This window comes from Shinella sp. WSC3-e (assembly GCF_945994535.1).
Lineage (GTDB): Bacteria > Pseudomonadota > Alphaproteobacteria > Rhizobiales > Rhizobiaceae > Shinella > Shinella yambaruensis.
In genome coordinates this window covers 57,672-113,023 of record NZ_OZ000531.1, presented here as the reverse complement: position 1 = coordinate 113,023, position 55,352 = coordinate 57,672, and the positions used below count along the sequence as shown (strand labels likewise).

General features: G+C 65.9%; 55 protein-coding genes (2 of these 55 cut by a window edge). 38 read left to right on the top strand and 17 right to left on the bottom strand.

The features are described from left to right. The 5 genes from AABF56_RS23745 to AABF56_RS23725 form a co-directional block, all read left to right on the top strand. Positions 1 to 592, top strand: partial view of an ATP-binding cassette domain-containing protein gene (locus AABF56_RS23745; RefSeq protein ID WP_272807939.1) — the 3' portion only. 140 nt of this gene lie to the left of the window's left edge; only the last 592 of its 732 coding nucleotides appear in the window; its start codon lies beyond the left edge, outside the window; it ends in the stop codon at positions 590 to 592. A 7-nt stretch (positions 593 to 599) separates the two neighbouring features. Beyond that, complete coding sequence (locus AABF56_RS23740; protein ID WP_272807940.1) at positions 600 to 1,355, top strand: SDR family oxidoreductase; 756 nt, start codon at positions 600 to 602, stop codon at positions 1,353 to 1,355. Further along, positions 1,352 to 2,248 carry an aldose 1-epimerase gene (locus AABF56_RS23735; protein ID WP_336314399.1) on the top strand — a complete coding sequence of 299 codons (897 nt, stop codon included), beginning with the start codon at positions 1,352 to 1,354 and terminating at the stop codon, positions 2,246 to 2,248. Before AABF56_RS23740 ends, AABF56_RS23735 begins: the two co-directional genes overlap by 4 nt. A gap of 201 nt (positions 2,249 to 2,449) precedes the next feature. After that, positions 2,450 to 3,604, top strand: a complete 1,155-nt coding sequence (locus AABF56_RS23730) for a CaiB/BaiF CoA transferase family protein (protein WP_272807942.1) — start codon at positions 2,450 to 2,452, stop codon at positions 3,602 to 3,604. Continuing rightward, entirely contained in the window at positions 3,604 to 4,749 is a 1,146-nt protein-coding gene (locus tag AABF56_RS23725) for an extracellular solute-binding protein (protein ID WP_272807943.1), read from the top strand. Before AABF56_RS23730 ends, AABF56_RS23725 begins: the two co-directional genes overlap by 1 nt. 25 nt (positions 4,750 to 4,774) lie before the next feature. Here the strand turns inward: AABF56_RS23725 and AABF56_RS23720 are convergent, their stop codons facing one another. After that, on the bottom strand, positions 4,775 to 5,587 hold the full coding sequence (locus AABF56_RS23720) for an IclR family transcriptional regulator (RefSeq protein ID WP_272807944.1): 813 nt from the start codon (positions 5,585 to 5,587) through the stop codon (positions 4,775 to 4,777). Positions 5,588 to 5,745: 158 nt separating this feature from the next. Between AABF56_RS23720 and AABF56_RS23715 the strand changes: the two genes are divergently transcribed. From AABF56_RS23715 to AABF56_RS23670, 10 genes are all read left to right on the top strand, one after another. Next, positions 5,746 to 7,062, top strand: coding sequence for a sugar ABC transporter substrate-binding protein (locus AABF56_RS23715; RefSeq protein WP_272807945.1), 1,317 nt, complete (start codon positions 5,746 to 5,748; stop codon positions 7,060 to 7,062). A 335-nt stretch (positions 7,063 to 7,397) separates the two neighbouring features. Continuing rightward, positions 7,398 to 8,294, top strand: coding sequence for a carbohydrate ABC transporter permease (locus AABF56_RS23710; RefSeq protein WP_272807946.1), 897 nt, complete (start codon positions 7,398 to 7,400; stop codon positions 8,292 to 8,294). A gap of 16 nt (positions 8,295 to 8,310) precedes the next feature. Beyond that, a complete protein-coding gene (locus AABF56_RS23705; protein ID WP_272807947.1) occupies positions 8,311 to 9,177 on the top strand; it encodes a carbohydrate ABC transporter permease in 867 nt (288 codons plus the stop codon). 3 nt (positions 9,178 to 9,180) lie between these two features. Further along, entirely contained in the window at positions 9,181 to 10,278 is a 1,098-nt protein-coding gene (locus AABF56_RS23700; RefSeq protein WP_272807948.1) for an ABC transporter ATP-binding protein, read from the top strand. A 1-nt stretch (position 10,279) separates the two neighbouring features. Further along, a complete protein-coding gene (locus tag AABF56_RS23695) occupies positions 10,280 to 11,398 on the top strand; it encodes a mandelate racemase/muconate lactonizing enzyme family protein (RefSeq protein WP_272807949.1) in 1,119 nt (372 codons plus the stop codon). Between the two features lie 3 nt (positions 11,399 to 11,401). Next, on the top strand, positions 11,402 to 11,731 hold the full coding sequence (locus AABF56_RS23690; RefSeq protein WP_272807950.1) for an L-rhamnose mutarotase: 330 nt from the start codon (positions 11,402 to 11,404) through the stop codon (positions 11,729 to 11,731). Between the two features lie 203 nt (positions 11,732 to 11,934). Next, positions 11,935 to 13,002: a Gfo/Idh/MocA family protein gene (locus tag AABF56_RS23685; protein ID WP_272807951.1), complete on the top strand. Its 1,068-nt coding sequence runs from the start codon at positions 11,935 to 11,937 to the stop codon at positions 13,000 to 13,002. Between the two features lie 13 nt (positions 13,003 to 13,015). Further along, positions 13,016 to 13,465 (top strand): MaoC/PaaZ C-terminal domain-containing protein, encoded by a 450-nt coding sequence (locus AABF56_RS23680; RefSeq protein WP_272807952.1) that lies wholly within the window; start codon positions 13,016 to 13,018, stop codon positions 13,463 to 13,465. Positions 13,466 to 13,484: 19 nt separating this feature from the next. Then, on the top strand, positions 13,485 to 14,219 hold the full coding sequence (locus tag AABF56_RS23675) for an SDR family oxidoreductase (protein WP_272807953.1): 735 nt from the start codon (positions 13,485 to 13,487) through the stop codon (positions 14,217 to 14,219). Positions 14,220 to 14,265: 46 nt separating this feature from the next. Next, complete coding sequence (locus AABF56_RS23670) at positions 14,266 to 15,540, top strand: L-fuconate dehydratase (protein WP_272807954.1); 1,275 nt, start codon at positions 14,266 to 14,268, stop codon at positions 15,538 to 15,540. Between the two features lie 45 nt (positions 15,541 to 15,585). Here AABF56_RS23670 and AABF56_RS23665 read toward each other — a convergent pair whose 3' ends face one another. From AABF56_RS23665 to AABF56_RS23640, 6 genes are read right to left on the bottom strand one after another with little or no spacing between them, the layout of a single operon-like run. Further along, positions 15,586 to 16,629, bottom strand: a complete 1,044-nt coding sequence (locus AABF56_RS23665; RefSeq protein WP_272807955.1) for a C45 family autoproteolytic acyltransferase/hydolase — start codon at positions 16,627 to 16,629, stop codon at positions 15,586 to 15,588. Beyond that, positions 16,619 to 17,347, bottom strand: a complete 729-nt coding sequence (gene glnQ / locus AABF56_RS23660) for a glutamine ABC transporter ATP-binding protein GlnQ (protein WP_064333136.1) — start codon at positions 17,345 to 17,347, stop codon at positions 16,619 to 16,621. The genes AABF56_RS23665 and glnQ overlap by 11 nt, the downstream gene beginning before the upstream one ends. Beyond that, positions 17,344 to 18,000 carry a glutamine ABC transporter permease GlnP gene (gene glnP, locus AABF56_RS23655; protein WP_244766620.1) on the bottom strand — a complete coding sequence of 219 codons (657 nt, stop codon included), beginning with the start codon at positions 17,998 to 18,000 and terminating at the stop codon, positions 17,344 to 17,346. The genes glnQ and glnP overlap by 4 nt, the downstream gene beginning before the upstream one ends. 60 nt (positions 18,001 to 18,060) lie before the next feature. Next, positions 18,061 to 18,801, bottom strand: coding sequence for a glutamine ABC transporter substrate-binding protein GlnH (gene glnH / locus AABF56_RS23650; protein ID WP_133035673.1), 741 nt, complete (start codon positions 18,799 to 18,801; stop codon positions 18,061 to 18,063). Positions 18,802 to 18,822: 21 nt separating this feature from the next. Continuing rightward, entirely contained in the window at positions 18,823 to 20,160 is a 1,338-nt protein-coding gene (locus AABF56_RS23645; protein WP_272807956.1) for an aspartate aminotransferase family protein, read from the bottom strand. Further along, positions 20,157 to 21,041, bottom strand: coding sequence for a MurR/RpiR family transcriptional regulator (locus AABF56_RS23640; RefSeq protein ID WP_272807957.1), 885 nt, complete (start codon positions 21,039 to 21,041; stop codon positions 20,157 to 20,159). The genes AABF56_RS23645 and AABF56_RS23640 overlap by 4 nt, the downstream gene beginning before the upstream one ends. Positions 21,042 to 21,132: 91 nt before the next feature. Here AABF56_RS23640 and AABF56_RS23635 point away from each other — a divergent pair, with 91 nt between their 5' ends. Further along, positions 21,133 to 21,969, top strand: coding sequence for a 3-keto-5-aminohexanoate cleavage protein (locus AABF56_RS23635; protein ID WP_272807958.1), 837 nt, complete (start codon positions 21,133 to 21,135; stop codon positions 21,967 to 21,969). Between the two features lie 34 nt (positions 21,970 to 22,003). Here the strand turns inward: AABF56_RS23635 and dhaL (AABF56_RS23630) are convergent, their stop codons facing one another. The 6 genes from dhaL (AABF56_RS23630) to AABF56_RS23605 form a co-directional block, all read right to left on the bottom strand. Next, positions 22,004 to 22,639, bottom strand: coding sequence for a dihydroxyacetone kinase subunit DhaL (gene dhaL / locus AABF56_RS23630; RefSeq protein ID WP_272807959.1), 636 nt, complete (start codon positions 22,637 to 22,639; stop codon positions 22,004 to 22,006). A 13-nt stretch (positions 22,640 to 22,652) separates the two neighbouring features. Beyond that, positions 22,653 to 24,755, bottom strand: coding sequence for a bifunctional sugar-binding transcriptional regulator/dihydroxyacetone kinase subunit DhaK (locus AABF56_RS23625; protein ID WP_272807960.1), 2,103 nt, complete (start codon positions 24,753 to 24,755; stop codon positions 22,653 to 22,655). A gap of 137 nt (positions 24,756 to 24,892) precedes the next feature. Then, positions 24,893 to 25,534 carry a dihydroxyacetone kinase subunit DhaL gene (dhaL, locus tag AABF56_RS23620; RefSeq protein WP_272807961.1) on the bottom strand — a complete coding sequence of 214 codons (642 nt, stop codon included), beginning with the start codon at positions 25,532 to 25,534 and terminating at the stop codon, positions 24,893 to 24,895. A gap of 14 nt (positions 25,535 to 25,548) precedes the next feature. Continuing rightward, a complete protein-coding gene (locus tag AABF56_RS23615) occupies positions 25,549 to 26,541 on the bottom strand; it encodes a dihydroxyacetone kinase subunit DhaK (RefSeq protein WP_272807962.1) in 993 nt (330 codons plus the stop codon). A gap of 22 nt (positions 26,542 to 26,563) precedes the next feature. Further along, positions 26,564 to 27,415 carry a sugar phosphate isomerase/epimerase family protein gene (locus AABF56_RS23610; protein ID WP_272807963.1) on the bottom strand — a complete coding sequence of 284 codons (852 nt, stop codon included), beginning with the start codon at positions 27,413 to 27,415 and terminating at the stop codon, positions 26,564 to 26,566. Positions 27,416 to 27,521: 106 nt separating this feature from the next. Continuing rightward, positions 27,522 to 28,457 carry a LysR substrate-binding domain-containing protein gene (locus tag AABF56_RS23605; protein ID WP_272807964.1) on the bottom strand — a complete coding sequence of 312 codons (936 nt, stop codon included), beginning with the start codon at positions 28,455 to 28,457 and terminating at the stop codon, positions 27,522 to 27,524. Positions 28,458 to 28,628: 171 nt separating this feature from the next. Here AABF56_RS23605 and AABF56_RS23600 point away from each other — a divergent pair, with 171 nt between their 5' ends. From AABF56_RS23600 to AABF56_RS23575, 6 genes are all read left to right on the top strand, one after another. Further along, positions 28,629 to 29,390, top strand: a complete 762-nt coding sequence (locus AABF56_RS23600) for an SDR family NAD(P)-dependent oxidoreductase (protein ID WP_245082447.1) — start codon at positions 28,629 to 28,631, stop codon at positions 29,388 to 29,390. 23 nt (positions 29,391 to 29,413) lie between these two features. Continuing rightward, entirely contained in the window at positions 29,414 to 30,277 is an 864-nt protein-coding gene (locus tag AABF56_RS23595; protein ID WP_272807965.1) for a transketolase, read from the top strand. After that, positions 30,274 to 31,302 carry a transketolase family protein gene (locus tag AABF56_RS23590; protein WP_272807966.1) on the top strand — a complete coding sequence of 343 codons (1,029 nt, stop codon included), beginning with the start codon at positions 30,274 to 30,276 and terminating at the stop codon, positions 31,300 to 31,302. Before AABF56_RS23595 ends, AABF56_RS23590 begins: the two co-directional genes overlap by 4 nt. 86 nt (positions 31,303 to 31,388) lie before the next feature. Next, positions 31,389 to 32,393: a TRAP transporter substrate-binding protein gene (locus AABF56_RS23585; protein WP_272807967.1), complete on the top strand. Its 1,005-nt coding sequence runs from the start codon at positions 31,389 to 31,391 to the stop codon at positions 32,391 to 32,393. A 73-nt stretch (positions 32,394 to 32,466) separates the two neighbouring features. Beyond that, on the top strand, positions 32,467 to 33,000 hold the full coding sequence (locus AABF56_RS23580; RefSeq protein WP_245082459.1) for a TRAP transporter small permease: 534 nt from the start codon (positions 32,467 to 32,469) through the stop codon (positions 32,998 to 33,000). Continuing rightward, on the top strand, positions 33,000 to 34,259 hold the full coding sequence (locus AABF56_RS23575) for a TRAP transporter large permease subunit (RefSeq protein ID WP_272808151.1): 1,260 nt from the start codon (positions 33,000 to 33,002) through the stop codon (positions 34,257 to 34,259). The genes AABF56_RS23580 and AABF56_RS23575 overlap by 1 nt, the downstream gene beginning before the upstream one ends. 227 nt (positions 34,260 to 34,486) lie before the next feature. Here the strand turns inward: AABF56_RS23575 and AABF56_RS23570 are convergent, their stop codons facing one another. From AABF56_RS23570 to AABF56_RS23560, 3 genes are all read right to left on the bottom strand, one after another. Beyond that, positions 34,487 to 35,992 (bottom strand): WD40 repeat domain-containing protein, encoded by a 1,506-nt coding sequence (locus AABF56_RS23570; RefSeq protein WP_272807968.1) that lies wholly within the window; start codon positions 35,990 to 35,992, stop codon positions 34,487 to 34,489. A 98-nt stretch (positions 35,993 to 36,090) separates the two neighbouring features. After that, complete coding sequence (locus tag AABF56_RS23565; protein ID WP_272807969.1) at positions 36,091 to 37,164, bottom strand: helix-turn-helix transcriptional regulator; 1,074 nt, start codon at positions 37,162 to 37,164, stop codon at positions 36,091 to 36,093. A 171-nt stretch (positions 37,165 to 37,335) separates the two neighbouring features. Further along, entirely contained in the window at positions 37,336 to 38,103 is a 768-nt protein-coding gene (locus AABF56_RS23560) for an IclR family transcriptional regulator (RefSeq protein ID WP_272807970.1), read from the bottom strand. A 187-nt stretch (positions 38,104 to 38,290) separates the two neighbouring features. Here AABF56_RS23560 and AABF56_RS23555 point away from each other — a divergent pair, with 187 nt between their 5' ends. From AABF56_RS23555 to AABF56_RS23520, 8 genes are all read left to right on the top strand, one after another. Next, positions 38,291 to 39,865 (top strand): ABC transporter substrate-binding protein, encoded by a 1,575-nt coding sequence (locus AABF56_RS23555; protein WP_272807971.1) that lies wholly within the window; start codon positions 38,291 to 38,293, stop codon positions 39,863 to 39,865. A 57-nt stretch (positions 39,866 to 39,922) separates the two neighbouring features. Then, complete coding sequence (locus AABF56_RS23550; protein WP_272807972.1) at positions 39,923 to 40,777, top strand: alpha/beta hydrolase; 855 nt, start codon at positions 39,923 to 39,925, stop codon at positions 40,775 to 40,777. Continuing rightward, entirely contained in the window at positions 40,774 to 42,384 is a 1,611-nt protein-coding gene (gene ggt, locus AABF56_RS23545) for a gamma-glutamyltransferase (protein WP_272807973.1), read from the top strand. Before AABF56_RS23550 ends, ggt begins: the two co-directional genes overlap by 4 nt. A 73-nt stretch (positions 42,385 to 42,457) precedes the next feature. After that, a complete protein-coding gene (locus tag AABF56_RS23540; RefSeq protein WP_245082477.1) occupies positions 42,458 to 43,432 on the top strand; it encodes an ABC transporter permease in 975 nt (324 codons plus the stop codon). A gap of 4 nt (positions 43,433 to 43,436) precedes the next feature. Next, the gene (locus AABF56_RS23535; RefSeq protein ID WP_245082480.1) at positions 43,437 to 44,342 is read left to right on the top strand and encodes an ABC transporter permease; all 906 of its coding nucleotides are present in this window, start codon (positions 43,437 to 43,439) and stop codon (positions 44,340 to 44,342) included. Beyond that, positions 44,339 to 45,319, top strand: coding sequence for an ABC transporter ATP-binding protein (locus tag AABF56_RS23530; protein ID WP_272807974.1), 981 nt, complete (start codon positions 44,339 to 44,341; stop codon positions 45,317 to 45,319). Before AABF56_RS23535 ends, AABF56_RS23530 begins: the two co-directional genes overlap by 4 nt. Then, positions 45,316 to 46,317 carry an ABC transporter ATP-binding protein gene (locus AABF56_RS23525; RefSeq protein ID WP_272807975.1) on the top strand — a complete coding sequence of 334 codons (1,002 nt, stop codon included), beginning with the start codon at positions 45,316 to 45,318 and terminating at the stop codon, positions 46,315 to 46,317. Before AABF56_RS23530 ends, AABF56_RS23525 begins: the two co-directional genes overlap by 4 nt. A gap of 72 nt (positions 46,318 to 46,389) precedes the next feature. Continuing rightward, on the top strand, positions 46,390 to 47,586 hold the full coding sequence (locus tag AABF56_RS23520) for a M20 metallopeptidase family protein (protein WP_272807976.1): 1,197 nt from the start codon (positions 46,390 to 46,392) through the stop codon (positions 47,584 to 47,586). A 95-nt stretch (positions 47,587 to 47,681) separates the two neighbouring features. On the opposite strand, the gene AABF56_RS23515 is transcribed toward AABF56_RS23520, so the two are convergent. After that, positions 47,682 to 48,362: a GntR family transcriptional regulator gene (locus tag AABF56_RS23515; RefSeq protein WP_245082490.1), complete on the bottom strand. Its 681-nt coding sequence runs from the start codon at positions 48,360 to 48,362 to the stop codon at positions 47,682 to 47,684. Between the two features lie 100 nt (positions 48,363 to 48,462). Here AABF56_RS23515 and AABF56_RS23510 point away from each other — a divergent pair, with 100 nt between their 5' ends. The 8 genes from AABF56_RS23510 to AABF56_RS23475 form a co-directional block, all read left to right on the top strand. Further along, positions 48,463 to 49,062 carry an amino acid synthesis family protein gene (locus tag AABF56_RS23510; protein ID WP_272807977.1) on the top strand — a complete coding sequence of 200 codons (600 nt, stop codon included), beginning with the start codon at positions 48,463 to 48,465 and terminating at the stop codon, positions 49,060 to 49,062. Continuing rightward, positions 49,037 to 49,828 carry an alpha/beta fold hydrolase gene (locus tag AABF56_RS23505; RefSeq protein WP_272807978.1) on the top strand — a complete coding sequence of 264 codons (792 nt, stop codon included), beginning with the start codon at positions 49,037 to 49,039 and terminating at the stop codon, positions 49,826 to 49,828. Before AABF56_RS23510 ends, AABF56_RS23505 begins: the two co-directional genes overlap by 26 nt. Before the next feature lie 34 nt (positions 49,829 to 49,862). After that, a complete protein-coding gene (locus AABF56_RS23500; RefSeq protein WP_272807979.1) occupies positions 49,863 to 50,783 on the top strand; it encodes a flavin reductase in 921 nt (306 codons plus the stop codon). A gap of 3 nt (positions 50,784 to 50,786) precedes the next feature. Further along, on the top strand, positions 50,787 to 51,824 hold the full coding sequence (locus tag AABF56_RS23495; RefSeq protein WP_272807980.1) for an LLM class flavin-dependent oxidoreductase: 1,038 nt from the start codon (positions 50,787 to 50,789) through the stop codon (positions 51,822 to 51,824). 7 nt (positions 51,825 to 51,831) lie between these two features. Beyond that, entirely contained in the window at positions 51,832 to 53,295 is a 1,464-nt protein-coding gene (locus AABF56_RS23490; RefSeq protein WP_272807981.1) for an aldehyde dehydrogenase, read from the top strand. A gap of 5 nt (positions 53,296 to 53,300) precedes the next feature. Continuing rightward, a complete protein-coding gene (locus AABF56_RS23485; protein WP_272807982.1) occupies positions 53,301 to 53,630 on the top strand; it encodes an NIPSNAP family protein in 330 nt (109 codons plus the stop codon). Positions 53,631 to 53,663: 33 nt separating this feature from the next. Beyond that, on the top strand, positions 53,664 to 54,674 hold the full coding sequence (locus AABF56_RS23480; protein WP_272807983.1) for an ABC transporter substrate-binding protein: 1,011 nt from the start codon (positions 53,664 to 53,666) through the stop codon (positions 54,672 to 54,674). Positions 54,675 to 54,743: 69 nt separating this feature from the next. Then, positions 54,744 to 55,352, top strand: partial view of an ABC transporter permease gene (locus tag AABF56_RS23475; protein ID WP_245082511.1) — the 5' portion only. The gene runs 243 nt beyond the window's last position; 609 of the gene's 852 nt are visible here — the first part of the coding sequence; its start codon is at positions 54,744 to 54,746; its stop codon lies off the right edge, out of view.

Sequence of the window (55,352 nt, the reverse complement as noted above, 5' to 3'; positions counted from 1 at the left end):
GATCAAGATCCTCTCCGGCGTGCATCACCAGGATTCCGGCGAGGTGCTGATCGAGGGCAGGAGGGTGGACCTGCGCAGCCCGAAGGATGCGATGCGCCACGGGCTGGAGACGATCTACCAGTACAATTCCATGGTCCCGACCATGTCGATCGCCCGCAATCTCTTCATCGGCCGCGAGCCGTTGAAATGGTCGGTCTTCGGCTTCGGCCTCATGGACCAGAAGCGCATGCGCGCCGAAAGCGTGCAGGCCATAGCCGATGTCGACCTGCACCTGCGCTCGCCGGATGCCTTGGTCGGCGAACTGTCCGGCGGCCAGCGGCAGGGCGTGGCGATTGCCCGCGCCATGCATTTCAAGTCGAAGGTGCTGATCCTCGACGAGCCGACCAACCATCTTTCCGTCAAGGAGACGGACAAGGTGATCGGCTTCGTGCGCGGCCTGAAGGCGCAGGGTCTCACCGGCATCTTCATCTCGCACAACATGCAGCACGTCTTCCAGTCCTGCGACCGCATCGTCGCCATGGCGCGCGGCGAGATCGTCTTCGACAAGCCGACCGCTGCGACCTCGATCGACGAGGTCCACGCCCTTCTGTGAGGAGACCATGACAGAGCTTTCGGGAAAGACCGTCCTCATCACCGGCGCGCTCGGCACGCTCGGCCGCGCCCAGGCCGCGCGGCTCGCCCGGGCCGGCGCCAGCCTCCTGCTGCTGGATCGGCCGGGCGCCCAAGGCGGCGAGGCCTTTGCGGCGGATATTGCCGCGACACATGATGTGAAGGCAGCCTATGTCGGCGAGGACCTGAACGACCTTGCCGCGGCGGAACGGCGGGCGGCATCGCTTTCGCGCGAGCATGGCGGCATCGATATCCTCATCAACAATGCGGCGCTGATCATCAACAAGCCGTTCGAGGATTTTTCGCTGGAGGAATACGAGGACCAGGTCCGCGTCAATTCCTCCGCCGCCTTCGCGCTTGCCCGGGCGGTCGCGCCGGCGATGAAGGAAAAGCGCTACGGCAAGATCGTCAATTTCTGCTCGGTCACCCTGAACGGGCGCTGGGACGGTTACGTGCCCTATGTCGCCTCGAAGGGCGCGATGCTGGGCCTGACAAAATCGCTGGCGCGCGAGCTCGGGCCGCATGGCGTGCGCGTCAACGCGGTCTCGCCGGGCGCGGTGGTGTCCGAGGCGGAGGCCCGCGTCTTCGCCGATCGCCTGCAGCAGTACAATGACTGGATCCTCGAAAACCAGTCGCTGAAGGCGCGCATCCAGCCGGCGGATGTCGCCGATCTCGTGCACTTCCTCGTCTCGCCGGCCTCCGACATGATTTCCGGCCAGAACATCGCGATCGACGGCGGCTGGTGATGGCGGTCGAACTCGATAACGGGGCGGCGCGCATCCGCGTGCGGCCCGATCTCGGCGCCGGCCTGACATGCTTCGATGTCCGGCACGGCGGCGCCTGGCTGCCGGTCTTCCGCACGGTCGATCCCGCCACGGCCCATCCTTTCGCGCTTTCCAACATCCTTCTCGTGCCGTTTTCCGGCCGGGTCTCCGGCGGCGGCTTTACCTTCGACGGTGCCTTTCACGCCCTGCCGCGCAATATGGAGACGGAGCCCTATCCGATCCACGGCAACGGTTTTTCCGCCGCATGGACGGAGGTCTCCCGGAGCGACGATTCCATCACCTTGACATTATCATCGGACGGGCCGGGGCCGTTCCGCTACGAGGCGACGATGTCCTATCGCCTTGAAGGCGCCGGTCTCGTGATGGAACTGAGCCTTGTCAACCGCGCCGAAACGCGGCTGCCCTACGGCGCCGGCTTCCATCCCTGGTTCGTGCGCGATGCGGATACGACGCTCGCCGCGCCGTCGAAGGGCGTCTGGCTGGAGCGCGACGACCATCTTCCGAAGGCCTACGCGCCCGTCGCAGCGCATCCGGATATGGATTTCAACGTGCCGCGGCCCCTGCCGCCGCGCTGGATCAACAACTGGTTTGACGGCTGGGACGGCAAGGCGCGTATCGACTGGCCGGCGCGCGGGCTGCGGGCCGAGGTCGAGGCAAGCGAGGCGCTGGGCCAATATGTGGTCTTCTCGCCCGCCGCCGATGCAGACTTCTTCTGCTTCGAGCCGGTGAGCCATCCCGTCGATGCCTTCAACCTGCCCGACCGGCCGGACGCCTACGGCCTGAAGGTGCTTTCTCCCGGCGAGACGCTGGACATCTGGACCCGCGTCGCCGTTTCGCCGCACAAAGCGGCCTGACCCCGCAATATATCCCGACCTGCACCCTGGCAGCCCATATGGTTGCCGGGGGGGCTGATCGCGTGGCTGCGGTGGGGGAAGCATCCGTCCATGTAGCGTCTGACGGGGTTCCGAGGCTTGAAACGGCAATCCATATATGAAAGAATAATTCAAATAAGAATTTATTTGGCGTAGCCTTCGGGAGCGCAGGAGGAGATGCGCATGCAGGATGAGACGGGACTTCTGGCCGGCCTGACCGTGGTCGATATGAGCCAGTTCCTCTCCGGCCCCTATTGTTCGTTGCGGCTTGCCGATCTCGGCGCCCGCGTCATCAAGATCGAGCGGCCGGATGGCGGCGATCTCTCCCGCCGGCTCTATCTCAGCGACACCGAGATCGGCGGCGATTCGACGCTCTTCCACGCCATCAACCGCGGCAAGGAAAGCCTCGGCATCGACCTGAAGGACCCCGGCGACCTCGCCTTCCTGCGCAGGCTTCTCGGCAAGGCCGACGTGCTCATCCAGAATTTCCGCCCGGGTGTCATCGAACGCCTCGGGCTCGATCATGCGGCCGTCAGGGCGATCAACCCGGCGATCGTCTATGCCTCGATCAGCGGCTATGGCGAGGATGGCCCCTGGGTCATGCGCCCGGGGCAGGATCTCCTGGCGCAGGCACGCTCCGGCCTGATGTGGCTGAACGGCGACGAGGCGCAGGGGCCGGTGCCCTTCGGCCTTGCGGTCGCCGACATGCTCGCCGGTGCCAATGCCTGCCAGGGCATCCTCGCCGCCCTCGTGCGCCGCGGCATGTCCGGCAAGGGCGCCCATATCCAGACGAGCCTGCTCGAAAGCCTTGTCGATTTCCAGTTCGAGGTGCTGACCACCCATCTCAACGACGGCGGCCGCAAGCCGAAGCGCTCGGATTTCCGCAGCGCGCATGCCTATCTCTCCGCGCCCTACGGCGTCTATCCGGCAAAGGACGGTTACCTCGCGATCGCCATGACGCCGCTCGGCCGCCTGCAGGATCTGCTGCAGATCGAGGCGCTGGCGCCCTATCGCGACGACAGCAAGGCCTGGTTCACCGCGCGCGATGCGATCAAGCGGATCATCGCCGGCCGCATCGCGACCCGGACCGTCGAGCATTGGCTCTCCATCCTGGAGCCCGCCGACATCTGGTGCTCGAAGGTGCTGGAATGGCCGGAACTTCTGGCCAGCGACGGTTTCCGCATCCTCGACATGCTGCAGACGGTGACGCGCGAGGATGCGGTTTCGATCGGCACGACCCGCTGCCCCGTGCGCGTGGACGGCCGGCGTCCTCTCGGCCGTCGCGCCGCGCCGCGCGTCGGCGAGCACTCGGCGGCGATCCGCGCGGAGTTTTCGTGATGGGCGCGATCACGCTGAGGGGCATGACCTGGAGCCATCCGCGCGGCTACGACCCGATGGTGGCCTGCACGCAGGACTGGCGCGCCAGGACCGGCGTCTCCATCGAATGGGACAAGCGCTCGCTGCAGGATTTCGAGAGCTTTCCGGTCGAGGACCTCGCCCGCCGCTACGACCTCATCGTCATCGACCATCCGCATGTCGGGCAGATCACGGCGGAAGGCTGCCTTACGCCGCTGGACCTGCCCGGCCGCGAGGCGGCCTTCGCGGCCCTTGCGGGCGGCAGCGTCGGCCTCTCCTTCCCGAGCTACAACTGGCAGGGCCGCCAATGGGCCTTCCCGATCGACGCGGCCACCCAGGTGCTCGCCTTCCGGCCGGATCGGCTGGGCAGGGCACCGGGCACATGGGCGGAGGTGCTGGATCTGGCAAAGGCCGGCGAAATGCTGCTGCCGCTGCGCCCGCCGCATTCCCTGATGTGTCTCTTCACGCTCTGCGGCAATCTCGGCCGGCCCTGCGCGGTGGAACGGGACCGGCCCTTCGTCGATGCCGAAACCGGCGTGCAGGCGATCGAGATGATCCGGGAGCTTGCCGCGCTCGCCGACCCTGCCTGCACCGGCATGGACCCCATCGCCGTGCTGGACCGGATGGGCGAGGCGGGATCGCGCTACAGTCTCTCGCCGCTGATCTACGGTTATGTCAGCTACTCCCTCGCCGGCTTCCGGGCAAACCGCATCGCCTTTGCCGACATGCCGGTTGCCGGCGATGCGGGGCCGGTCGGTTCTGCGCTTGGCGGCACGGGCATCGCCGTTTCCGCCTTCTCGTCACAGCGCGAGGCGGCCGTGGATTTCGCCTATTGGGTTGCGGCCGGGCCGCAGCAGGCGGGCCGCTACTGGCAGGCCGGCGGCCAGCCCGGCCATGCGGCAGGCTGGGAGGACGAGGCGGCCAATGCCGCGACGCTCGGCTTCTACCGCAACACGCGCCGGACGCTGGAGGGCGCCTGGCTGCGCCCCCGGCATGCCGGCTACATGCCCTTCCAGGACGCCGCCTCGCAGCGCATCAACCAGGCCGTGACGGGTAGCGCGCCGGCGTCAAACGCCGTTGCGGACCTCAATGCGCTCTTCCTGAAAAGTTTTGCGGGGGACGGATGAGCCGTGCCTTCGCCGCGCCGGCGAATCATGCCTTCAGATGCGAAGCCTGTTGCTCCTCGGCGTTGAAGCCGGCGCCTGCCATTTCCGACAGCCTGCGCGTCGTCTCGCCGAGCAGCTGGATGGTCGTCGAGATATCCGGCGCGACCGGCGCGTTGATCAGGGTAATGTAGGGGATCGTCAGGGCGGCGATCGCCCTGCCGTCCGCGCCGAGCACGGGCGCCGAGAGGTTGATGACGCCCGCCGTCTGGGCGCTCGGCATCATTTCGTAGCCGCGCGAGCGGATGAGATCGAGCCGCGCCAGGAATTCCGGCGTGACGCGCATGTCCGTGCCGCCGTCGCCGACATGCTCGGCGATCATGCGCAGGCGCTCTTCCGGCGAGCGGAAGGCGAGCAGCGCGTGGCCGGAGCCCGTGTCGAACAGGCCGATGCGCGAGCCGACGCGGATCGAGATGCCCCAGTAGCCGGGTGCCTCCTGCTGGGCGATGACGACGGGATTGCCGCGGTCGAAGACGACGAGCTGGTTGGCCTGGCGCGAGGCTTCGGCCAGTTCACGCATCAGCGGCACGGCGAAAGAGACGAGCCGGCGCACCGGCGCGTGCAGTTGCGCGAGGCCGAAGAGTTTCAGGGTCAGCGAGAAGCGGTCGCCGTCGATGCGGGTGACGTAGCCGCGTTTCACCAGCCGGTCGAGCATGCGGTAGAATTCGTTCGGGCTGCGATCGAGCCGCTTGGCGATCTCCGCCTGGGTGAGGCCGCCGTCGACGCCGGCGAGGAGCTCCAGGATGTCGAGGCCCTTGTCGAGCGCCGGCGCCCTGTAGCGATCGTTTTCCTCGTCCGACACCCGAATTCCTCCAGTGAATGAGTAGATTCATATACGCAGAAATAAGGCGTGACAATCCCGGGATACCGATTTGCGCTTGACGATATGTGAATAGTAAGTTTGTATATGAATGAAGCTCTTATTGGTAAGGGCTGGCGAGAAGCCAATGGGAGGAGAAGATGACGAGATTTCTAGCCGGCGTTGCCGCCGGTGCCGTGATCTGCGCGTGGGCGGGCGCTGCGCTCGCCGCCGATCTGCCGGGAAAATTCGAGGGCGTCACCGTCGATGCGAAGCTCATCGGCGGCCAGCAGTATGAAGCGCTCTATGCGCGCATTGCCGAATGGGAGAAGGCGACCGGCGCGAAGGTGAACGTTCTTTCCAAGAAGAACCATTTCGAGCTGGACAAGGAGATCAAGTCGGATATCGCGACCGGCAACATCACCTGGTGCGTCGGCTCGAACCATTCGTCCTTCGCCCCGCAATATCCCGACATCTACACCGATCTTTCTGCGCTCTTGCCGAAGGAGGAGATCGATGCCTTCGTGCCGGCGAACATCGCCTCCTCGACGCTCGACGGCAAGCTGGTGATGCTGCCGCGCGCGCAGTTCGACGTTTCCGCGCTCTACTACCAGAAGAGCCTTTATGAGGACGACGCGAAGAAGGCGGCGTTCAAGGAGAAATACGGCTACGATCTCGCCCCGCCGGACACCTGGCGGCAGGTCGCCGACCAGGCGGTCTTCTTCGCGAACCCGCCGGATTTCTACGGTACGCAATATGCCGGCAAGGAGGAGGCGATCAACGGCCGCTTCTATGAAATGCTGGTCGCCGAGGGCGGCGACTATCTCGACGCCGACGGCAAGCCGGCCTTCAACTCGGACGCGGGCGTTCGCGCCCTCGACTGGTTCGTCAACCTCTACAAGGCGAAGGCCGTGCCGGTCGGTACGACCAACTATCTGTGGGACGACCTCGGCCAGGGTTTCGCTTCCGGCACGATCGCCGTCAACCTCGACTGGCCCGGCTGGGCGAGCTTCTTCAATGATCCGAAGTCTTCGAAGGTCGCCGGCAATGTCGGCGTGAAGGTGCAGCCGGCCGGCTCCTCCGGCAAGCGCACCGGCTGGTCCGGCCACCACGGGTTTTCCGTGACGGAAAGCTGCGCCAGCAAGGACGCCGCCGCCTCGCTCGTCTGGTTCCTCACCAACGAGGACAGCCAGAAGCTGGAATCCTCCGCCGGCCCGCTGCCGACGCGCACGGCCGTCTGGGACTACAATATCCAGCAGGCGGAAAGCGACGCGTACCGCAAGGAAGTCCTGACCGCCTTCCAGGAGGCGGCGAAGCACGCCTTCGCCGTGCCGCAGACGCCGGCCTGGATCGAGATCTCCAACGCCGTCTATCCCGAGCTGCAGGCCGCCATCCTCGGCGACAAGACCTCAAAGGAGGCGCTGGACGCGGCGGCCGAGAAGGCGACGCAGATCCTTGAGGATGCGGGCGCGCTCTGAGGCAAGCTTGCCCCTCACCCTGACCCTTTCCCCGCAAGCGGGGAGAGTGACGTGCCCCACGAACGGGCATTGGTTTAGGAAACCGGCGCGGCATATCTCCTTCGCCCCGCTTGCGGGGAGAAGGTGGCCGGCAGGCCGGATGAGGGGCAGCGCCTATTGGCACCCTCGCCTCCGTCATCCTCGGGCTTGACCCGAGGATCCATGCGTCCGCGATGAGTGGGGGGTGGGGCACCGCCCGAAACAAGCGAACCGGCGGCCGTCCGTAGCGGCCGCTTCTCGAAATACGGCCGGCGCCCTGAAAGGGCGGCCGACCGGAGCATATCCAAGAGGCATTCATGAAAGGCTGGAGGCCACCGGCGCCGTTTCTGCTTCTGCTGCCCGCCATCGTGGTGCTCGCGGCCGTCGTCATCGTTCCGCTCATCCTGTCGCTCTATTCGAGCTTCACGCCCTTCCGGCTGACGCAGCCCGCCTCGCTCTATACCTTCATCGGCTTTCGCAACTATGCGCGCATCCTGGCGGACCGCGAATTCTGGACGGCGTTCGGCCGCACCGTGCTCCTGCTCACCGTCGCGCTGAATGTCGAAATGCTGCTCGGCCTCGGCCTTGCCATGCTGGTGGAGAAGGCGACGAGCGGACAGCGGCTGCTGAGAACCATCATGATGTTCCCCATGATGTTCTCGCCGATCCTCGTCGGCTTCCAGTTCAAGTTCATGTTCAACGACAATATCGGCCTCGTGAACAACGCCCTGCAATCGCTCGGCCTGACGGACCAGGCGATCCCGTGGCTGATCGACGGCTCGCTCGCCTTCACCGCCATTCTTGTCGCCGAAATCTGGTCGTCCACCTCGGTCTTCGCCATCCTCATCCTCGCGGGCCTGCTCGCCATGCCGAAGGAGCCGATCGAGGCGGCGCGTGTCGACGGCTGCACGCCCTGGCAGACGTTCCGCTACGTCACCTGGCCCTTTATCATGCCGTTTGCCTATATCGCCATGACCATCCGCTCGCTCGATGTCGCGCGAGCCTATGACATCGTGAAGATCATGACGGACGGCGGGCCGGCCAAGCGCACCGAGCTGCTGTGGACGCTCGTCTCGCGCACCGCCTATGCCGATGCCCGCATGGGTCTCGCCAATGCCATGGCCTATGTCGCGATCCTGCTTTCCATCCTCTTCACCGTCTATTTCTTCCGCAAGCTTGCGGCGGCGCGGACCCAGATCGCGGCCGAATGGTAAGGGGGGAGTGGTAAAGATGAACGAGAACACGAAAGCCCGCCTCAACGGCCTTCTCCTCTCCGCCGCGCACAAGATTGGCCTCTTCCTGGCGATGACCGTCATCTGCCTGCCGGGCCTGTGGATCGTGCTCGCCTCCTTCCGCCCGACGGTCGAGATCATGGCGAAGCCGCCAGTCTGGATCCCCGAGGACCTGTCCTTCGATGCCTATGTCGCGATGTTCTCCGGCGTCGGGCAGGGCGGCATTCCGGTCATCGAGTATTTCCGCAATTCGCTGATCGTTTCCGTCACCTCGACGGCGATCGCGCTCGCCATCGGCATGGCCGGCGGCTATGCCTTCGCGCGTTTCCGCTTCAAGGTGAAATCCTCGATCTTCCTCGGCCTGATGCTGACGCGCACGGTGCCGGGCATCGCGCTCTCGCTGCCGCTGTTCTTCGTCTATTCGAAGCTCGGCATCATCGATACGCATTTCGGGCTGATCATGGCCTATGTGGCGCTCAACGTGCCCTTCACGATCTGGCTGATCGACGGCTTCTTCCGGCAGGTGCCGCGGGATCTCGCCGAGGCCGCGCAGATCGACGGCTGCACGCGCTGGCAGGCCTTCTGGCAGGTGGAGTTCCCGCTCGCCGGCCCCGGAATCGCGTCGGCCGGCATCTTCGCCTTCCTTACCTCGTGGAACGAGTTCGCGCTCGCCTCGCAGCTCACCCGTTCCGTCAATTCCAAGACGCTGCCCGTCGGCCTGCTCGACTATACCGCGGAGTTCACCATCGACTGGCGCGGCATGTGCGCGCTGGCGGTGATCATGATCATCCCCGCTCTCGTGCTGACCTTCGTCGTGCAGAAGCATCTGGTGTCCGGCCTCACCTCCGGCGCAGTCAAAGGATAATCCATGGCAACCGTTTCCCTCGAAAAGCTGGTCAAGCGCTACGGTGCGGTCGAAGTGGTCCATGGCATCGACCTGGAGGTGGCCGACCGCGAGTTCATTGCTCTCGTCGGCCCCTCCGGCTGCGGCAAGTCGACGACGCTGCGCATGATCGCCGGGCTGGAACCGATCTCCGGCGGCAATCTCAGGATCGGCGGCAAGATCGTCAACGACCTGCCGCCGCGCTCGCGCAACCTTGCCATGGTCTTCCAGTCCTACGCGCTCTATCCGCATATGACGGTGCGCGAGAACATGGGCTTCTCGCTGAAGATCGCCGGCCAGAAGCCGGAGGAGATCGCCCCGCGCGTGGAGGAGGCGGCAAAAACGCTCGACCTCGCGCATCTCCTCGACCGGCGGCCCTCGCAGCTTTCCGGCGGCCAGCGCCAGCGCGTCGCCATGGGCCGCGCCATCGTGCGCCAGCCGGAAGTCTTCCTCTTCGACGAGCCGCTGTCGAACCTCGATGCGAAGCTGAGGACGCAGATGCGCGTCGAGATCAAGAAGCTGCATGCCAAGGTGCAGTCGACGGTAATCTACGTCACGCACGACCAGGTGGAGGCGATGACGCTCGCCGACCGCATCGTCATCATGCGCGACGGTCATATCGAGCAGGTCGGCACGCCGGAGGACGTCTTCCAGCGGCCGAACTCGAAATTCGTCGCCGGCTTTATCGGCTCGCCGCCGATGAACCTCAAGGACGCCGAGATCGCCGACGGCCATGTGGTCTTTTCCAGTGGCGACCGCCTGCCGCTGCCGTCCCGCTTCCGGGATCGGGTGACGGCTGGCCAGAGGGTGACCTTCGGCCTGCGACCGGACGATCTTTATCCCGCCGGCCACGGCATCCATTCCGGCGAGGATGCCGATGTATACAGGCAGGACCTGCGCGTCATCCTCACCGAGCCGCTCGGCAACGAGACCCTCGTCTTCTCCGATTTCGGCGGCGCGGAATGGGTCGGCCGCATGCTGAACCCGCGGCGACTTGTGTCCGGCGAAGCGCTGCCCTTCTGCTTCGACCTCTCCCAGGCTCACCTCTTCGACGGTGAGACCGGCAAGACGCTCAGGGGCTGACATGGCGAGGATCGAACGCATCGAGCTGAAAATGGTCGACCTTCGCCCGAAGGTCGAGCGCACGGACGCCATCCAGAGCTTCGTTTCCCAGGAAACGCCGCTCGTCACCGTTACCGACAGCGACGGGGCGGTCGGCACCGGCTACAGCTACACGATCGGTACCGGCGGCTCCTCCGTCATGCGGCTTCTTGCCGATCATCTCGCGCCGCGCCTTCTCGGCCGCGACGCCGACCGGATAGAGGCGATCTGGCACGAGCTGGAATTTACGACCCATGCGACGACCATCGGCGCGATCACCTCGATCGCGCTCGCCGCCATCGACACCGCGCTCTGGGATTTGCGCGCGCGAAAACAGAACCTGCCGCTCTGGAAGCTCGCCGGCGGGGCGAAGGGCCGCTGCCCGCTCTACACGACCGAGGGCGGCTGGCTGCACATTCCGGTGGAGGCGCTCGTCGAGGATGCGCTGGATGCCAAGGCGAAGGGTTTTTCCGGCTCCAAGGTGAAGATCGGCAAGCCGCATGGATCCGAGGATTTCGCGCGCCTCTCGGCCGTGCGCAAGGCGGTCGGCGACGGCTACGAGATCATGACGGACGCCAACCAGGGTTTTTCCGTCGACGAGGCGATCCGCCGGGCCGGGCGCCTGCGCGACCTCGATCTCGGCTGGATCGAGGAACCGTTGCCGGCGGACGACATCGACGGCCATGTCCGCCTCAACCGCGCGACGGCGACACCCATCGCCGTCGGCGAATCGCTCTATTCGATCCGCCATTTCCGCGAATACATGCAGAAGGGTGCCTGCTCCATCGTGCAGGTCGATGCCGGCCGCATCGGCGGCATCACGCCCTGGCTGAAGGTGGCGCATGCGGCGGAGGCCTTCGACATGCCCGTCTGCCCGCATTTCCTGATGGAGCTGCATGTCAGCCTGACCTGTGCGGTGCAGAACGGCAAATATCTCGAATACATTCCGCAACTCGACGACATCACCACCTCGCGCTTGACCATCGAGAACGGCATGGCGCTCGCGCCCATGACGCCGGGCCTCGGCATCGATTGGGACTGGGATGCGATCCGCGCGCGCTCCATTGCCGAATTCGAGCGCGAAATCCGGAAAAGGGTCTAGGAGATGCAGCGCATCGGCATGGTGATCGGCGTGAAGCCGGAGAAGATCGAAGACTACAAGCGCCTGCACGCCGCCGTCTGGCCGGAGGTGCTGGCGATGATTTCCGCCTGCAATATGAGGAACTATTCGATCTTCCTGAAGGAGCCGGAGAACCTGCTGTTCTCCTTCTTCGAATATCACGGCAGCGACTATGCCGCCGACATGGCGAAGATGGCCGCCGACGCGAAGACGCAGGAATGGTGGGCCGTCTGCATGCCCTGCCAGTCGCCGCTGGAGACGCGGAAGGATGGCGAGTGGTGGGTGGGCATGGAAGAGGTGTTCTTTCATGCGTGAGGTTGTGGTTCACCCCCCTCTGCCCTGCCGGGCATCTCCCCCTCAAGGGGGGAGATCGGCACGAGGCAAAACCCGTGCTCAATCGGAAACGCTGGAGATAGGCGAGACGGTGCTCCATCCAATCTCCCCCCTTGAGGGGGAGATGCCCGGCAGGGCAGAGGGGGGTGAGGCTAAGGTTACGCCTCATCTTCAAGAGGTGTGCCATGTCCTTTGACCCCCAAACCCTAGCCCAATCCTGGCCGCTGCCGGCGAACCCGCGTCCCATCGTCACCTTCGGCGCCGGCTCGATCGTCGGCGACGCGCATTATCCGGCCTATCGCAAGGGCGGCTTCCCGATCGCCGGCCTCTATGATCCGGACCACGACAAGGCGAAGGCGCTCGCCGAAAGGTGGAGCGTCACGGCCTATCGCACCGTCGAGGAGGCCATTGCCGTCGAGAGCGCCATCTTCGATCTCGCAACGCCCCCGGCCGCACATGCGAAGGTGCTGGCGGCGCTGCCGGAGGGGGCGGCGGTGCTGATCCAGAAGCCGATGGGGGCCGACCTGTCCGCTGCGACGGAGATCCTGACGATCTGCCGCGACAGGAAGCTCAAGGCCGCCGTCAATTTCCAGCTTCGTTTCGCGCCGATGATGCTGGCGCTGAAGGACGCCATCGCCAGGGGGCTTCTCGGCGAGGTCGTCGATTTCGACGTCCATCTGGCGCTCGATACGCCCTGGCAGCTCTGGTCCTTCCTCGAAGGCCTGCCGCGCATCGAGATCGCCATGCACTCGATCCATTATCTCGACGTCATCCGCCAGGTGCTGGGCGATCCCGGGGGCGTGCACGCCAAGTCGATCGGCCACCCGAACCATGGGATGGCGCAAACGCGCACCACGGCAATCCTCGACTATGGCGACCGTGTCCGCTGCGCCCTTTCGGTCAACCACGACCACAGGTTCGGCCGCAGGCATCAGGCCTGCGAATTCCGCGTCTCGGGCACCGAGGGCGCGGCCTATCTCCAGCTCGGCGTCAATCTCGATTATCCGCGCGGCGAGCCCGACATTCTGGAGATCCATCTCAAGGGCGGCGAGGGCTGGGTGCCGGTGCCGTTGGAAGGAACGTGGTTCCCGGACGCCTTCGTCGGCCGCATGGCGAACCTTCAGCGCTTCATGTCGGGCGAAGACGCGGAACTCGTCTCCTCGGTCGAGGATGCATGGATGACCATGGCGCTCGTCGAGGCGGCCTATGCCTCCAGCGCCGCGCCCGCGACGCCGCTCGCCGCACGGCCCTAGACAGGAACAGCCTATGGAACAGGTCAGGTATTTCGAAGACTATGAAATCGGCGAGGGGCGCAAGACGAGCGGGCGCACCATCACGGAGACCGATTTCGTCGTGCATGCCGGGCACACGGGCGATTTCTTCCCGCACCACATGGATGCCGAATTCATGAAGACGCAGCCTTTCGGCCAGCGCATCGCCCATGGCACCATGGTCTTTGCGATTGGCGTCGGACTGACGGCGAGCGTCATCAATCCTGTTGCATTTTCCTACGGTTATGATCGCATGCGCTTCATCAGGCCCGTCTTCATCGGTGATACGATCCACACCCGCGTGACGATATCAGGTAAGGAGGATGATCCGAAACGCGCCGGCTTCGGCCGGGTGATCGAGCGCACGGAAGTCGTCAACCAGAAGGGCGAGGTCGTTCTCGCCGCAGACCATATCTACGTCGTCGAGCGCCGTCCGGGCGCCTGACGCACCACAAGGAGCCATCATGAGCCTTTCCCTTCAAGACAAGCGCGTCCTCATCACCGCCGCAGGCCAGGGCATCGGCAAGGCGAGCGCCATCGCCTTCGCCCGCGCGGGCGCCAAGGTCGTCGCGACCGACATCAATGCCGATGCGCTGAAAAGCCTTGCCGGCGAGGCGGGTATCGAGACCTATGTGCTCGACGTCCTGAGCGAGGAGACGGTCAACCGCGTGGTCTCGGCGACCGGCCCGTTCGACGTGCTCTTCAACTGCGCCGGCTTCGTGCACGCCGGCACGATCCTCGACATGCCGGACAAGGACCTCGATTTTGCCTTCGACCTCAATGTCCGCGCCATGGTGCGCACCATCCGCGCCGTGCTGCCAGCGATGCTGGAGAAGAAGGACGGCGCGATCATCAACATGGCCTCGGTCGCCTCCAGCATGAAGGGCGTGCCGAACCGGGCGGCCTACACCATCACCAAGGCGGCGGTCGTCGGGCTCACCAAGTCGGTGGCGGCCGACTACGTGGCTGAGGGCATCCGCTGCAACTGCATCTGCCCCGGCACGGTGGAAAGCCCCTCGCTGCAGGATCGCCTGCGCGCGCAGGGCAACTACGAGACGGCGCGCGCGGCCTTCATCGCCCGCCAGCCGATCGGCCGCATCGGAACGCCGGAAGAGATCGCCGACCTCGCCGTCTATCTCGCGAGCGCCACCTACACGACCGGACAGGCCTACGCCATCGACGGCGGCTGGACCATCTGAGACATTTTTTAGCCGGCAGAGCGCCGGCCATTGCAAGGGCCGCACCATGACCAAGATCACCAGCCTTCGCTCGATCGACCTGCGCTTTCCCACCTCGCAGAGCCTCGACGGCTCGGACGCCATGAACCCGGATCCGGACTATTCGGCCGCCTATGTGGTGCTCGGCACGGATGCGCCCGGCCTCGAAGGCCATGGCCTCACCTTCACCATCGGCCGCGGCAACGAGATCTGCTGCCTGGCGATCGAGGCGATGAAGCATCTGGTGGTCGGCCTCGACCTTGCCTGGGTGCGCGAAAATCCCGGCCGCTTCTGGCGTCATGTCACGAGCGACAGCCAGTTGCGCTGGATCGGCCCGGACAAGGGCGCGATGCATCTGGCGACCGGGGCCGTGGTGAATGCCGTCTGGGACCTCCTGGCCAAGCAGGCGGGCAAACCCGTCTGGCGGCTCGTCGCCGAGATGAGCCCGGAGGAGATCCTCTCCATCGTCGATTTCCGCTACCTGACGGATGCGCTGACGCCGGAGGAGGCGCTGGCCATCCTGAAGAAGGCGGAAGCCGGCAAGGCGGAGCGCATCGCGACGCTGGAGAAGGAAGGTTACCCCTGCTACACGACCTCGGCCGGCTGGCTCGGCTATGACGACGAGAAGCTGCGCCGCCTCTGCCAGGAGGCCGTCGACCAGGGGTTCACCCATATCAAGATGAAGGTCGGCCGTGACCTCGAAGACGACAAGCGGCGCCTGCGCATCGCCCGCGAGGTGATCGGCGACGAGCGCACCATGATGATCGACGCCAACCAGATCTGGGAGGTGGGGCAGGCGATCGACTGGGTGTCGGAGCTGAAACCCTACAAGCCCTTCTTCATCGAGGAGCCGACGAGCCCGGACGACATCGCCGGCCACAAGGCGATCCGCGCGGCCATTCATCCGGTCAAGGTGGCGACGGGCGAGATGTGCCAGAACCGCATCATCTTCAAGCAGATGATCGCCGGCGGCGCGATCGACATCGTGCAGATCGACAGCTGCCGCATGGGCGGCCTCAACGAAGTGCTCGCCGTGCTTCTGATGGCGGCGAAATACGGCCTGCCGGTCTGGCCGCACGCCGGCGGCGTCGGCCTTTGCGAATATGTCCAGCATCTTTCGATGATCGACTACGTCGCTGTCTCCGGCACGAAGGAGGGCAGAGTGATCGAATATGTCGACCACCTGCACGAGCATTTCGTCGATCCCTGCCGCATCGAGAACGCCGCCTATATGCCGCCTGCGCGGCCGGGTTTCTCCATCGAGATGAAGCCGGAGTCGATCGCGGCCTATACGTTCGGGTGACGAGGCGCGGGCGGCTGTCCCCGCCGCCCCTTCGACAGGCGGATATCAGGACACGGGCTTGAGGGTGCCGTCCATCACGAAGCGGGGCGTCTCTTCCGGGCGGTCGTGAACCTGCCAGCGGATGGCGTTCGCGCCGATGTGGAACACGGCGGTCGTCAGCGTGTTCTCGTGGTCCGGGTCGTCCGGCTGCGCACGGTAGATGGGCAGCGGCGCTACGGCCTTGTCCCACAGGATGGCGCGTGGATTCCGCAGGCCTTCTCCGCCCTCGGCGATGAGTTGGTCCCCGCGTTGCTGCCGGGACCGGGAGGAGCCGGTGATCACCTGCCGCTCGCCGGCCATGCCGGCATGAACGAGGTGGTTGGCGTGGCATTGCGGGCGGTCGAGCGTGACGGCGGAGCAGTGCTTGTGGGTGAATTCCACGCCGACAAGCCGCGGATCGCCCCTTTGCCCGAGCGTCATGTGGAACGCGCCGGCGCGTTCCGAGCTCTCCAGCAGGTGGATAGCCGCGTCGATCGACGGGCAATCCAGCAGGGCGCGACCGAGCACCATGCGCGGCAGGCCGGCGCCGACACCGCGCGAGCGGATATTGTTGACGGTCTGGACGAGACCTGTCGCCGTCACCGCAAAGGTATGGCCGGGGATCGAGGCCGGGTAGACGAAGCTGGTGAAGGCCGTGCCGCCCCCGGGGCGGATATGGGCGAGCGCGCAATGGCCGCGAAAGCCGGGATCGCCGTCCTCGTTGTGGGCGAGCAGCGGTTCGGCGCCCGGTATCTGCACCGTCGTGCAGCCGTCCGGCGCGAAGGCCCAGAGGTCGCCGCGGCAGTTCCACAGGAAGACGTCGTCGAAGGGAAGATCGAGGCCGAGGGCGAGGCCCTGCAGTTCCGCCCAACAGGCGGGGAAGCGGGCCTCCACCATCCGGCGCATCGCGGCAACGCGCGGATCCGCGCGAAAGGCGAGGACCGAAGCCCAGGCATGGCCGTGCACGAGGTGGCGATGGGCGATATCGCGGCCGAAACGGCCGAGCTGGAGGCCGATCTCCCGCGGCATGCCGGCGATCTCGATGAAACCCAGCCGGTTTTCAGTGGACATGCTGCAAGAACTCCCGCAGGCGTGGATTTTCCGGATTGGCGAGCAGGTCGGCCGGCTTGCCGTCGACGGAGATCTTGCCGTCCTCCATGAAGATCAGCCGCGTGCCGACCTGGCGGGCAAAGGCCATTTCATGCGTGACCACGATCATCGTCATGCCCTCCTCGGCGAGCGCCTGCATGACGCGCAGCACCTCGTGGCGCAGCTCCGGGTCGAGCGCGGAGGTCGGCTCGTCGAACAGCATCAGCTTCGGCTTGACGGCCAGCGCCCGGGCGATCGCCACGCGCTGCTGCTGGCCGCCGGAAAGCTCGGCCGGATAGTGGTGGCCGCGCTCGGCAAGGCCCACCTTGGCGAGCAGCGCCCTGGCCTGCTCCTCGGCCTCGGCACGGCTGATGCCGCGCACCCGCCGGGGGCCGAAGGCGACGTTCTCCAGCGCCGTCATCTGCGGGAAGAGGTTGAACTGCTGGAAGACCATGCCAGCCTCCTGGCGGATGAGCCGCACCTGCGAGCGGCCGGCCTTGACGCTGATATTGTCGACGACGAGATCCCCACCGTTGATCTCCTCCAGCGCGTTGATGCAGCGAAGCAGCGTCGACTTTCCCGAGCCGGACGGGCCGATCAGCACGACCACCTCGCCCTTGTCGATGTTGAGGTCGACCTCGCGCAGCACCACGACGGGGCCGAAGGTCTTGGTGACGTTTCGAAATTCCACGATGCTCACAGGATTCGCATCCTCTTTTCGGTGACGCGCAGGATCAGCGTCAGGGTTCCGGTCATCAGGAGGTAGAGGATCGCCACCGCGCTCCAGATCTCGACCGCGCGGAAGTTGGCGGCCATGATCTCCTGGCCCTGGCGGGTGAGCTCGCCGACGCCGATGACGATGAACAGCGAGGTGTCCTTGAGGCTGACGATGAACTGGTTGCCGAGCGGCGGGATCATGCGCCGGAAGGCGACGGGGCCGATGATGTAGACCAGCACCTTCCACAGCGGCAGGCCGAGCGCCAGGCCGGCCTCCTTCAGGCCCCGGTGCACGGAAAGGAACGAGCCGCGCACGATCTCCGCGATATAGGCGCCGGCATTGACGACGATCGCCGTGACGGCGGCGGTCATCGGATTGACGCGGATATCGGCGAGAACCGGCAGTGCGAAATAGATGAACATCACCTGCACGACGATCGGCGTGCCGCGGATGAGCTCGATATAGGCAAAGGCGACGGCGTTCAGGAACGCATTGCCATAGGCGCGCATCAGGCCCGCGACGAAGCCCACGGCAAGGCCGCCCACGAGGCCGGCAAGGGTGATGAGGATGGTAAGGCGTGCGCCGCTCAACAGGGCGGGCATGGCCTCGCCGATAACGGACCAGTCGAATTCCATGAAGGGCTCCCCGGCGTGAGGAGGGCGCGCCAGCCTGCCGGCGCGCCCGGGACTAAGGCATCAGAGCTTAGGCTCGGTGCCGAACCACTTCTTGTAGATCTCGGTGTAGCGGCCGTCCTTCTTCATGTTGGCGAGGGCGGCGTTCACCTTGGCGACGAGCTCGCTGCCCTTCGGGAAGCCGATGCCGTATTGATGGGCCATCATCTGCTCGCCGACTGCCTTCACCTTGCCGCCGCCGGCGGTCTTCACGTAGTAGAGCACGTTTGGCGTATCGTGCATGGCGGCGTCGACGCGGCCGGTCTGCAGTTCCAGATAGGCATTGTCGATGTTGGGGAACTGGCGCAGCTCCGTCTCCTTGAAGTGCTCCTTGGCGTAGTCCGTCGCCGAGGTGCCGGTCTTGGTGGCGAGGATCTTGCCCTTCAGGTCCTCGGCGCTCTGGACCGTGCTGTCCGCCGGCACCATCAGCAGGAAGCCGCTGTCGTAATAGCCGTCGGAGAAATCGATCGCCTTCTTGCGCTCGTCCTTGATGGTGATGCCGGCGAGCGCGACATCCACCTGCTTGGTCTGGAGCGCGGGGATGATGCCGTTGAAGTCCATCGGCTGCAGCGTGTAGGTGACGCCGATCTCCTTGGCGATGGCATCCCACATGTCTATGTCGAAGCCGACATATTTGTCGCCTTCCTTGAATTCGAAGGGCACGAAGGCCGTGTCGGTGGCGACCACAAGGTCCTCGGCTTGCGCGGCCTGGCCGAAGGCGAGGGCCGATGCGAAGGCGGCAAATAGAATGGTACGCAGTTTCATGGTCGTTCCCCTTTTGCTTGGTTATGCGTGTGGAAGTGTGCTGACGGCGGCATCGATCGCATCGCCCAGCCGCTCGACGATGCGCGTGATATCCGCGCGCTCGACGATGAAGGGCGGGGCGATCAGCACATGATCGCCCTGCCGGCCGTCGATCGTGCCGCCCATCGGATAGACCATCAGGCCGCGCGCCATGGCTTCCTTCTTGATCAGGACGTTGAGCTTGAATTTCGGGTCGAAGGGCTGCTTGCCGGCGCGATCGGCCACCAGTTCAACCCCGCGGAACAGGCCGCGCCCGCGGATGTCGCCGACATGATGGTGGTTGCCGAGGCGCTCGACGAGCTGGCGCTCCAGTTCCGCGCCCATCGCAACGACGTTGGCAAGAAGGTTTTCGCGCCGGATGACCTGCTGCACCGCAAGGCCGGCGGCGGCGGCCATCGGATGGCCCATATAGGTGTGTCCGTGCTGGAAGAAGCCGGAGCCGCTGGCGAAGGCCTCGAAGATCTTCTCCGAGAGGAGCACGGCGCCGACCGGCTGGTAGCCGCCGCCAAGCCCCTTGGCGATGGTCATCAGGTCGGGCGCGACGCCGTCCTGCTCGCAGGCATGCAGCGTCCCGGTGCGGCCCATGCCGCACATCACCTCGTCGAGGATGAGCAGCACGCCGTAGCGGTCGCAGATGGCGCGGATACGCTTCAGATAGTCGGCGACGGGCGGGACCGCGCCGGCCGTGGCGCCGACGACCGTCTCAGCGACGAAGGCGATGACCTCGTCCGCGCCGAGTTCGAGGATCTTGTCTTCCAGCTGCTGCGCGGCGCGAGCGGCATAGGCCTCGTCGCTCTCGCCGCTTTCCTGCAGGCGATAGGCGTAGCATGGATCGATATGGTGGGTTTCGACGAGCAGCGGCTTGAACTGCGCGCGCCGCCACTCGTTGCCGCCCGCGGCAAGCGCCCCGAGCGTGTTGCCGTGATAGCTCTGCCGGCGCGCGATGATGTGGCGGCGCTGCGGCTCGCCCTTCTCGACGAAATATTGCCGCGCCATCTTCAGCGCCGCCTCGACCGCTTCCGAGCCGCCGCTGACGAGATAGGCATGGCTCAACCCTGCCGGCGCGTCCGCGATCAGCAGTTCCGCCAGCGCCTCGGCAGCCTCGGAGGTGAAGAAGCCCGTATGGGCATAGGCGAGCCGGTCGAGCTGTTCGTGCAGGGCGGAAAGGACGGCGGGATGGGCGTGGCCGAGGCAGGAGACGGCCGCGCCGCCCGAGGCGTCGATATAGGCCTTGCCCTCGGCGTCGAACAATTCGATGCCCCTGCCGCCCACGGCGACCGGCATGCGGGAATGGATGGCGCGATGCAGAAGGCGGGTCACGGACGCTTCATCCTCGTCTTGAGATGGGTGTTGAGGGCGGCCGACTGGCGGTCGACGGCGGCAAGCGCGGCGCCTGCCGCATCCCCCGCCTGGCCGGCGACCAGCGCGCCCAGCACCTCGGCGACGACGAAGGCCGGCGACATGGCGTGCAGGAATGACGGGCTTTCGGTCGGCACGACCAGCGTGCAGGCGGCAAGCTGGGCGAGGGGGGCGACGAGGCTGTCGGTGATGGCGATCAGCGGCACGCCCGCCTCGCCGGCATAATCGGCAATCTCGATCGTCTGGCGCGTATAGGGCAGCACGCTGACCGCGACCATCACGTCCTCGCCGCTCGCGCTGCCGAGCGCATCGGCGCCGATGCCGCCGACGGCATCCAGCATGATCGAGTGTTTTCCCGCGAGCGACAGGATGTAGTGCAGGTGCCAGGCCGGCGAATGGCTGGAGCGCAGGCCGAGGCAATAGATGCGCCGCGCGGCGCCGAGCCGGCGGGCGGCTTCCACCAGCATTTCCAGCGATTGGGGCTGCGAGAGCTGGCCGACCTGCGCGGCGATGCCGCCCAGCATGTCGGCTGCCAGCGCCTGGTCGCCCTTCAGCTTCTGGCTCTTCGCCTGCGCTCCGACGCGGCCGGCAAAGCCCGTTACGTCGCCGCGCATGGCGTCCGCATGGAGCTGGCGGATGTCCTCGTAGCCGGCAAGGCCGAGATGCTTGGCAAGCCGCGTCATGGTGGCGGGCTGCACGCCCGCCTGCCGTGCCTGCTCGCGCATGGACAACAGCGCGACCTCGCGCGGCTGGTTCAGCACATAGCGCGCGGCGGCCCGGAGCTGCTCCGACATCGTGTCGAAGGCATGGACGATCTGGTCTGCGAGAGGGCCGTTTTGCATGGCGATCGAATACACCTTTCCAAATTTCTTTGCAACAGTTGTTTCATTAATGTAGATATATGATCCATATGAATCATATCCTGGATGCACGATGACAGATTCTCGCGAACCGCGCCGCGTGGCCATCGCCGTGGCCCCGAACGGCGGCCGCCGCACCAAGGCGGACCATCCCGCCATCCCCCTGACGCCGGGCGAATTGGCGCGTACTGCAGCCGAATGCCTGGATGCGGGCGCCGCCATGATCCACGTCCATGTGCGCCGACCGGATGGCCGTCATCTCCTCGATGCCGATGCCTATGGGGCGGCGATTGCGGCCATCCGCGCGGCGGTGGGCGATCGCCTGGTCATCCAGATCACCACGGAAGCGCTCGGCCTCTACGCGCCGGCCGAGCAGGTCGCCGTGCTGAAGGCGGTGAAGCCGGAGGCGGCCTCGCTGGCGCTGCGGGAACTCGCGCCGGATGCGGCCGCCGAACCCGCCTTCGCCGAGGCGCTCTTCTGGATGAAACGGGAGAATGTCCTGCCGCAGATCATCCTCTACGAGCCGGCGGAGGCGGTGCGCCTTGAAGGCATGATCCGCCGCGGTCTCGTGCCCTGGCCGGCTATCCCCGTGCTCTACGTGCTCGGCCGCTATACCCTGTCCCAGACCTCGCAGCCCGCCGACCTCATGCCCTTCCTCGCACCGGAGGCACCGCGCTTTTCGAACTGGAGCGTCTGCGCCTTCGGACGCCACGAGGCGGCCTGCGTCACCGCCGGCGCCCTGCTCGGCGGCCATGTTCGCGTCGGCTTCGAGAACAACCTCCATCGGCCCGACGGCAGTCTTGCCGCCTCGAACGCCGATCTTGTCGAGACCGTCGCAACGGCGCTCGACCGCCTCGGATGCGCTTCGTGCCGTGCTGCGGATCTGCGCAACGGTTTTGATCTGATTTGAAAGAAACGCCCTGCAAGTCCTTGCGGATGCGGGGCTAAAGCGCCTCGGCCATCGCCCTGACAAGTGCCGCAGCGGAGGTTGCGCCCGGATCGAGATGACCGAGCGAACGCTCGCGCACGCGGGCGGCGCGGCCCTTGGCGGCGACCATCGTCGCGGTCGCGGCCGCGCCGTTGTCGGCGGCGGCGGTGACGGCGGCCCAGAAATCCGGCTTCGACCTGCCTTCGGCGACGGCGGTCGCGGCCGCCTGCGCCGCGGGCAGCCAGACGTCGAGCATGGTCTTGTCGCCGCGCTGCGCCTTGCCGCGCTCGCGGATCCCTTCGGAAAGGGCAGCGAGCATGTCGCGGCAGGCGGGAAGGTCGAGGTTTTCGCGGCCGGCAAGCGTTTGCGCGGCGCGGCGGAAACCGGTGGCATAGAGCGGGCCGGTGGAGGCGCCTACGGCATCGAGAAAGCCGGTCGCGGCGGTGGACATCACCTCGGAAGGGCTTGCCGCATCGAGGTCGAGCGCGGAGAGGGCGGCGTTCACGGCCTTGAAGCCGATCGACATGGTGATGCCGTGGTCGCCGTCGCCGATCGCACCGTCGAGTTCGGAGAGATGGTCTTTCTCCGCCTCGATCGCCTCGGCCATCCGCTCGAACATTTTCGCGAGAGCCCGCGCCGCGCTTTCCGACATGTCTTCCTCCCCGTCAGGGCGTTTCAGGCGTGTTGATGGTCAGGACCGCCGTCTGGCACGGGTGGTGCAGCAGCTCGGTCAGCTGGCGGTCGAGATGCAGGATCGAGATGGAGGCGCCCACCATGTCGAGCGAGGTGCAGTAGTGCCCCACCCAGTTGGCCTCGATCGCGATGTTCTTGGCGGCAAGCCGCTGCTCCACCCGGCGGAACAGGATGTAGAGCTCCATTTGTGGTGTCGCGCCGAACGAGTTGACGAGCACCGCCACCCGGTCGCCGGGTTCGGCCTTCATCTCTTTGAAGATGTTGTCCATGATCGTATCGACGATCTCGTCGGCGGTGCGGATGCGCTCGCGCGAGACGCCGGGCTCGCCATGGATGCCCATGCCGAGCTCCATGTCGTCGGGGCCGATCTCGAAATTGTGCCGCCGCGTCTGCGGCATGGAGCAGGATTCGAGCGCGACGCCGACCGTATAGGTGCGGTCGTTTGCCTTGCGGGTCACGGCCTCGCACTCGTCGAGCGTCATGCCGCGGTCGCAGGCCGCGCCCGCCACCTTGAAGACGAAGAAATTGCCGGCGACGCCGCGCCGTCCTTCCTTGTCCTCGACCGGGGAGGAGACGATGTCGTCGGTGGTCAGCACCGTGCGGATCGGGATGCCCTTCTCCTCGGCGATCTCGGCCGCCATCTCGAAGTTCATCACGTCGCCGGCATAGTTGCCGTAGACGAAGAGCACGCCCGCGCCGCCGGAGGCCGCGACGGCGCATTTGGCGATCGGGTCCGGCGGCGGCGAGGAGAAGATGTTGCCGATCGCCACCGCATCGGCGAGCCCCTTGCCGACGTAGCCGACGAAGCAGGGCTCGTGCCCCGTGCCGCCGCCGATGACGAGGCCGACCTTGCCGGGCCGCGGACCGTTGCGGGCGACGAGGGCGCGGCGCGAATTGCCGATCGGCTGGAGATAGGGCTTGTGCGCCGCGATCAGGCCATCCAGCATCTCCTCGACAACGTCATTGGGATTGTTGAGGAATTTCTTGACGTGCGTGCGGTAGGCGTTGGCGACCGGCGTGCTCTTCTGGCGCTGCGAGAGTTTTCCGTCGAGGCTCGTCACGCCGTCGGCGCGCAGGATGCCCGCGCCGGTCGCCGCGTCCGTCACCAGCACGTTGACATAGCCGCCGCGCAGTGCCGCCAGCAGGGCCGGCACCTTGTCGAAGCCGCCGGCGACGGCGACGCGGGTGCCGATGCCGCGCAGCATCTCCAGCGAAATGCCGATCGTGCGGTCGTCGAGCGGGCCGGCGACGGGGCGGCCGCGCTCGTCTATGAAGCGTCCCGCAAGCACGCCCGCCGCACCCTTGGCGAGGTAGTGCTGGAGGGGCACGGATTCGAAGAAGCCGCTGGTGTGGATCGTCGAATTGGGGCGCAGCGAGGCGATGCCGAAGACGACGCGGTTGGCGCGTGCGAGCGTGTCGAACTGTTCGCGGATCAGCGGCTCGGCGAGCAGCATGTCGTGCATCTGTGCGGAGGCGACGATGGCGGGGGCGGTGATGTTGACGCAGCGGGCGGAGATCGCGCGGGCGACGGCGGCCGTGGTCAGTTCCGGCGTATAGGCGAAGCTGGCGGTGGTGCCGCCGGTCGCCTGCACGACGGTGACGTCCTGCAAGGAGGCCATTTCCAGATGTTCGCCGACCGACAGGATGGTGCGGCCCCAGGCGACGGCGAGCGTGTCGCCGGACTTGATCATCTTGGCGAGCGCCTGCGCGCCGGCCGCGCCCAGTCGTCCGATCAGCGGGCGCGTGTCGTCGTCGTTCGGCACGACGAGGCAATCCGAGAGGCCGAAATGGCGCTTCAGTTCCTGCGCGATGGTGAGCGAGGCGAGGCGGGCGGGCTCGATGGAGATGTTGACGATGCCCTTTTCGCGGGCGTCGGCGAGGTAGCTGTTGACGGTGGCGCGCGAGACGCCCATCGCCTCGGCGATCTCGCCCTGCGTCATGCCGTCTTCATAATAGAGCCAGCAGGCCCAGACATAGGGGTCGTCGCCATAGCGCAGCGGGATGGAATCGATGCCTTCGGGCCCGTTCACCCGGCTGATACCGCCCTTGCGCGGTGCGGAAGTCTTCAAAGCCATCGGTTTTGCGGGTCTCCCTTCAGGCGGCGACCATGGAAGCAACGCCGCCGCTTTGCAACATGGTTTGACAAAAAAGCGTTGCGCGGCCCGTCGCGAGGGACGGGCCGCGCGTCCTGGGAGGACCGTTGGGGGCTGCCTCAGCCGAGGCGGGTGCGTGCGCCGTCGGACAGTTCCTTCAGGATGATGGCGCAGGAGGTCGCGCCGGCATCCAGCACGCCGAGCGAGCGCTCGCCGAGCCGGCTGGCGCGGCCGATCTTGGCCACCAGGCCGATCGTCGAATCGCGCCCGGCCTCGGCGGCCGCAACGAGCGCTTCCAGCGCCTCGCCGAAGGATTTGCCCGCCGCCGTCGCCGCGTCGAAGGCCTCGACCGCCGGAACGAACGTGTCGAGCAGCGTCTTGTCGCCGACCTTGGCCGAGCCGATCGATCGGATGCCGGAAAGGCCGGCATGCAGCATCCTGCTGTAGGCCGCCGCGTCGATCGTCTCCACGCCTTGGATCGTCTCGGCGAATTCCGTGAACATGACGCCGTAGAGCGGGCCCATCGAGCCGCCGATCTCCGTCATCAGCACCGTGCCGAGCGTGTCGAGGGACTGGGCGAGCGACGCGTCCTTGCCCTTCAGCCGCTCGGCGGCCATGCCGAAGCCCTTGGCCATGTTCACGCCATGGTCGCCGTCGCCGATCCTGCCGTCGATCTCGCTGAGATAGGCCCGGTTCTCGACGATCCGCTCGGCCATCGAGAGGACGATCGCGCCGGAAGACGCATTGTCGAAGGTCTGCATGGGGCTTCCTCCCGTCACAGGATGATCGTGCAACGCGTCTCGACATCGAGCAGCGTCTTCAGGTCGTCGTCGAGCGCCATGACGGTCAGCGTCGCGCCGACCATTTCCAGCGAGGTGAAGTAGTTGCCGATCCAGGTCTTGCGGATCGTCAGCCCGCGCGCCGAGATCTCGCTCTCGATCGTGTCGTTGAGAATGTAGAGCTCGTTGAGCGGCGTCGCGCCGAGGCCCGAGACCAGCACGGCGACCTCGGTGCCTTCGGGAAGGTCGTGATCGTCGAGCACGATCTTCACCATGTCCCTGGCGACCGCCTCGGCCGTCTTCAGCGTCTCGACGCGCACGCCCGGCTCGCCGTGATGGCCGATGCCGACCTCCATCGTGCCCGGCTCGATCTGGAAGTTCGGATGGCCGACGGCCGGCAGCGTGCAGGGGCCGAGGCCGACGCCGATCGAGCGGCAGTTGTCGATCGCCTTCTGCGCGGCGGCCCGCACCTCCTCGAGGCTCGCGCCGGTCGCGGCCTTCGCGCCGCCGATCTTCCACATGAAGATCTCGCCGGCAACGCCGCGGCGCTTCTCGCGTTCCGCGATCGGGGCCGAGCAGACGTCGTCGTTGGCGACCACCGTCGCGACCTCGATGCCGTCCTTGGCGGCGAGCTTCGTCGCCATCTTCACGTTCATGTTGTCGCCGGCATAGTTGCCGTAGAGCACGACGACGCCCTTGCCGCCGTCGGCTTCACGGATGGCGTCGTGGAAGCTCTTGGCGGTCGGCGAGGAGAAGAGCTCGCCGACGGCGACCGCATCGAGCATGTTCCTGCCGGCATAGCCGATGAAGGCCGGCTCATGGCCCGAGCCGCCGCCCGTCACAACGCCGACCTTGCCGGCAAACGGGGCATCCCTGGCGACGACGACGCGCGGGTTCTCCGCAAGGCGCACGATATCCGAATGCGCCTTCACAAAACCCTTGACGGTATCCTCGACAACAAGGTCAGGGTCGTTGATGAAACGCTGCATGGTAACTCCTCCTTCAGAAAAATCAGCCACAGGCGGCCAGCGCCTCGCGCACCGCCCGCAGCGAGCGTGCGAGCGCGTTCTCGATGGTTTCGAGCGCGACGGGTCCGGCCTGGCGGACGGGCCTGGCGTCCGGATCGCGATGGAGCCGCAGCGGCAGTTCGATGCTCACCGGAAAATCGGGCAGTGCGGCGACGGCGGAAAGAAGGCGCGCGCAGCCGATCGCGCCTTCGCCGACGGGCGTGAAGAACCAGCCCCGGTCGGTGCGGCGCACATCCTTGATATGGGCGTGGGCGGACGCGGGCAGGGCGCGCACGGCGTCGCCCGCGAAATCGCCGAAATCCGGGCGGTGCGAGGCCGTGTTGGCGGCATCGTAGTTGAGCCTGAGCCAGGGGGAGGCATATGCCGCGACGAGCGCCACGCCGTCCGCCGCCGTATTGATCAGGTTGTCGCTGCCGTCGCCCGGATTTTCGAGCGCGATGACGAGGCCGAGTCGCTCGGCGCGCTTCAGCAGGCTGTCGATGTTGCGGCGGAATGCGGCTTCGCGCGCCCGGGCGCTGGCATTCGTCGCGATGACCTTCGCGCCGAGTGCGGCGGCGAACTCCATGCGCCCGGTGAAGCCCTCGACCGCGTCGTCGAGGCCGAGATCGATATGCGAGGACATCGCATGGCAGGCAAGGCCCGCCGCGCCCATCGCCCGCCGCCAGGCTTCGGCCTCCGCCGGCAGGAAGGCGGTCTCGTCGAAGGGCTCCGTGTAGCCGACGATGAAGGCCGGCTCGACATGGGTGAAACCGAGACGCGCCAAGCTCTCCAGCATCCTCTCGCGGCTGTGCCCGTCATAGGGCGCGCCGGATGCGGACACGATCCGTTCTGTCATTCCATCCTCCCGCGCCGGCCCCGCGGCCGGCATCCCGCAAGGGAACTCCTCGCCCCCGCATCACCGATAGATGCGACGGCGCGGGCGTATCGACAAACGGAAAGAACTAAAGGACCGGTGAATTGGCTTCATCAATGGCGGGAGCGGCGCCCGTCTCGCCGGCTTGCGCCTCGCCCAGCGCGGCCGTGAGCCATTCGGCGAAACGCCGCGCCAGCCGCCGCTGCGAGCCGGATTTCGGGAAGGCGAGATAATGACCGATATAGTGCACGTCCCTGGCGATACCCGTCAGCGGCGCGACGAGCTTGCCGCTCTTCAGCTCGCGATGGGCAAGGCGGGTCGATTCCAGTGCCACGCCGAGGCCGTTGGCGGCGGCGTCGATCGCCAGGAACGAGCGGTCGAAACTGACGCTCTGGATCGGCGGCGTGCCGAGGTCGTTGGCCTCGAACCAGTCCGGCCAGCGCAGGCGCTTGTTGTCGCTGCGGATCAGGACCTTCGAGAGGAGGTCGCGCGGCGTGTGGATGCCTTGCGCGAGGTCCGGCGTGCAGAGCGGGGTCACCGTCTCCGTGCCGAGCGGGATGATCACGAGATCGTCGCCCTGCGGCTCGCCGTAGATGATGTCCGCATCGAACTCCCCGTCGACGAAGCGCACATAGGTGGTGCTCGCCGCGAGGCGGACCTCGATGCCGGGATTGGCGGCGAGGAACTGCGGCAGACGCGGGGAGAGAACCTGCGCGGCGAAACTCGGCGCACAATGGAGGCGCAGGAGATGCGACCGGTTCGAGGAAACCAGCTCGATGCCGCAGCGCAGCTCCTCGAAGGCATTCGACGCATGGCTGAGCAGCGTCTGGCCGTCGATGGTCAGGCGCACCGTTCGCGTGGTGCGTTCGAAGAGCGGCGTGCCGAGCGCCCGCTCCAGCTTGACGATGGCATGGCTGACGGCGCTTGCGGAGAGATGCAGCTCGTCGGCGGCCGCCCGGAAGGAGCCGAGCCGGGCGGCGGATTCGAAGGCGCGGATCGAGGACAGTGAAATTCCGTTCAGCATTCGATTAGTGAAACAGATTCACCTACCGGTGTAAACTTCGCGTTTGAAGCCGGGGGCGGGCCTCTGCAATATCCCCGCCATCCGCCGGGCAAGGCGGAGCGGCTGCGCAAGAGACGGTGAGCCGCCTATCGATGGGCCGGAGCCGTTCGGCGTCCGGGGAGGAGAATTGACATGTTGCTGAAGGGCAAGACCGCCGTGATCTCCGGCGCGGCGAGCAAGCGTGGCATCGGCCGGGCGACGGCCGAACTTTTCGCGGAACACGGCGCACGCGTCGCGATCCTCGATCTCGACGAAGCGGCAAGCGCCGAAGCCGCCGCCTCGATCGCCGCCGTCGAGGGCGGCGCTCATCTGGGCGTGGCCTGCGACGTGACCGCAAGGGCGTCCTGCGATGCGGCGATCGCCCGGGTCATCGACGCCTTCGGCAAGATCGACATCCTGATCAACAATGCCGGCATCACCCAGCCGGTGAAGACGCTCGACATCACCGGCGAGGACTGGGAGCGCATCGTCGCCGTCAACATGACGGGCGTGCTGAACCTCAGCCAGTCGACCATTCCGCACATGCGCGGCAATGGCGGCGGCTCGATCGCCTGCATGTCCTCGGTCTCTGCCCAGCGCGGCGGCGGCATTTTCGGCGGCCCGCACTATTCGGCCGCCAAGGCCGGCGTGCTGGGCCTCGCCAAGGCGATGGCCCGCGAGTTCGGCGTCGACGGCATCCGTGTCAATTCCGTCACCCCCGGCCTGATCCAGACCGACATCACCGGCGGCAAGCTGACGGACGCGATGCGCGCCGACATCCTGAAGGGCATTCCGCTCAACCGCCTGGGCGACGCGCGGGACGTGGCGAACATCTACCTGTTCCTCGCCTCCGACCTGTCGTCCTACGTCACAGGCGCCGTCATCGACGTCAACGGCGGCATGCTGATCCACTGAGGATCGACCGACGGAGGGGCGCCATGACGGCAGAAACCGCAACCGAAAATCCCGCCCTCCTGGCGAATGTCTCGCTTGCCGAGCGGGCCTATCGCATCCGCCGCAATGCGGTGCTGATGGGCGAGGTCCAGGGGCAGGGCTATGTCGGCCAGGCGCTCGGCATCGCCGATGTGCTTGCCGTCGCCTATTTCCACGCGCTCCGCTACCGGCCGGACGATCCGCGCTGGGAGGGCCGCGACCGCTTCCTCCTGTCGATCGGGCACTATGCGATCGCGCTCTATGCCGCGCTCATCGAGGCCGGCATCGTGCCGGAGGACGAGCTCGAGACCTATGGCTGCGACGATTCGCGGCTGCCCATGTCCGGCATGGCCTCCTACACGCCGGGCATGGAGATCACCGGCGGCTCGCTCGGCCACGGCCTCGGCATCGCCGTCGGCATGGCGCTCGGCCTGAAGCGCAAGGGCTCTGACCGCTTCGTCTTCAACCTGATGTCGGACGGGGAACTGGGCGAGGGCTCGACCTGGGAAGCGGCGATGGGCGCGGCCCATCACCGGCTCGGCAACCTCGTCAACCTCGTCGATTTCAACAACCAGCAGGCCGACGGCCCCTCGCGCGACATGCTGTCGGCGGAGCCCGTCGCGGACAAGTTCGCCGCCTTCGGCTGGCATGTCCAGCGCGTCGACGGCAACGACGTCGAGGCCGTGCGCGCCGCCTTCGACACGGCCATGGCGGTCAGGGACGACCGGCCCCGCGCCATCGTCTTCGACACGAAGATGGGCAAGGGCGTGCCCTTCCTCGAAAGCCGCGAGGTGACGCATTTCATCCGCGTCGAGGCGAACGAATGGGCGCTTGCGCTCCAAGCTCTGGAACAGGGACAGCCGGCATGAGCACGACAGGCAAGGAAGCACCCGCCGCCGCGCCGGCGAAGAAGCGGCTCACCACCTCCGCCATGATCGCCTCGATCGCGGCGGAAGGGCAGGCGACGCGTCCTGCTCCCTTCGGCCACGCCCTGGTCGAGCTCGCCAAGCGCGACGAGCGCATCGTCGGCCTCACCGCCGACCTCGGCAAGTACACCGACCTGCACATCTTCGCGCGGGCCTTTCCGGACCGCTTCTACCAGATGGGCATGGCCGAGCAGCTTCTGATGAGCACGGCCGCGGGGCTGGCGCGCGAGGGCTTCGTGCCCTTCGCCACCACCTATGCGGTCTTCGCCGCGCGCCGGGCCTACGACTTCATCGCCATGGCGATCGCGGAGGAGAAGCTGCCGGTGAAGATCGCCTGCGCACTGCCGGGGCTGACCACCGGATACGGCCCGAGCCACCAGGCGACGGACGACATCGCCATCTTCCGCGCGATGCCGGACATCACCATCGTCGATCCCTGCGACGCGCTCGACATCGAGCAGGCGGTACCGGCGATCGCAGCCCATGACGGGCCGGTCTATCTGCGGCTGCTGCGCGGCCAGGTGCCGGCGGTGCTCGACGCCTACGACTACAGTTTCGAACTCGGCAAGGCGAAGGTCCTGCGCGAGGGGGGCGACGTCCTCTTCATCTCGTCCGGCATCCTGACGATGCGCGCGCTGGAAGCGGCTCGCGCGCTCGAGGGGGACGGTATTCGGGCCGCTGTCCTGCATTCGCCGACGATCAAGCCGCTCGATGTCGCGACCATCCTCGCGGAGGTCGATCGCGCCGGCCGGCTCGTCGTCGTGGCCGAGAACCATTCCCGCATCGGCGGGCTCGGCGAAGCGGTCGCCACGGCCCTGCTCGCCAACGGGCGTGCACCACGCTTCCGGCACATCGCGCTGCCGGATGCCTTCCTCGATGCCGGCGCGCTGCCGACGCTGCACGACCGCTACGGCATTTCCACGGATCGCATCGTCGAACGGACGAAGGGGTGGCTCGAAGAGGATTGAATCAGATAGGTGAGCAGCCGTCGGGAGCCGGCCGCCACGGATGTTCCATGCACTGCGCCGGAGGGCGCCAACTGGGAGGATTGAAAATGACTTTTCTGATGAAGCGGCGTGCCTTTCTGGCTGCGGGCGGCTCTGTTCTTGCCGCGCCAGCCATCCTGTCGTTCGGCCGCGAGGCGCGCGCTGCCGTGACCCTGACGCTCGGCCACGGCGCCGCGCCCGGCAATCCGCGCACTATCGCCGCCGACAAGTTCGCCGAGCTGGTGAAGGCGAAGACGGAGGGTCGCGTGACGATCAACGTCGCCGGCTCCGAAACGCTCGGCAGCGACGCGGCCATGCTGACGAGCCTGCGCACCGGCGCGCTCGACATCACCGCCAACAGCCAGGGGCCGGTTTCCGCGCTCATCCCCGAGATCGCCGCCCTCGGCCTGCCTTTCCTGTTCGAGACGGCCGAGCAGGCGATCAAGGTGCTGCAGGGCGATGTCGGCAAGGCGCTTGCCGAGCGCTTCGATGCCGTCGGCCTCGTCACCCTCGACTGGTGGGACAACGGCATCCGCCACCTGTCCAACTCGAAGCTGGCGGTCAAGACGCCCGACGACGTGAAGGGCCTGAAGATCCGCACGCCGGCCGACCCGATGACCATCGACATCTTCGAGGCGCTGGGCGCGAGCACCGAGCAGATCGCTTTCGGCGAACTTTACATCGCGCTCCAGCAGGGCGTCGTCGACGGGCAGGAGAACCCGCTTGCCAACATCGAGAGCTCCAAGCTCTACGAGGTCAACAAGTACATCAGCCTGACGGCGCACAAGTGGGAATCGACGCCCTTCCTGATGTCGAAGATGTCCGAGGCACGCCTTGGCGACGACCTGGAGGCCGTGAAGGCGGCAGCCCTGGAGGCCGGCACGCTGCAGCGCGACCTGTCGGCGCAGAAGGCCACCGAAACGCTCGAAGCCTTCAAGGCCAATCCGGCGATCGAGATCTCCGAGGTCGACCGTGCCGCCTTCGCGGCCGCGACGACCTCCGTCCTGGAGACCTGGAAGCAGAAGCCTTTCGGCGAGTTCGTGGCGCAGATCGCCGCGGCCGCCAAGGGCTGATCCTGCCGCACCGCGCGCCGCAGGCCGGTGCGCGGTCTTCATCCATCATCGTGCATATTGGGGAGGAGCACCGATGACCGATGGCTTGCTGGCTGCCGCCGATCGGATCGACAGGGCCATATCGCTGCTGTGTCGCGCCACGATCATTCTTGCCGGAGTCGTTCTCACGGTCGTCATGACGGCCAATGTCGCTGCCCGCTACACCTTTGCCGGCGGCGGCTTCAATTTCGCGCAGGAGCTGCCGACGCTGATCTTCCCATGGTTTATCGTCGCCGGCATCGTGCTTGCCGCGCAGATGGGCATCCACATGTCCGTCGAATGGATCTACGGGAAGTTCGCGGACCGGGGCCGGATCGTCGTCTTCATGATCGCCAACCTGATCTCGGTCGCGTCCTTCGCCGTGCTCGCGCGCCAGGCCCTGGTGGTCGCGGACATCGCCAGCATCGAGCGCAGCCCCGTCCTGCAGTTGCCCAACAGCATCGGTTACTACTCCATCGCGCTCAGCGCCGTGCTGGTGGCGGTTGTCACCGCGACGGCGTGCCTGCGCGTCTTCGTCAACGGCTGGGATGCCCGCCCGCAGGCGGAAACCGAGGAGATGCCGCTATGATGACCCTTGTGATGATCGTCGCCTTCTGCGTGCTGATGATGCTCGCGGTTCCCGTCGGCTATGCGCTGATCATTTCGGCCGGCCTCGCCATTCTTTCCACCGACCATGTCCCGCTCTCGATCGTTGCGCAGCAGGTCTACGACCAGACCCAGTCCTTCCCGATGCTCGCGCTGCCCTTCTTCATGCTGGCCGGGACCCTGATGCTCGGCGGCAAGCTGGGCCAGCAACTGCTCGAGCTCGCCTCGAAGGCCCTGCAGCGCTGGCGCGGCGGCGCGCTTTCCACGACAGTGCTGTCCTCGGTCGTCTTCGGCGGCGTCTCCGGCTCGGCCGTCGCCAATGCCAGTGCGCTCGGCTCGGTCCTCATTCCCTGGCAGAAGCGCCACGGCTATCCGGCGCCGCTGTGCGCGGCCAACAATGCCACCTCTGCCGTCATCGACGTGCTCATTCCGCCGTCGATCCCCATGATCCTCTATTCGCTGGTCAGCGGTGTCAGCATCGCGAACCTCTTCATCGCCGGCATCCTGCCCGGCCTGCTCATGGCGGCAAGCTTCGTCTTCGTCTGCTGGGCCATTTCGGTCCGCCGCGGCTATCCCGTGGCGAAGGAGAGGGTCCGCAAGCGCGAACTCGCCATGATGGCGGGCAAGAGCCTGCCGGCGCTGCTTCTGCCGGTGCTCATCATTCTCGGCCTGCGTTTCGGCTTTGCGACGCCGACGGAAGTGGCCGTTCTGTCGGTCGTCTATTCGCTGGTCCTCAGCCTCGGCTTCTACCGGGACCTGACCGTCAGGCGCTTCTGCGACAATGTCGTCGAAGCGGGGGTCGCGACCGGTGTCGTCATGCTCGTCATCATGGGCAGCGCAGCGGTGGGCTGGGTGCTGACATTCGATCAGACGCCGCAAATGGTGGCGCGGTGGGTTGCCGAGAACATGTCGAATCCGATCGTTATCATCCTCATGATGAACCTGCTGATGCTGATCGTCGGCATGCCGCTCGATCTGCCGCCGGCGATCCTGCTGCTTGGCCCGATCTTCGTGCCGCTTGCCGACGTGATCGGTCTCGATCGGGTGCAGCTCGGCCTGATGATGGTCATCAACCTCGGTATCGGCCTCTATACGCCGCCGATCGGAACGACGCTGTTCATCTCGTCATCGATCGCCAAGGCGTCGATGGGGGCCACGACACGGGAACTCTGGCCGTTCTTCGTGATGGCCATGCTGCTCCTTCTGGCGGTGAGCTACATTCCGGCTCTGACCCTCTACTAGACGCTTTCTCCCATAGGCCGCGGTGAAGGTTCTTCATCGCGGTCTTCCGGGTGATTTTGCTGCCGGGCATCAGAACCCGCACCATGTCGCGCTGTGGATCCTTTTACGTAGCGGACGGCCCATCGGCAGATTCGCGAAATAGACCGGCTGGGCGAACGGCGCCAGCGGGTGGTGCCGGCGCGATAGGGCATGGTGCGCCGGACCGGTCGCTCCCGCACGGCTCTCCTTCACTGTCCTTGCGCGTTGACTGCGGCTTCCCAACGCTCGGCGAAGCCGCTCTTCCGCTCTTCGTCGTTCCAAATCAGAGCCGGGCAACGGACGATGGGGCGGCATTCTCCCGCGATGCAGAGCTTGCCGTCGTCTCCTGAAATCTCGAGATTTCCCTGGCCCTGCGCGTCGAGGCTTTGGCCCGGCGCGCCCCCGAACATCTGGCAGCTCCGGTCTGATGCGCATCGCAAATGCAGGATTGTCTGGGGCGGGTCCTGGCCCATGCCGTCGAAGAGGACGATCAAACCGTTGCCGTGGATTTTGATGGGACTCATCAAACACATGCTTCTGGCGAATTCGGCGGAGTCGTCCATGCCGTCGAACTTGCTGAACCATATCCCGGAAAAGCCGTCGGGGAAGCCTCCCGCCGGCATTCGTGTCCACGCGATCGGCTCGACCCCGCTCGTGCTGAGGAGCCTTTGCCCGTCCGGACTGAAGGCAACGGAGCCGGGGGCGTTGAGATGGCCCGTCAGGACGGCTGTCCCGGCGCCGCTCTCCACATCCCAGACGCGGATGGTGCGATCCTCCGCCGCCGTGGCCACGCGCAGGCCGTCGTGGCTGAACGCCGTGTCGTTCACGTCGCCTTCGTGTCCCCGCAGCACATGGATTTCGCCTCCCGACACGGCATCGAACATATGGGCTTCGTTGGCCGATGCCGTGACGATCCGCGTACCGTCCTTGCTGAAGGCCGCCGAATGGACCTCGGAGGCGTGGGGCAGAACCAGCAGCTGGCCGCCATCTGCAGCATTCCATATCCGCGCAGTCCTGTCGTCCGATGCCGTGACGATCTTTCCGCCGTCCGAGCTGTAGCGCGCCTGGAGAACCTTGCCGGCATGCCCCTCCAGTGTCGCGATTTTTTCGCCTGACGCCGCGTCCCATAGGTCCACTGTTCCCTCCCGGCTCGTTGCGGCGAGTTGCTTTCCGTCAGGACTGAAGGATAGGGAGGTGACGTCCAGCGACGGCTGCAGAGACGCGATTGCGCTGCCGCTCGTGGAATCCCAGAGACGCACCATCCCCTCGGCGGACGCCGTGGCGACGCCTGCCCCCTTGGGGCTGAGGGCGACGGCAACGACCGGCGAGGGATGCGCAAGCTCGCCGAGCTGGCGGCCGCTGGCGATATCCCAGAAGCGCACGATCCTGTCGCCGGACGCTGTCGCGAGACGCGCGCCATCTGCGCTGAAGGCGACGAAGCCCAGGAGGCCGTCGGGCTTGTCGAGCGCCGTCGCGGCCGACAGCGCCGCGACCTCGTTCCCGCTCGCCGTATCGCAGATGCGGACAAGAAGTCCCTCGGTGGCGACGGCGACACGGCTCGCATCTTCGCTGAAGGCCGTCGCGGATATGGTGACGCTTCCGGCATCGGCGTTCCCGCAGAAGGAAAGCTTGTTCATCGTATAGAATTCGTCGGCGTCCGCCGCGACCGGCAGCAGCAGGACGGAAAGCGCGAAAGCCAGTCCGAGACGTTTCATCTGTTCCTCCTGGGAGCCTGGTCAATTTGAAGAGGGCGCTCGCCTGCCGGTTGCGCGCGCAACCAAGCCGGCATGCCTCCGTTCCGAAGCGGGGCCTCTCACCGAAACGGCTGGGTCATCGTCAGCAAGGACACGAGTTCCGATTGGCGGTGCGTGCCGGTTTTCTCGAATATGCGGGTGAGGTAGGTGGTGGCGGACCGGTCTGCGATCCCGAGGGTCCTTGCGATCGATCTGACGGTCTTTCCGGCGGCAAGCTCGATTGCAAAGCGTGTTTCGGCAGGCGTGAGGTCGAAAAGACCCATCAGGACCTGCGGGGCGGGAACGATCGACGACTTCCGCAATGCGGTGACCGCGACGATCAGATCGCCTCCGGGAAACAGGTCGTGGGCGCTGCGATGGAGCGGCAGGACATGAATAACGCACGCCTCGCGGCCCTCCCTTGCGCCAATCGCTATGGACTGGATCTTTTCGCCCGGTGCTAGCCCCGTCTCGATGACCTGTTGCAGCAGGCGGTTTGCCGGGATGTCCGCGATCGCCAGCCGCCCGAAGGCGACAGGCATGAAAAGGTCGGTCAAACCGTCGAACAGCGCATTGGCCGACAGGACCCGGCCGTTGCCGCCCAGCACGGCGGCGGGCAGGCCGATCGCCTGCAGCGTCGATGTCGTCGCCTTCGCGCGCTCCAGCCCGAGATGGGCGGCCATCAGGCCGGCCCGCGCCAGATGCGGGAGAAGGCGGTCAAGCGTCGCTATGTCTTCCCGGGAGTGGGGGCCGTCGGCCTTCCGCCTGGTGAAATCGTAGATCACGAGTTCGCCCGTCGGAAGCGGCACGGCGGCGGCGACCTCGCTGCCCAGCCCCAATGCATCGAGCCTCTTGCGGCACGGATCGCACGCGATCAGCTCCGCCGGAAAGTAGTCGTTGAGGATGGCGAAGCCAAAGAACGGCCTCTTCTGGGCATATGCGACGCGGGAACTGTCGCGCCACTGTTTCGTGCTTTCGTGGGCGACCTCGGCCACCTCGTCCGTGGCCCTGTACTGGACGGGACGGGCGTCGTCATAGACGAAGAGGGCCCCGCCCGGCGAACGGACGAGCGCGCCGATGTCCTCAAGCACGCGCATCCAGCCCTGCGGCTGGAAAGCAGCCTCGTAGATTCGCTCGATCAGGCCGTTTTCCATGCAGCCGTGCTCCGTCAGACCGCCAAGAGCCGGATGCTATACCGGATTCGTCCGCTCGTCTGTCGCTGTTCGACGACTGGCGTGCCTTGACCCGGACTGCGGCGGAAGTTGACGGGTGCCGTTTCCTGATGGCATCGGCCGGACTTGCCGACGCTCCCTCCGGCCGTACCTCTACCAGCCGAGGCCCTCCGATATTTTCCTGGAGGCGTCCTTCAGAAGGGCAATATAGCGCGGAATATCGTTGTCCTGTGTTCGAAAGGCCGGCGCGGCGATGTTCACGGCAGCGATGACCGAGCCGTCGAAGGCGAGCACCGGGACGGATACCGACACAAGCTGATCGCTGACCTCGCCGCGGCTGACGCAGTGGCCGGCCTCGCGAACGCGTTTCAGCTCTGCCTCCAGCCTCGCACGGGTCGTGATGGTCCGGGGGGTGAAGCGCTCGAGCTTGTCGGGAATCATCTGCGCCTGGACCTGCGGCGGCAGGTAGGCGAGCAGAACCTTGTAGGAACCCGCATGAAGCGGCCGGCGCCTTCCGATCATGGAATGCACCCGGAGGTCCCGTGTCGGTTCGAACTTGGCGATGCAGAGAGATTCGCCGTTGTCGATGATCCTCAACTGGGTCGTTTCATTCACCTTCTGCCCGAGCTCTTCCAGGATCGGGTTGGCTATTCTGACCAGATCGACCTGCGTCGATGCGGCCGTGCCGAGCACGATGGCGGTGTTTCCGAGCCGATAGGTCCCACCGCTGCTCTTCCGGACCAGTCCACGGCGTTCCATTGTGCGTAACATTCGCAAGATTCTTGGCTTGGTCTCGCCAATGTTCCTGGCGATGTCGGCCAGCCTGCAGTCCGGATTCTTCGCGACATCCAGAAGCACGTCGATGCAGACATCAACCGATTGAACAGTCGATCTTTTCTCTTCTTTTTCCTCGTCGTTCATGGAGAATTTTCCTTAGAGGAATGATCCTGTTGCCATTCAAGGCAGTGTATTACGTTCAGCGTAACATGCTGGTTTTCCGTTTGACAATGGGTGTCCGGGGAACTTACGTTTTTGTTCAAGAGAGGCTCAGAACCCCTCGTCAGGCTGGCGTTAGACCGGCAGGAAACTCCAACTGGGATTTAATCAGATGACCGCAAAGATATTGACGCGGGCAGCCGTCGCGCTGCTCGGCACGATCGCTATTCCTGCACTCGCCGCCGCGCAGGAGACACCGCTGACGATCGGCATGTCGACAACACCCACCACCATCGATCCGCATGAGGACAGCTCCGCGCCCAACAACGCGACATCCCGGCATATCTGGGACAGCCTCATCAACCTCACGGGCACATCAGCCAACGACCCGGAACTGGCTACCGAGTGGAAGGCCATCGACGCCACCCACTGGGAATTCAAGCTGCGCGAGGGTGTGAAGTTTCACGACGGAAGCGCATTCGACGCCGATGACGTCGTCGCCTCGCTGCTGCGGGCCCGCGACAAGCCGAGCCAGGGTTTTGCCTCCTACACCCGCAATATCGCGAACGTGACCGCAAAGGACCCGCTCACCGTCGTCGTGGAGACGAAGGTCCCCGATCCCCTCATCCTCAATTCGGTCAGCCGTATCCGCATCATCAGCGCCGACTGCAAGGACGCGCCGGTCCAGGATTTCGACAACGGGAAGTGTGCGATCGGGACAGGGGCCTATTCCTTCGTCTCTTATACGCCGGGCGGCGAGCTGACGATGAAGCGGAACGAGGACTATTTCGCCGGCGCGTCGCACTGGTCGAACGTCACCTTGCGCTTCCTGCCCGACGATGGCGCCCGGCTGGCGTCGCTTCTGTCGAACGAGATCGACATCATCGAGGCCCTTCCGGCCGACGGCATGGCGCGGGTCGAGGCAAGCGACAGCCTGCAGGTCATCAACGGCCAGTCCTCGCGCCTCGTCTATCTCGGCATGGAAGTCAGCCGCGACGCGTCGCCCTTCGTCAAGGCCGCGGACGGTTCCAACCTCGACGAGAACCCGCTCAAGGACATTCGCGTCCGCCGCGCAATGCTGATGTCGATCAATCGACCCGCCATCGTCGACCGCGTCATGCAGAAGAACGGCACCGTCGCCGACCAGTTCGTGGCGGAGGGGTATGCCGGCCATAGCGACGCTGTCGAGAGCGTGGCTTACGATCCGGCCGCCGCAAAGGCGCTCCTGGCCGAGGCGGGTTATCCGGACGGCTTCAGCCTGACGCTGCACGGTCCTTCCGGCCGCTATGTCAAGGACGCCGAGGTGCTCCAGGCCGTCGGCCAGATGTTCACGCGCATCGGCATCCAGTCCAAGGTCGAGGTGATGCCCTGGGCCATGTATTCGGAAGCCTATGCGCAGGGCGAGTACAGCACCTATCTTGGTTCATGGGGCGTCAACACCGGCGAGACGACCAATCCGACGGTCGCTCTGGTCGCCACGCGCGACGAGGCGAAGGGAACCGGGCGCTACAATGGCGGCGGCGTTTCGGATCCGAAGATCGACGAGGTGCTCGCCCGCGCGAGCTCGACCCTCGACGAGGCGGAGCGCGCTCCGCTGCTCGAGGAACTGTCGAAGCAGACCTTCGACAATCTGTGGATCCTGCCCATGCATTACGAAAACGTCGTGCTCGGCGCCCGCAAGTCGGTCGCCTACACGCCGCGTGGCGACAAGTACACGCTCGCCTATGAAGTGAAGCCCGCAAACTGACGGCGGGCCGGGGGCCGTGCGAGGCGGCCCCCATCCATGACTTTCCAGGAGACGATCATGCAGGAACTCGGAACGGGCGACGCCAGCGCCCGGGCGACGGCGATCTATGACTACGGCCAGACGGCGATTTTCGCGTCACGGGTCGATCCGCGCCTTCACATGCTGCTCTACGTGCCGCCGACGGCGGCCGATGGCCGCAAGCTCGACCTTCTGGTCGCCGTGCACGGCACAGGCCGCACGTCGGCCATTGACTTCCGTGACGGTTTCGCCGAATTCGGCCTCTACAACGATTGCGCCATCCTGTGTCCGATCTTTCCCGTCGGCGTGCTCGGCGACGGCGCGCGCTCCGGCTACAAGTTCATCGAGGAGGGCGACATCCGCTATGACCGTGTCGTCCTCGCCATGGTCGAGGAAGTGGCCGCCAAATACGGCCAGGACTGGTCGACCTTCGCCATGTTCGGCTTCTCCGGCGGCGGGCATTTCACCCACCGTTTCGCCATCCTCCATCCGGAAAGGCTCTGGGCCGCCTCGATCGGCGCGCCGGGTTCCGTCACGCTTCTCGACCCGACGCGCGACTGGTGGGTCGGCATTCGCGACCTGGAGGCCCGTTTCGGCCGGCCGTTCCAGCCGCAGGAGCTTGCAAAGGTCCCGGTCCAGATGGTCGTCGGCGATGCCGACCTGGAGACCTGGGAGATCACCCACCAGCCCGGCGGGCGATACTACATGGAAGGCGCGAACGATGCCGGCGCGACGCGCCCCGAACGGCTGGCGGCGCTTGCGGAATCGTTCCGCGATGCGGGCGTCGACGTGAGCTTCGAGCGCGTGCCGGGCGTCTCCCACGACCGGATCAAGGTGCTAGGCCACGTCAAGGCCTTCCTCGCAAAGGTATTGAAGGACCGTCGCGCAAGATGAGAAACGCAACCATTGTCGCGCCGCAGCCCGAGGCGGTGGAAGCGGGCGCGCATGTCCTGGAGCGCGGCGGTAACGCCATCGACGCAGCGCTCGCCTGCGCCTTCGTCCAGGGCGTCGTCGACCCGCAGATGGCCGGCATCGGCGGGTTCGGCTCCATGCATGTGCACATGCCGAAGAGGGGCGTGCACGACATCCTGGAATTCTACGCCCGCGCACCGCTGAAGGCGACGCCGGATATGTGGCTGGGCGCGATCAAGCACCAGAGCCGGGACGGCTTCGGTTACGTTCTGGAAGGCAATATCTCGGATATCGGCTACCTTGCGGTCTGCACGCCCGGATCCCTCAAAGGCTACGAGACGGCCCTCAGGGACTACGGCACGTTCGACTGGGCCGACCTCATCGCGCCGGCGATCCGCTATGCCCGCGACGGCTTCATGATCCGCAGCCATATGCACTGGTACTGGACCAAGGACCAGTCGAACGACGGCTTTGCCAACACGCTTGAAAAGCTGCGCTATTCCGCCACCGGCCGGCGCGTCTATTTCCATGAGGACGGCAACGTCCGCAATGTCGGGGAAACGCTCGTCAATACGGACATGGCGCAGACGCTCGAGCGCATCGCACGCAGCGGCGGATCCGACATCTTCTACCATGGCGAGATCGCCGAGCAGATCGCCGAGGATTTCAAGGCCAATGGTGGCCTGATCGACCAGCAGGATCTCGCCCGCTACGAACTGTCGCGCGTAAAGCCCGTTTGGGGCGAATATCGCGGGCACCGCATCGCCACGTCGCCTCCGCCGGGTTCCGGCTTCCCGCTGCTCGAACTCCTGCATGTCATGCAGCAGTTCGATGTCGGCGCGATGCAACACGGCAGCGCCGAGCACATCCGCATCCTGTTCGAGGCCATGAAGCGGATGACGATCGACAAGGACGCCCATATGGGCGATCCCGCCTATGTCGACGTGCCCTACGAGAAGCTGCTGTCGCGCGACCATGCCGTCGCCCTGGCGGCGTCGATCAAGGCCGGCGAGAGGGCCAATGTCTCGCGCCTCGATCGGTCGCAGCGCGATACGACCCATATCTCGGTGATCGACAGGGAAGGCAATGCCGTCGCCATGACCCATACGCTGGGCAGCCCCTCCGGCGCGATCACGGATGGCCTCGGTTTCATGTATAATGGCACCATGAGCCGCTTCAATCCGGTTCCGGGAAAGCCCGGTTCCATCGCCCCCGGAAAGCGCCGGCCGAGTTCGGCCGCCCCGACCATCGTCTTCAAGGATGACGAACCCAGCATCGTGATCGGTGCGCCAGGGGGGAGCTACATCGCCCCCGCCGTCGCCCAGTGCCTCATGAACATGATCGACTTCGACATGTCCGTGCTCGAGGCTGTCGTCGCGCCCCGGATCGTCGGTGTCTCGAACACCATCGATATCTGCAACCGCATCCGCCATTCGGTGGAGGACGAACTGCGCGCCGAAGGGTATCAGGTGGCCCGCTCATCCCAGACCTATGCATTCGCGGCGGTCCACGCGATCAGGATCGAGGACGGGGTCTCCAAGGGCGCCGCCGATCCGCAACGTGACGGGATGGCGATCTCCGTCGCCTAGAAGTGTTTCCGGCCGAAGCGGAAAACGCCCTGGCGCCGGGCAATGCGCTGAAAACAGGACCCTGGAGCAGTCAATGGTCACATCGATAATCAGGCGGTTGATACAGGCGGTGTTCGTCGTCGTCGCGATGACGGTGATCGTGTTCATCGGCGTGAACGTGATCGGCAATCCGGTCGATATCCTGATCAACCCGGATGCCAACCAGGCCGAGCGTGCGCGCGTGATCGCCCACTACGGCCTCGACCAGCCGCTCTGGCGCCAATATCTCCTGTTCCTGCAAGGTCTGCTTCACGGCGATTTCGGCAACAGCTTCGTCTATGGCCGACCCGCCATGGGACTCATCCTGGAACGCCTGCCGGCAACGCTCGAACTGGCGATCTCGGCATTGGCGATCGCGCTCGTGTTCGGCCTGCCGCTCGGGCTTTACGCGGGGCTCTATCCGAACCGGGTCTCGTCGAAGCTGATCATGAGCGGCTCCATTCTCGGATTTTCGCTCCCGACATTCTGGGTCGGGCTGATGCTGATCATGGTCTTCTCGGTCGAACTGGGCTGGCTGCCGACCAACGGGCGCGGCCCGACGCTGGAACTGTTCGGCGTGCGATGGTCGTTCCTGACCGGGGAGGGGCTGAGGCACCTGCTCCTGCCCGCCTTCAATCTCGCTCTGTTCAAGACCTCCCTCATCCTGCGGCTGACGCGCGCCGGCGTGCAGGAGGTGCTCCCCCAGGATTATGTCAAGTTCGCCCGTGCGAAGGGCCTGCGCGAGCGCCGGGTGATCGCAGTGCATGTGCTCAAGAACCTGATGATCCCCGTCGTGACGATCATCGGCCTCGAATTCGGCTCGCTCATCGCCTTTTCGGTGGTCACCGAAAGCATCTTCGCCTGGCCCGGCATGGGCAAGCTCATCATCGACTCGATCAATCTCCTCGATCGGCCCGTCATCGTCGCCTACCTGATGATGATGGTCCTGCTCTTCGTCGTCCTGAACTTCATCATCGACGTCTGTTACACCATCCTGGATCCGCGGGTCCGGCTGGATTCAAAGGCTTAGACCCATGGCCGAACACGATATGCAAGAGACGCTTCCGGAACCCGGCCGGCTTTCCAAGCATCTCGCCGATTTCTTCGCCTCGCCGGCGGCGGCGATCGGTTTCGTCACCCTCCTCGTCATCTGTTGCCTGGCGCTCCTTGCGCCCTGGATATCGCCGCAGAACCCCTACGACCTGATGCAGCTGGACATTATGGACGGGCGCCTGCCGCCGGGGTCGGAATCCATGACCGGCCTCGTCTATCACCTCGGCACGGACAGCCAGGGCCGGGACATCCTGTCCGGCATTCTCTACGGCCTTCGCACGTCGCTGCTGGTCGGCGTGCTCTCCGCCTTCGCCGCCGCCATCATCGGCACGACGGCCGGGCTGTTCGCCGCCTATATGGGGCGCCGGACAGAAACCGTGATCATGCGCCTGGTCGACCTGCAGCTGTCCTTCCCGACGATCCTGATGGCGCTGATGATGCTGGCGATCCTCGGCAAGGGCGTGCTGAATGTCGTCATCGCGCTGATCATCGCCGAATGGGCGACCTATGCGCGCACCGTCCGCGCCACCGCCCTCGTCGAGCGCGAGAAGGAATATATCGAGGCGGCGCGCATGCTCCGCCTGCCGGGCTGGCGCATCCTCTTCCGGCACCTGCTGCCGAACTGTCTCGCCCCCGTCATCGTGATCGCGACGATGCAGGTGGCGCGCGCCATCGGCCTGGAGGCGACGCTTTCCTTCCTCGGCCTCGGCGCCTCCGTCACCGAACCCTCGCTCGGCATGCTGATCTCGACGGGGTACCAGTATCTGCTGACGGGCCTCTACTGGATCAGCTTCTTTCCCGGCATCGCGCTCCTGGTCACCATCGTCGCCATCAACCTGGTCGGCGACCGCCTCCGCGACGTGCTCAATCCGAGGAATGCATCATGAGCGCGCTCTTGCAGGTACGCAACCTGGTCACCGAGTTCGGCGGCGGCAAGGGACAGCCCGGCACCCGGGCGGTCAACGACGTGTCCTTCTCCGTCGAGCGCGGCCGCGTGCTTGGCCTTGTGGGCGAGTCCGGCTCCGGAAAGTCGGTCACCGGCTTTTCGATCATCCGGCTTCTGGAACGGCCCGGCCGCATCGCCGCGGGCGAGATCTTTTTCGACGGCGTCGATATCAGCCGGAATTCGGAGGAGGAGATGCGCCGCCTCCGCGGCAAGCGGATCGCGATGGTGTTCCAGGATCCCACGATGACGCTCAATCCAGTCCTGTCCGTCGGCACGCAGATGATCGAGGCCGTGCTGGCCCACGAGAGCGTATCGAAGGAAGCCGCCCGGCAGCGCGCCCGCGATGCGCTCGGCCTCGTCGGCATCCCGAGCCCCGAGGAGCGGCTTGCGGCCTATCCCCACCAGTTTTCCGGCGGCATGCGCCAGCGGGTGGCCATCGCCATCGCGCTCCTGCACAAGCCGGACCTCATCATCGCCGACGAACCGACGACAGCGCTCGATGTGACGATCCAGAGCCAGATCATCGCGGAGTTCCAGAAGCTCACCGAAGAGGCAAGGACCGCGGTGATCTGGGTCACACACGACCTCGCGATCGTTTCGCGGCTGGCCGACGACATCGCCGTGATGTATGCCGGCCGGCTGGTGGAGACCGGCCCCGTCTCCGGGGTTCTGAACGATCCCCGCCATCCCTATACGGCAGGCCTGATCGCCTCCGTGCCGTCGCAGAACCACCGCGGGGAGCGCTTGCACCAGATCAACGGCATGACGCCGGCCCTCAACCGTCTTCCGCAGGGCTGCAGTTTTCGCACGCGCTGCGAGCGGGCGGACGACGGCTGCCTTGTCATGCCGGAGCTCGCGCTTGCGGGCGAGCGATCCTTCCGCTGCATCCATCCCGTGACGAAAGTATCTGCATCATGACGGCTGCCGAGACCCCATTGATCGAGGCCAGGACGATAACGCAGCGTTTCGGCGCCAGGCCGGACCTTGCCGCGAAGATCGCGCTCAGCCTGAAGCTGGCGAAACCCGCCCCGGTCGTCCATGCGCTGGATGGCGTCAGCCTCAGCATCCGCAGCGGCGAGGTCGTCGGCCTCGTCGGCGAGAGCGGCTGCGGAAAATCGACCCTCGGCCGCGTCATCGCCGGGATCGCCGCGCCGACTGGCGGCAATGTCCTGTGGAAGGGCGTGGATCGCCGGGCGATGTCCGCCGCCGAGCAGAAAGAGGCCGGCCTTGCCACGCAGATGATCTTCCAGAACCCGATGGCCGCCCTCAATCCGCGCATGACGATCGAGGACATCATCTGGGAGGCGCCGAAGACGCATGGCTTGGCGACCTCGGCGGAACGCGCCTCCTACGTGGACAATTACCTGACGCTGGCCGGGTTCGACCCGTCCATGAAGGCCCGTTATCCGCACCAGTTCTCCGGCGGTCAGCGCCAGCGCGTCAACATCGCGCGGGCATTGGCGGTGCAGCCGCAATTCCTTGTCTGCGACGAAAGCGTCGCCGCCCTCGACGTCTCCATCCAGGCCCAGGTGATCAACCTGTTCATGGACCTCAGGGACCGGCTGGACCTGACCTATCTCTTCGTCAGCCATGACCTCGGGGTGGTGGAGCACATTTCCGACCGCGTCGCGATCATGTATCTCGGCCGCATCGTCGAGGAAGCGCCCGTCGAGGATGTCTTCCGGCGTCCTAACCACCCCTATACGAAGGCCCTTCTTGCGGAAGTTCCCCGGATCGAAACCGGAAAGCGGCGTTTCAAGGCCGTGGAAGGCGAACTGCCCAGCCCGCTCGATCCGCCGAAGGGGTGCCATTTCCATCCCCGCTGTCCGTTCGCCATGGAGCGCTGCCGGGTGGAGGTGCCAATCCGCAAGGAGGTGGCGCCGCGACATCTGTCGGCCTGCCATCTGAACGGCTGACGGAGCGCCTGGAGCGTTCGACCAGGGCCCGGTCGCATCCGTAATTTCAAATCCGAGAACAGGAGGTCAGCCGTGGCTGAGAAGGTTTCCCATTCCGGCGTCAACGACGTGGCGTCGCTGATTGCCGCGATCGTCAATGAAAACGAGGCCCGTTTCGTCGATGTCCGCAGGCGCATCCACGAATATCCCGAAATCGCCTTCGAGGAGGTCCGGACCGCGGCCCTCGTCGCGCAGACCCTGGCGAGCCTCGGGATCGACCACCAGACCGGCGTCGGCCGCACCGGCGTCGTCGGGCATATTCACGGCAAGAGGCCCGGCCCCACATTGCTGATCCGCGCGGACATGGACGCCCTGCCGATGCAGGAGGAGACGGGGCTGGCCTATGCGAGCAAGGTCCCGAACCGTATGCATGCCTGCGGTCACGATCTCCACACCGCGACGGTGCTGGCCGTCGGCGCCGTGCTGAAGCGCCTGGAGGACCGGTTGGCCGGTGACGTTCGCCTGGTCTTCCAGCCGGCGGAGGAGGCCATCGGCGGTGCCAGGGAAATGATCGCCGACGGGGTCATGGAGGGCGTCGACATGGCGCTGAGCCTGCATAACCGGCCTGAAATACCGGTCGGCCAGTTCGGTATCGTGCACGGCTATGCGAATGCCGCGGTCGATTCCTTTGACATCACCGTGCAGGGCAAGGGCGGACATGCCGCCCGTCCCTACGCCGCCGTCGATCCGATCGTCATCGCGGCCCAGCTGATCGGCCAGCTGCAGACCATCGTGTCGCGAGACGTGCGGGCGCTCGACGCCTGCGTGGTGACGGTCGGCTCGATCCATGCGGGGGAGGCGAGAAACATCATTCCCGAACGGTGCGAACTGAAGGGAACGGTGCGCAGCCGGCAGCCGGAGGCGCGCGACGCGGCGGAGGTCGGCCTGCGCCGGCTCTGCGAGGGGGTGGGTTTGAGCTTCAGGGCAGGATGCGAGCTCACCTACAGACGGGGCACGCCGCCCATCTTCAACGATGCGGGCATGCTCCAGCGCACCGTCAATGCGATCAGGGCGCAGCTCGGCGACGTCGCCTTCGACTACGAGCCGAGCATGGGCGGCGAGGATTTTGCGCTTTTCGCTGAAATCGTTCCGTCATTCCGGCTGCTTGTCGGTTCCTCCCAGCCGGGACGATCAGACAAGGTGCACAATCCGCATTATCAGCCGGACGAGCGGTCCATCGCCTTCGGAACGCTGGCGCTGGCAAGGACGGCGGCCGACCTCCTGAGCTGACGGGATGCCGGTCGGCGGTGCTTTTAATGACCATCGAGCCTTGGCATGACTGCACACGGCCGCCGATTTTCGGCGGTCGCGTTTTATTCGGATGATCAGGCGAGGATCGTCTTCGCGATCGCCGAAGCTGCGCCAACATGGGCGCGGCAGGCCGCGGCGGCGGCAGCGGGGTCATTGGCGTCGATCGCTTTGAAGATTTCCCGGATTTGCGAGGGGCCGGACGCCATGCGGTTCGATGTCGAGAGCGTCATGACGCGCAGCCGCGAGATGCGGCTGTTCAGGCGGCTGACGATTTCCCAGGCGATGTTGTGGCCGCCAGCCTCGAAGACGACCTTGTAGAACTCCGTGGTGGCATCGAGCACGCCGACGGGAGAGTTTTGCTTCGATGTCTCTTCCAGTTCGTTCATCGCTTTCCGCAGCCGCGCCTTGACGTCGGGGCCGGCAACGCGCGCGCAATCGGCGACCGCGGTTGATTCCAGCGCGGCCCGGATCTCGTAGATCTGCCGCGCATCATCCCAATCGAGCTTTGCGACGATCGGTCCTTGCTTGGCGAGCATCTCGACGAGCCCTTCCGCCTCGAGATGGCGAATGACCTCACGGATGACGGAGCGCGAGACGCCGAGCTGGTCGCAGAGCGTGCGTTCGACCAGCCGCTCGCCCGGCTCGAAGAGGCCGCCGATGATGGCGCGGCGCATGCGGTCGAGCGCAATCTCCCGGAGCGTTGTCGGCGGGGTTTCGATGCGGAGGGCCGCGAGGCTTTCGGCGTTCTTTGTCATGCTGGACTCATAGCCGCAAAAAAAGTTCGAGACAATGGCTTGACACTTTGTCTTATGGTATACCAAAATATGAGCAGATGAAAGACAGGAGGATGCCTCGGTGACGCTGGTCCGGAAAACGCTGCTGCATGTGGAGACGACGTTCGTGGAGGGCGGCAGAAAGGCCGCACGGCCGCTCAAGCTGATCGCGGCCATGGCCGTCGTGAAAAACCCATGGGCTGGCCGCGGTTTCGTCGAGGACCTGAAACCGGAAATCCATGCCGTCGCTCCGGTCCTCGGCGAGCTCCTGACCGGGATGATCATCGATGAGGCCGGTTCCGGCGAAGCCGTCGAAGCCTATGGCAAGTCGGCGGTCGTCGGCCTGGACGGCGAGGTAGAGCATGCGTCCGCCCTTATCCACACGCTTCGTTTCGGCAACCACTACCGCAGCGCCGTGGGCGCAAAGTCCTATCTCGCCTTCTGCAACACGCGCGGCCCGGCGAATGCGCCGATCATGATCCCGCTGATGGACAAGAACGACGAGGGCCGCCGGTCGCACTACCTCACCATTCAGTGCGCGGTCCCGGACGCGCCGGCCGCCGACGAGATCGTGCTGGCGCTTGGCGCTTCCATTGGCGGTCGCCCGCATCACCGCATCGGTGACCGGTACCAGGACCTCAAGGAGCTGGGCCACGATGTTGCAAATCCTGCCGCGGTCTAAGACGCCTTCGGGCGCGGCCTATCTGGAGCGGGGCGCGGGGGATGAGGCCCTCGTCCTTATCCACGGCGTCGGCATGCGCATCGAGGCCTGGGGGCCGCAGATCGAGCGGCTGGCGGAAGGGTATCGCGTGATCGCGGTCGATCTTCCCGGTCACGGCCTTTCGAATGCGCTCGATGGCGCGCCGGACCTGCACCGTTATGTGGCATGGTTCCAGCGCTTCCTGGAGGAGGTCGATGCCGGGCCGGTCAATGTCGCGGGCCATTCGATGGGCGCGCTGATCGCAAACGGCATCGTGGCGACGGCGCCCGGGAGGGTGCGGCGGGTTGCGCTGTTGAATGGCGTCTACCGGCGGGGGCCGGACGCGCGGAAGGCTGTGGAGGCGCGGGCGCGGGAAATCGGGTCCGGCGACTTCGACCGGGTGGCGCCGCTGGCCCGCTGGTTTTCCGAGGAGGAGGCGGGAACCGACGCCTACATCCTGGTGCACGACCTGCTGCAGGCGGTGGACCCGTCAGGTTATGCCGCGGCCTACGCGGCCTTTGCCGGCGGGGATACGGTCTATGCGGATTGCTGGCCCGGGGTCGAATGCCCGGCGCTCTTTCTGACGGGGGACGGGGACCTGAATTCGACCGCCGGCATGACGCGGGACATGGCCGCTGCCGCCCGCCGGGGACGGGCCGTGGTGATCGAGGGGCACCGTCACATGGTGAACCTGACGGCGCCCGACGCGGTGAACCGTGCGCTTGCGGACTGGCTGGCGACGAGCTGAAACATTCGGTCCTCACGGACCATGGGAGGAGACCATGATACCAGACGCGAGAGCCCTGCGCGACGCCTTCGGCGCATTCCTGACCGGTGTCACCGTCGTCACGACCGTAGACGATGCGGGCGCGCCGATCGGCTTCACCGCCAACAGCTTCACCAGCGTTTCGCTCGATCCGCCGCTGCTCCTCGTCTGCCTGGCGAAGACCTCGCGTAACTACGCGACGCTGACCGGCGCGAAGGGGTTTGGCGTGAACATCCTCTCGGAAGGGCAGAAGGAGGTTTCCAACACCTTCGCCCGCCCCGTCGAGGACCGTTTCGCGGCCGTCGACTGGAGGCCGGGCCCGCACGGTTCGCCCGTCTTCGCCGATGTTGCCGCCTGGTTCGATTGCGCGACGCATGAGGTCGTCGATGCCGGCGATCATGTGATCCTGATCGGCCGGGTCGAGGGTTTCGACAACAGCGGCAAGACCGGCCTCGGCTATGCGCGCGGCGGGTATTTCACGCCGGCGCTCGCTGAAAAGAGCCTGCTCGCCTCGGCCGAAAGCCTGCTTCTCGGCGCAGTCGCCGTGCGGAACGGTGAACTCCTCCTGGTCGATGACGGCAAGGGGGGCTGGACGCTGCCGTTCGTCGAAAAGGCCGAGGGTGACGGCATGGAGGCCCTGGAGCATCATATCGCGCAGACGGTGGGTCTGACGCTCATGACCGGGCTTCTCTACTCCGTCTACGAGGACACGAAAACCGGCCAGCAACATGTCGTCTACCGCGCCGAACTGGGAGACGGGACGGCAAGGAGCGGCCGCTTCTTTCCCGTCCAGGCTCCGCCGGTGGCCGAGATCGCCGACGGTGCGGTGCGCGACATCGTCACGCGTTTTGCGCAGGAAAGCACGCTCGGCAATTTCGGCGTCTATTTCGGAAATCAGGAAAAGGGCCGCGTGCACGCCGTGGCTGCAAAGGGGTAAGCCATGAAATTCTCCCTGTTCGTTCACATGGAACGGCTGGATGCCAGCCAGAACCATCAGGACCTTTATGAGGAATTCATCGCGCTGTGCGAGATCGCGGACAAGGGCGGCATGCATGCCATCTGGACCGGCGAGCACCACGCCATGGACTTCACCATCGCGCCGAACCCCTTCGTCAACATCGCGGACCTTGCGCGACGCACGAAGAATGTGCGCCTCGGCACGGGCACGGTGATCGCGCCGTTCTGGCATCCCATCAAGCTTGCCGGCGAAGCGGCGATGACCGACATCATCGCTGGCGGCCGGCTCGACGTGGGCATCGCGCGCGGCGCCTACAGCTTCGAATACGAACGGCTCCTGCCGGGCCTCGATGCCTGGGGCGCCGGCCAGCGGATGCGCGAGCTGATCCCGGCCGTCAAGGGGCTCTGGGCGGGCGACTATGCCCACGACGGGGAGTTCTGGAAATTCCCGAAGACGACCTCCGCGCCGAAACCGGTGCAGCAGCCGCACCCGCCGATCTGGGTCGCGGCGCGCGATCCCAACAGCCACGAATTCGCCGTCGCCAACGGCTGCAACGTGCAGTGCACGCCGCTTGCCAATGGCGAGGCGGAAATCGCCAGCCTCATGGAGCGCTTCGATGCGGCCTGCGAGAAGGCGACGGGCGTGCCGCGCCCGAAGATCATGCTGCTGCTGCACACCTATGTCGGCTCCGACGAGGCCGATATCGCGCAGGCCGCGAATGAAGTGAGCACCTACTACAATTACTTCTTCGCCTGGTTCAAGAACGAGCGGCCGATCAGCCAGGGTCTCATCGAGCGTCTGAGCGAGGAAGAGCTTGCCGCCAATCCCAACCTCACGCCGCAGAAGATGCGCGAGAACATGCCGATCGGCACGGCGGACGAGGTGATCAAGCGGCTGAAGGTCTACGAGGATCTCGGCTATGACGAATATTCGTTCTGGATCGACACGGGCATGAGCTTTGCACGCAAGAAGGCGTCGCTCGAACGCTTCATCGCCGATGTCATGCCGGCATTCCGGTGAGGCCGCCATGCAGAGCTTCCAGCAATATATAGACGGAACCTTCGAAGACGGCGCGGCACGGTTCGACTCGATCGATCCGGCGACCGGGACGGTCTGGGCGGCGATGCCCGAAGCGCGCGAAGACGATGTCGATCGTGCCGTGAAGGCCGCGCAGCGCGCACTCTGGAACGGAGCCTGGCCGGCCATGACCGCGACGGCCCGCGGCAAGCTGCTCTACCGGCTTGCCGATCTCGTCGAGGCCAATGCCCGCACGCTCGCCGAACTGGAGACCCGCGACACCGGAAAGATCATCCGCGAGACCTCCGCGCAGATCGCCTATGTCGCGGATTACTACCGCTATTATGCCGGCCTTGCCGACAAGATCGAGGGCGCGACGCTCGCCATCGACAAGGCGGACATGGATGTCTGGACGCGGCGCGAGCCGATCGGCGTCGTGGCCGCGGTCGTGCCGTGGAACAGCCAGCTTTTCCTCTCGGCCGTGAAGATCGGCCCGGCGCTCGCCGTCGGCTGCACGCTGGTCGTCAAGGCCTCGGAGGAGGGCCCCGCGCCGCTTCTCGAATTCGCGCGGCTCGTGCACGAGGCGGGCTTTCCGGCGGGTGTCGTCAATATCCTGACAGGCTTCGGCCCGACCTGCGGCAGCGCGCTGACCCGTCACCCCGGCGTCGATCACATCGCCTTCACCGGAGGCCCGGCGACGGCGGCGGCCGTGGTGCGCAATTCCGCGGAAAACCTTGCCACGACCTCGCTCGAACTCGGCGGCAAGTCGCCCTTCATCGTCTTTGCCGATGCGGATCTCGACAGCGCGGCCAACGCGCAGGTCGCGGGGATTTTTGCCGCGACGGGCCAGAGCTGCGTCGCCGGCTCGCGCCTCATCGTCGAGGCTTCGGTGAAGGACCGGTTCCTCGACATCCTGAAGGCGAAGGCGGAAGCCATCCGCATCGGCGCGCCGCTCGACATGGCGACGGAAGTCGGGCCGCTGTGCACGCGCCGGCAGCGCGACCATATCGCGGCGGTCGTCGCCGCCTCGCTGGAGGCGGGTGCGAAACTTGTGACCGGTGGCCGGGCAGGAGAGGGCGGCGGCTTCTATTATGTCCCCACCATCCTCGACTGCGACGGCGTGTCCGCCGCCTCGGTGGAGACCGAGCTCTTCGGGCCGGTGCTTTCCGTGCTTTCCTTCACGAGCGAGGAGGAGGCGGTGCGGCTTGCGAACGCCACGCCCTACGGGCTCGCCTCCGGCGTGTTCACGCGCGACCTTGCCCGCGCCCACCGCATGATCAAGCGCATCCGCGCTGGCATCGTCTGGGTGAACACCTATCGCGCGGTCTCGCCGATCGCGCCCTTCGGCGGATATGGCCAGTCGGGGCAGGGGCGCGAGGGCGGGCTTGCCGCCGCGCTCGACTACACGAAGACGAAAACCGTGTGGCTCCGGACGTCCGACGATCCGATCCCCGATCCCTTCGTGATGCGGTGACGGCGATGTTTGTCGAAATCCGCACCTACCGGCTGAAGAACGGCGGCATTCCCGAATACCTCAAGGTGGTCGGCGAAACCGGCATCGCGATCCAGAAGAAGCATCTCGGCAATCTCGTCGGTTATTTCTCCTCGGAGATCGGACCGGTCAACGAGATCGTCCACATCTGGAGCTTTGCGAGCCTGGACGACCGGCAGGCGCGTCGCGCGCGCCTTGCCGCCGATCCAGACTGGCAGGCCTTCCTGCCGAAGATCCGCGACCTGATCGTCACCGCGGACAACAAGATCATGACACCGGCCGCCTTTTCGCCGCTTGGCGGCAGCGTGCCGGCCTGACGACGATATCAACCGAACCGGGAGGATGGAAACATGAAAAGCAGACTGGTAATCGCGCTTCTTTCGACGACGCTCTTGCTTGCGGGAAACGCCGCGGCTGAGGACCTGGTCTTTACGAGCTGGGGCGGGACCACGCAGGACGCCCAGAAGACCTACTGGGCCGATGCCTTCACCGCGGAGAGCAACATCGCCGTCACGCAGGACGGCCCGACCGACTACGGCAAGATCAAGGCCATGGTGGAAGCCGGCAACGTGACCTGGGACGTCGTGGACGTCGAGGGCGACTACGCGGTCCAGGCCGGCAACGCGGGCCTTCTCGAAAAGCTCGACTTCTCCGTCATCGACAAGACCAAGCTAGATCCGCGCTTCGTGACGGACTATTCCGTCGGCAGCTTCTACTATTCCTTCGTGATCGGCTGCAACAAGGACGCGGTCGAGGCCTGCCCGAAGACCTGGGCGGATCTGTTCGACACCCAGAAATTCCCCGGCAAGCGCACCTTCTACAAGTGGTCCGCGCCGGGCGTGATCGAGGCGGCGCTGCTGGCCGACGGCGTTGCCGCCGACAAGCTCTATCCGCTCGATCTCGACCGCGCCTTCAGGAAGCTCGACACGATCAAGGCGGATATCGTCTGGTGGGACAGCGGCGCCCAGTCGCAGCAGCTTCTCGCCTCCGCCGAGGCGCCGTTCGGCTCGTTCTGGAACGGCCGCCTGACGGCACTCGCCGAAACCGGCGTCACCGTCGAGACGTCCTGGACGAACAACATCACGGCAGCCGATTCCCTGGTCGTACCGAAGGGCGCGAAGAACAAGGATGCGGCGATGAAGTTCATCGCGCAGGCCACCAGCGATCAGGCCCAGGCACAGTTCGCCACCGCGACCGGCTATGCGCCGATCAACCTCGATGCCAGCACCCTGATGGACGCGGAACTGCGCAACTCGCTGCCGGACATGCAGGCGGATACCCAGGTCAACGCCGACATGGGCTACTGGGCCGAGCATCGCGACGAGATCGGCACCCGCTGGTACGCCTGGCAGGCGAAGTAAGGCCATCTCCCAAGACGATGGCGGGCCGGCAGCTGCCGGCCCGCTTCCCAATCCACTGGATGATCGATCATGGCTGTTACGGTAGCGACAGGCGCCGTCAAAACGAAGCGCGAGGGCACGTTCGGCTATCTCCTGCCGGCCTTGCTGCTCATTGCCTTCTTCTTCATCGTGCCGGTGCTCATGCTGCTCGTGCGCAGCGTGCTGGAACCGGAGCCCGGTTTGCAGAACTATGCGGTTCTCCTCGGTTCGACGACCTATCTGCGCGTCTTCCTGAACACGTTCATGGTGGCCGGCGTCGTCACGCTCGTCTCGATCGTCATCGGCTATCCGGTCGCCTGGCTGCTCGCCATCATGCCGGAACGGTGGTCGCGCATCGTGCTGGCCATCATCATCCTGTCTATGTGGACGAACCTGCTCGCCCGCACCTATGCCTGGATGGTGCTGCTGCAGCGTACCGGCGTCGTCAACAAGACACTGATGGGCCTTGGCCTCATCGACCAGCCGCTGGCGCTCGTCAACAATCTCGTCGGCGTCACCATCGGCATGACCTATATCATGCTGCCCTTCGTCATCCTGCCGCTGATGGGCGTGATCCGCGCCATCGATCCGGCGATCCTGCGCGCTGCGGCGCTGTGCGGCGCCGGCCGGCTGCAATGCTTCTGGCGCGTGCTGCTGCCG

What these genes read in the sequence shown, in the direction of transcription:
- AABF56_RS23525 (WP_272807975.1), top strand. Translation starts at nt 45,316, where the DNA reads ATGACGGCTGCCGAGACCCCATTGATCGAGGCCAGGACGATAACGCAG.
- AABF56_RS23500 (WP_272807979.1), top strand. Translation starts at nt 49,863, where the DNA reads ATGATACCAGACGCGAGAGCCCTGCGCGACGCCTTCGGCGCATTCCTG.
- dhaL (WP_272807961.1), bottom strand. Translation starts at nt 25,534, where the DNA reads ATGCAGACCTTCGACAATGCGTCTTCCGGCGCGATCGTCCTCTCGATG.
- AABF56_RS23535 (WP_245082480.1), top strand. Translation starts at nt 43,437, where the DNA reads ATGGCCGAACACGATATGCAAGAGACGCTTCCGGAACCCGGCCGGCTT.
- AABF56_RS23605 (WP_272807964.1), bottom strand. Translation starts at nt 28,457, where the DNA reads ATGCTGAACGGAATTTCACTGTCCTCGATCCGCGCCTTCGAATCCGCC.
- AABF56_RS23595 (WP_272807965.1), top strand. Translation starts at nt 29,414, where the DNA reads ATGACGGCAGAAACCGCAACCGAAAATCCCGCCCTCCTGGCGAATGTC.
- AABF56_RS23495 (WP_272807980.1), top strand. Translation starts at nt 50,787, where the DNA reads ATGAAATTCTCCCTGTTCGTTCACATGGAACGGCTGGATGCCAGCCAG.
- AABF56_RS23690 (WP_272807950.1), top strand. Translation starts at nt 11,402, where the DNA reads ATGCAGCGCATCGGCATGGTGATCGGCGTGAAGCCGGAGAAGATCGAA.
- ggt (WP_272807973.1), top strand. Translation starts at nt 40,774, where the DNA reads ATGAGAAACGCAACCATTGTCGCGCCGCAGCCCGAGGCGGTGGAAGCG.
- AABF56_RS23685 (WP_272807951.1), top strand. Translation starts at nt 11,935, where the DNA reads ATGTCCTTTGACCCCCAAACCCTAGCCCAATCCTGGCCGCTGCCGGCG.
- AABF56_RS23715 (WP_272807945.1), top strand. Translation starts at nt 5,746, where the DNA reads ATGACGAGATTTCTAGCCGGCGTTGCCGCCGGTGCCGTGATCTGCGCG.
- AABF56_RS23615 (WP_272807962.1), bottom strand. Translation starts at nt 26,541, where the DNA reads ATGCAGCGTTTCATCAACGACCCTGACCTTGTTGTCGAGGATACCGTC.
- AABF56_RS23485 (WP_272807982.1), top strand. Translation starts at nt 53,301, where the DNA reads ATGTTTGTCGAAATCCGCACCTACCGGCTGAAGAACGGCGGCATTCCC.
- AABF56_RS23530 (WP_272807974.1), top strand. Translation starts at nt 44,339, where the DNA reads ATGAGCGCGCTCTTGCAGGTACGCAACCTGGTCACCGAGTTCGGCGGC.
- dhaL (WP_272807959.1), bottom strand. Translation starts at nt 22,639, where the DNA reads ATGTCGGAAAGCGCGGCGCGGGCTCTCGCGAAAATGTTCGAGCGGATG.
- AABF56_RS23590 (WP_272807966.1), top strand. Translation starts at nt 30,274, where the DNA reads ATGAGCACGACAGGCAAGGAAGCACCCGCCGCCGCGCCGGCGAAGAAG.
- AABF56_RS23550 (WP_272807972.1), top strand. Translation starts at nt 39,923, where the DNA reads ATGCAGGAACTCGGAACGGGCGACGCCAGCGCCCGGGCGACGGCGATC.
- AABF56_RS23670 (WP_272807954.1), top strand. Translation starts at nt 14,266, where the DNA reads ATGACCAAGATCACCAGCCTTCGCTCGATCGACCTGCGCTTTCCCACC.
- AABF56_RS23700 (WP_272807948.1), top strand. Translation starts at nt 9,181, where the DNA reads ATGGCAACCGTTTCCCTCGAAAAGCTGGTCAAGCGCTACGGTGCGGTC.
- AABF56_RS23730 (WP_272807942.1), top strand. Translation starts at nt 2,450, where the DNA reads ATGCAGGATGAGACGGGACTTCTGGCCGGCCTGACCGTGGTCGATATG.
- AABF56_RS23640 (WP_272807957.1), bottom strand. Translation starts at nt 21,041, where the DNA reads ATGCAAAACGGCCCTCTCGCAGACCAGATCGTCCATGCCTTCGACACG.
- glnP (WP_244766620.1), bottom strand. Translation starts at nt 18,000, where the DNA reads ATGGAATTCGACTGGTCCGTTATCGGCGAGGCCATGCCCGCCCTGTTG.
- AABF56_RS23580 (WP_245082459.1), top strand. Translation starts at nt 32,467, where the DNA reads ATGACCGATGGCTTGCTGGCTGCCGCCGATCGGATCGACAGGGCCATA.
- AABF56_RS23710 (WP_272807946.1), top strand. Translation starts at nt 7,398, where the DNA reads ATGAAAGGCTGGAGGCCACCGGCGCCGTTTCTGCTTCTGCTGCCCGCC.
- AABF56_RS23695 (WP_272807949.1), top strand. Translation starts at nt 10,280, where the DNA reads ATGGCGAGGATCGAACGCATCGAGCTGAAAATGGTCGACCTTCGCCCG.
- glnH (WP_133035673.1), bottom strand. Translation starts at nt 18,801, where the DNA reads ATGAAACTGCGTACCATTCTATTTGCCGCCTTCGCATCGGCCCTCGCC.
- AABF56_RS23625 (WP_272807960.1), bottom strand. Translation starts at nt 24,755, where the DNA reads ATGGCTTTGAAGACTTCCGCACCGCGCAAGGGCGGTATCAGCCGGGTG.
- AABF56_RS23565 (WP_272807969.1), bottom strand. Translation starts at nt 37,164, where the DNA reads ATGGAAAACGGCCTGATCGAGCGAATCTACGAGGCTGCTTTCCAGCCG.
- AABF56_RS23585 (WP_272807967.1), top strand. Translation starts at nt 31,389, where the DNA reads ATGACTTTTCTGATGAAGCGGCGTGCCTTTCTGGCTGCGGGCGGCTCT.
- AABF56_RS23725 (WP_272807943.1), top strand. Translation starts at nt 3,604, where the DNA reads ATGGGCGCGATCACGCTGAGGGGCATGACCTGGAGCCATCCGCGCGGC.
- AABF56_RS23505 (WP_272807978.1), top strand. Translation starts at nt 49,037, where the DNA reads ATGTTGCAAATCCTGCCGCGGTCTAAGACGCCTTCGGGCGCGGCCTAT.
- AABF56_RS23705 (WP_272807947.1), top strand. Translation starts at nt 8,311, where the DNA reads ATGAACGAGAACACGAAAGCCCGCCTCAACGGCCTTCTCCTCTCCGCC.
- AABF56_RS23575 (WP_272808151.1), top strand. Translation starts at nt 33,000, where the DNA reads ATGACCCTTGTGATGATCGTCGCCTTCTGCGTGCTGATGATGCTCGCG.
- AABF56_RS23555 (WP_272807971.1), top strand. Translation starts at nt 38,291, where the DNA reads ATGACCGCAAAGATATTGACGCGGGCAGCCGTCGCGCTGCTCGGCACG.
- AABF56_RS23740 (WP_272807940.1), top strand. Translation starts at nt 600, where the DNA reads ATGACAGAGCTTTCGGGAAAGACCGTCCTCATCACCGGCGCGCTCGGC.
- AABF56_RS23560 (WP_272807970.1), bottom strand. Translation starts at nt 38,103, where the DNA reads ATGAACGACGAGGAAAAAGAAGAGAAAAGATCGACTGTTCAATCGGTT.
- AABF56_RS23515 (WP_245082490.1), bottom strand. Translation starts at nt 48,362, where the DNA reads ATGACAAAGAACGCCGAAAGCCTCGCGGCCCTCCGCATCGAAACCCCG.
- AABF56_RS23635 (WP_272807958.1), top strand. Translation starts at nt 21,133, where the DNA reads ATGACAGATTCTCGCGAACCGCGCCGCGTGGCCATCGCCGTGGCCCCG.
- AABF56_RS23540 (WP_245082477.1), top strand. Translation starts at nt 42,458, where the DNA reads ATGGTCACATCGATAATCAGGCGGTTGATACAGGCGGTGTTCGTCGTC.
- AABF56_RS23570 (WP_272807968.1), bottom strand. Translation starts at nt 35,992, where the DNA reads ATGAAACGTCTCGGACTGGCTTTCGCGCTTTCCGTCCTGCTGCTGCCG.
- AABF56_RS23675 (WP_272807953.1), top strand. Translation starts at nt 13,485, where the DNA reads ATGAGCCTTTCCCTTCAAGACAAGCGCGTCCTCATCACCGCCGCAGGC.
- AABF56_RS23680 (WP_272807952.1), top strand. Translation starts at nt 13,016, where the DNA reads ATGGAACAGGTCAGGTATTTCGAAGACTATGAAATCGGCGAGGGGCGC.
- AABF56_RS23665 (WP_272807955.1), bottom strand. Translation starts at nt 16,629, where the DNA reads ATGTCCACTGAAAACCGGCTGGGTTTCATCGAGATCGCCGGCATGCCG.
- AABF56_RS23600 (WP_245082447.1), top strand. Translation starts at nt 28,629, where the DNA reads ATGTTGCTGAAGGGCAAGACCGCCGTGATCTCCGGCGCGGCGAGCAAG.
- AABF56_RS23480 (WP_272807983.1), top strand. Translation starts at nt 53,664, where the DNA reads ATGAAAAGCAGACTGGTAATCGCGCTTCTTTCGACGACGCTCTTGCTT.
- AABF56_RS23610 (WP_272807963.1), bottom strand. Translation starts at nt 27,415, where the DNA reads ATGACAGAACGGATCGTGTCCGCATCCGGCGCGCCCTATGACGGGCAC.
- AABF56_RS23490 (WP_272807981.1), top strand. Translation starts at nt 51,832, where the DNA reads ATGCAGAGCTTCCAGCAATATATAGACGGAACCTTCGAAGACGGCGCG.